This window comes from Novosphingobium sp. BL-52-GroH, from assembly GCF_044813085.1.
In the GTDB taxonomy this organism is placed as follows: domain Bacteria; phylum Pseudomonadota; class Alphaproteobacteria; order Sphingomonadales; family Sphingomonadaceae; genus Novosphingobium.
This window is the reverse complement of record NZ_CP171152.1, coordinates 895,710-949,439: the sequence shown is the minus strand read 5'-3', so window position 1 is coordinate 949,439 and position 53,730 is coordinate 895,710. Positions and strand designations below refer to the sequence as shown.

The following is a 53,730-nucleotide window of genomic DNA, read 5'->3' as shown; positions in this document are numbered from 1 at the left end:
GCGAGCGATTGTTAAGGTGAACGGAAAGGGGCGGGGAGCCTGTAAGGCCCGTCCGGCATCTTCGGAGCGGCACCGGCCCGGTGCCGCCAATCCGGCGCCAGCCTGACTTTCTAACGGGTTCTCACAGCGTCGCCTCGATCGCCTTGGCGGCCGCGAGCGGGTCTTCCGCCCGGCTGATCGGACGGCCGATGACGAGCACGCTGGCGCCCGCGTCGCGGGCCTCGCGCGGGGTGACGATGCGCTTCTGGTCGCCATTGGCCTTGCCCTCGGCAGGGCGCAGGCCGGGGACGACGAAGTAGCCGTCCTTCCACTGCTTGTGCACGGCACCGACTTCGTGGCCGGAGCAGACGATGCCGTCGAGTCCGGCGGAATGCGCGAGTTCGGCGAGGCGCAACGCCTGCGCGTGGGGATCGGCGGCACTGACGCCGATCGCGGCGAGGTCGTCGCCGTCGAGGCTGGTGAGGACCGTGACGGCCACGACCTTGCAGCTCTCGCCGGCCGCGGCCTTGGCGTCCTCCATCATCGCCCGGCCCCCGGCGGCGTGGACGGTGACGATCGATGGCTGCAATACATGGATCGCCTGCATCGCACCGGCGACGGTGTTGGGAATGTCGTGCAGCTTGAGGTCGAGGAAGATCGGCAGGCCCAGCTTGTGCAGCTCGTGCACGCCGTGGTGGCCGTGGGCGCAGAAGAATTCCAGCCCCAGCTTGATCCCGCCGACGTGCCCCGCGACCTTGCGCGCCAGCGCCTCGGCAGCGTCGAGACGAGGGAGGTCGAGAGCGAGATAGACGGGATTCTGGTTCATGACTGCAAGGGTTCCGACGGGGTTTCGAGTGGAGTTGCGGGGGTCGGCTCGGGCGAGGTCAGCGCCGCGGCGGAGGTCGCCCGTAGGGAGTTTTCGAGACTGGCGATCCGGCGGTTGAGCCGCCAGCGCACCGCACGCAGGTAGAGCCAGACGGGAAGCATGCCGAGGCCGAAGAACAGCAGGGCGACGAAGCCGACCGGCCAGTCGAAATGGATGTAGTTGCCGTTTTCGAGCGGCCAGAAGTTCACCGGCGCCCGGTTCCAGTTCATCGCGATGAAGGCGACCAGTATTGCCGTGACGACGATCCACGCGATGGTGCGGATGACCTGCATTCTACCTCCTGCTTCCCCCCGCGGAAGTCCGTGATGCTAGGCGGGAAAAACCTGCAAGGGAAGAGTCACCGTCGTCCCGGATCAAGTCCGGGACGACCGATGCGCTCAGCCGAAGACGCGGGCGAAGATCGTGTCGACGTGCTTGAAGTGGTAGTCGAGGTTGAACTTGTCCTCGATCACGTCGGCGGGCAGCGCGGCGGCGACTTCGGGATCGGCCTTGAGCAGTTCGAGCAGCGACAGGTCGCCGTCCGATTCCCACACCTTCATCGCGTTGCGCTGGACCAGGCGGTAGCTCTCGTCGCGGCTGAGGCCGGCCTGGGTCAGCGCCAGCAGGACGCGCTGCGAGTGGACGAGGCCGCCCATGCGGTCGAGGTTCTTCTGCATCCGCGCGGGGTAGATCAGCAGCTTGTCGATCACGCCGGTGAGGCGACCCAGCGCGAAGTCGAGAGTGATCGTCGCGTCGGGCCCGATGAAGCGCTCGACCGAGGAGTGCGAGATGTCGCGCTCGTGCCACAGCGCCACGTTCTCCATCGCCGGCACCACCGCCGAGCGGACGACGCGGGCGAGGCCGGTGAGGTTTTCGGTGAGCACCGGGTTGCGCTTGTGCGGCATCGCCGACGAGCCCTTCTGGCCGGGCGAGAAATACTCTTCCGCTTCGAGGACTTCGGTGCGCTGCAGGTGGCGGACCTCGACGGCGAGGCGCTCGATCGAGCTGGCGATGACGCCCAGCACGGCGAAGAACATCGCGTGGCGATCGCGCGGGATGACCTGGGTGGAGACGGGCTCGATGCCGAGGCCGAGCTGGTCGGCGACGTACTGTTCCACGGCCGGGTCGGTGTTGGCGAAAGTGCCGACCGCGCCGGAAATCGCGCAGGTGGCGACTTCCTCGCGCGCGGCGATCAGGCGCTTCTTGCAGCGCGAGAACTCGGCGTAGGCTTCGGCGAGCTTGAGGCCGAAGGTCACCGGCTCGGCGTGGATGCCGTGGCTGCGGCCGATGGTCGGGGTGTACTTGTGCTCCTCGGCGCGGCGCTTGATCGCGGCGAGCAGGGCGTCGAGGTCTTCGATCAGGAGATCGGCGGCCTTGACAAGCTGCACGTTGAGCGTGGTGTCGAGCACGTCGGAGCTGGTCATGCCCTGGTGCATGAAGCGCGCCTCGGGGCCGACCTGCTGGGCCACCCAGTCGAGGAAGGCGATGACGTCGTGCTTGGTGACGGCCTCGATCGCGTCGATCGCGGCGACGTCGATCCTGGGGTTGGTCGCCCACCAGTCCCACAGGGCCTTGCCTGCGGAGGCGGGCACGGTGCCCATCTCGCCCATCTTCACGGCAGCGTGGGCCTCGATCTCGAACCAGATGCGATAGCGCGCTTCGGGCTCCCAGATCGCGGACATCGCGGGGCGGGAATAACGGGGGACCATGTTCGACTCCTTGGTAGCTGTCCGGCGACTGCAGCGCGCCCGCCGCTAGGCCGAGGGGCCGCGAAAGGCAAGGGCGGGACGGAACGAGGCTGCCGGGACGTCTCGCCGCGACGTCGGAAGGCGCGCCGTTTTCCATACCCTGCGGCAGGGAGGAATGTTAACGAATCACGCGCAAACGTTTGCACTGCATGTCCGCACAATTCCGTGCGGCAGGCGCCGGTGCAAGCCCGTTCCATGTCCAGCCTCCGCCTGATTGTTGCCCCCCTGCTGAGCGGGCTGCTGTGCTTCACGCTGGCGGTGGCGATGATACGGCACCTCAGCTTTGCGGGCAATCTCGCGTCGGTCTGGCCGGCCAACGCGGTGATCCTGGCGCAACTGCTGGGGCGGCCACGGCGCGAATGGGTCCGTTTCCTCGTGGCCGGCTTCATCGCCGTGACCGCGGCGGGCGCCGCGAGCCGGGGGACGCTGCCGGGCCCGCTCGGTTTCGCTTTCGCCAATACCTTCGAAATCGCGCTCGCCGCCTGGCTGCTGCGCGGCACGGTGGACGCCGACGGGAGGCTCCTGCACCACCACGCGTCGGTCGGTCGCTTCGTGGTCTGTGCCGGCATCGTCGCTCCGGCCACGGGCGCGCTGATGGGAGCGCTGATCGCGACCCTGGCCTTCGACCTGCCGATCGGCATCTCGCTGGCGACCAAGTTCAGTGCCGACGCGCTCGGGCTGATGATCTTCACGCCGTTCTTCTTCGCGATCTTCCACGGCGACTATGCCACCAGCATCCGCGCCGCCTCGCGCGCCGAGCGGGTGCAGATGCTGCTGCTCCACGCCGCCGTGCTGGTGGTGAGCCTGGGCGTGTTCGGCCAGAGCCGCTTCCCGCTACTGTTCCTGCCGATGGTGCCGCTGATGCTGGTGGCGTTCCGGCTGGGTTGGCAGGGCACCAGCCTGGGCGTCATGCTGGTGGCGGTGACCGGCGGGGTGGCGACGTTCTACGGCCATGGTCCGGTGAGCCTCTCGGCCGGGGACATGGCGGTCAAGCTGGTGTTCCTGCAGTTCTACCTTGCCACGGTGCTGATGCTGATGATGCCGGTCGCCGCCGCGCTGGCCGCCCGGCGCGACCTGATCGAGCGGCTCAGCGAAAGCGAGCGATCGCTCAAGCTCCTCGCCGACCGCTCCGCCATCGTCCTGCTGCGCTTCTCGGCGGAAGGAGCGATGACCCGCGTGGTCGGCGATGCGTCGGCCCTGATCGGCGAGGGCGCGGAGCGGCTGGTGGGCGCGCACGTCGGCGAACTGGCTGCGCCGCTGGGCCAGGCGCTGTTCGCCGCGCACTTGCGTGCTGGTGACAGCGACCGTCCCGTCACCATCGAGGTCGAGCGGCTCGGCGGGGCCTGGATCGAGGCTACCTTCCGGGCCGAGCGCGACGACCAGGGCGGCTTCACGGGCTCGCTCGCCACGCTGGTGGACGTCACTGCCCGCAAGATGCGCGAGGGCGAACTGGCGCGCCTGGCGGAAACCGACGAGCTGACCGGACTTGCCAACCGTGCGGGTTTCCTGCGCCGATTCGAGGATGCGCTGGCCAATACTTCGGCCGCGGGCCTGAGCATTGCGCTGATCGACGTCGACCGCTTCAAGTCGCTCAACGACGAACTCGGGCATGTCGCCGGCGATGCCGCGCTGGCCGAGATCGGCCGCCGCATCGCGCGCAACTTGCGTGCCACCGATCTCGTCGCGCGGTTGGGCGGGGACGAGTTCGTGGTCCTGTTGGGCACGGCCGAACCCGATGTCGCCCAGGAGATCTGCACCCGCATTGTCGCTACCGTCTCGGCGCGGCCGGTAGACCTGCCGCTGGGCGGTCAGGCCGAGGCACGGATAAGCTGCGGCCTCGTGCACCGCGCCCCGGGCCAGGGCGGCATCGAACTGCTCAACCGTGCCGACATGGCGCTCTACGCCGCCAAGCGCGGCGGACGGAACCAGTTGATCGCGGCCTAGGGTCGGTGACATTCCCGTCGTCCCGGGCCCGGCCCGGGACCGGGGGCAAGGCCGCGAGGGCTTGCGTATGAACGCGGCGCCGCAGCCGACCACTGCAAGCTATCGCCTCGAGAGTAAACCACGGTCCCGGATCACGTCCGGGATGACGAATGGCTCACCTCCAGCGGCCAGGCAAAGCCGATCCGCACCTCGCCGCTGTGCCGCCCCAGCGCATCGAAGCTGCGCTCCACGATGGTGCCGCGCCCCTGCCGATCCACCGCGACGACCGTGCTGCAGCGCGTGCCATACAGGTCGTTGCGGATGAATACCGGGGCGAAGCGCGGCTCTGGGCCGAGATCCGGATGCTCTGGCGAGGGCGCCGGCTTCTCGTCGCGCAGGGCGGCCAGCAGCGGTTCGAAATCTCCGTCGCCGACGACCAGCCAGTCCTCGATCGCATGGCCGACCTGCAGCGTCTTGGGCCAAGGTACGTCGAAGCCGCCGTTCGAGAGGCCGTGGATGCCGGGAGAGAGCGGGCGCGTCTCGGTGGCCGGGTGGTTGGTGAGGAACGAGGCGCGGCCATGTTCCACCAGGACGAGGTTGAACGGGTTCATCCGCCCCATGTCCTGCGCCGCCGCGCCCGTCAGCAGGTCGGTGACCAGCCGGCCCCGCGACGGGCGGCCGGGCTGGGCGCCTTCCGGCACGCGGTAGTTGGTGACGATGGCGAAGCGACCGGCTTCGGTCAGTCCCAGCCAGGTGCCGCCGCCGGTGAGGTCGGTGCCGGCGATAATCCCCGAACCGTCCTCCCAGCGCGCCAGCGGTGCGGCGGGGCGGGCATGGAACTCGTCGCGGTTGCCGGCGACGACCAGCAGCCAGTCGGGATGCGCGTCCCAGGCGACGGCGGCCACGCACATGTCAGATCAGGCCCTTGGTGCGCAGCGAGACATGGCCTTCGCGCCCGATCACCACATGATCGTGCACCGAAACCCCGAGCAGGCGGCCGGCCTCGGCGATGCGGTTGGTGATCTCGATGTCGGCGCGGCTGGGCTGGGGCGAGCCGGAGGGGTGGTTGTGGACGAGGATCAGCGCCGTCGCGCCCAGGTCCAGCGCGCGGCGGATGACCTCGCGCGGGTGGATCGCGGCTTCGTCGATCGAGCCTTCGCTGACGAGATCGTCGAGGATCAGCATGTTGCGGGTGTTGAGATAGAGCACCCGCACGCGCTCGACCGTGAGATGCGCCATGTCGATGGTCAGGTAGTCGATCAGCGCATGCCACGAACCGAGCACCGGCGCCTCGCGCACTTTCTGGCGGGCCATGCGGGTCGCCGCGACCGTGACGACGCGCAGTGCCGCCGCCGTCGCCTCGCCCATGCCGGGGTGCAGCGACAGGGTGCGCGGGTCGGCCTGCAGAACGCCGGCGAGCGAGCCGAAGCGTTGCAGCAGGCTGCGTGCGAGCGGTTTCATGTCGCGGCGGGGAACGGCCTGCATCAGCAGGAGTTCTATGACCTCGTGATCCCCCAGCGCCTCCGCCCCGCCTTCGAGCAACCGCTTGCGCAGGCGCGTGCGATGGCCGCTCGAATCGGTGCCGGCATCCACGGCTGCGGGACCCGAGGCGGGTGCGGGTCGTTTCGGACCGTCATCGAAGAGTGGGGGTTGATCGGGCATAGTGCGTACAAACAATTGCCTTTCCTGCGCGGCCAGCGCAAGTGATGGAGCGGATGGCGCAAGAGCAGGACCAGTCCCCGGACACCGATGAGGCTACCGCCGGGATGCCCCGCGCACTTGCGCGACGCGGGCGATGGAGAGGGCCGATGCTCGTCGTCGGCGGGCTGCTCTTGGTGGCGGCGGGCGCCGCATGGCTTTCGCGCAAGGAGATCGCCGACAACCTGATCGAGCGCGAGCTTGCTTCGCTGGGCCTGCCCGCGCGCTACGAGATCGTCAGCATCGGTCCGTCCGAGCAGGTGATCCGCAACCTGTCGATCGGCGATCCCAGGAATCCCGACCTGACGGTGGCCGAACTGCGCATTGCCACGCGGGTTTCGTGGGGCCTGCCCGGCATCGGGCGCATCACCGTGGTCAGGCCGCGGCTCTACGGCACCTATCGCGAGGGCAAGGTCAGCTTCGGCAGCCTCGACAAGGCCCTCTTCAGTGGCGAGGGCGGGCCTTTCACGATGCCCGACCTCGACCTCGGCGTGGTCGACGGCCGCGCGCTGATCGACAGCGACCTCGGCCGCATCGGCATCAAGCTGGCGGGCGAGGGCGCGCTGCGCGGCGGTTTCGCGGGCGAGGTCGCGGCGCTGTCGCCGGCGCTCCGGGTCGATGGCTGTGCGACCGGGCGCGCCACGCTCTACGGCAAGCTCACGACATCCGCCGCCAAGCCGCGATTCGTCGGGCCGGTGCGGTTGCAGGACCTGTCCTGTCCGTCCCGCGCGCTGCGCCTCGAGCACGCGGGGGCGCAGCTCGACCTGACGCTCGACGAGGCGCTCGACGGTGGCGAGGGGACGCTGGGCCTGTCCACCGGCGTGGCGCGCTACGGCGTGCAGAAGGTCGCCGGGCTGTCCGGGACCGGACGTGTCAGCTATCGCAGCCGTGCCCTGAGCGCGAGCTACCGCGTCACCGCGCGCGGCATCGAGGCGCCACAGGCGCGCCTCGCCAGCCTCACTTTCGACGGCCGCGCCCGCTCGACCGGCGGGCTGTCCCGCTTCGATCTCGACGGCGACCTCACCGGCCGCGGCATCGCGCTGGGCGATACGCTCGACCGTGCGCTGCTGTCCGCGCAGCAGGCGAGCGCCGGGACGCTGGGCGCCCCGATCGCGGCGCAAGTACGCGGCGCCCTGGCTCGCGAGACGCGCGGCAGCACGCTCGACGCCAATGTGATCGTGCGCAATTCGAAGGATGGCCTCAGCCTCGTGGTGACGCGCGGTTCGCTGCGCGGCGGGAGCGGGGCTTCGCTGCTCTCGCTCTCCCGCCTGCAGGCGCTGTTCGGCAAGGGCGCGCCGCGCGTCACCGGCAACTTCGCGACCGGAGGCAAGGGGCTGCCGCAGGTCTGGGGCCGCATGGAGACCTCGGGCGGCGGTCGCCTGACGATGCAGGTGGCGATGCCGGACTACCGCGCGGGCTCGGCCATGGTCGGGGTGCCGCGCCTGTCGCTCGTCCAGGACCGCGACGGCGCGCTCGGCTTCACGGGCCAGGTGCTGCTCAGCGGCGACCTGCCGGGCGGATCGGCGCGCAACCTGCTGCTGCCGGTGGAAGGCCACTGGGCGGCGAACGGCAACCTCGCGGTCTGGCGCGGCTGCACCGACGTGCGGTTCGACGCGCTGCGCTTTGCCAGCCTGGCGATCGACAAGCGCGACCTGACGCTGTGCCCCTCGCGCGGGGGAGCGATCCTGGAGGGACGTCCGGACAATTTGCAGATCGCCGCCGGCGCCACCGCGCTCGATCTGTCGGGCAAGCTGGGGGAGACGCCGATCCGGATCGCCAGCGGGCCCGTCGGCTTCGCGATGGGCGGCAACGCGCCCGGCGTGCTCAAGGCCAGCGCGATCAAGGTGGCGCTCGGCCCCGCGCAGACGGCCTCGCACTTTTCGATCAGCCGCCTCGACGCGCGCGTGGGCAAGGACATCGCCGGCACGTTCGACGAAGCCGACATCGGCCTTGCCGCCGTCCCGCTCGACATGAAGCAGGCGGCAGGGCGGTGGCGCTATGCCGGCGGCGTGCTCGCCATCGACGGCGCGCGCTTCACGCTGGTCGACCGCCAGCCGGTCGCCCGGTTCCAGCCGCTCGTGTCGCGCGAGGCGAGCCTGCGCCTCGTCGACAACCGCATCACCGCCCAGGCGCTCCTGCGCGAACCCACAACCGACCGCGCCATCGTACGCGCGAACATTGCCCACGACCTCACGAGCGCCGCCGGTCACGCCGACCTCGCGGTGGACGGCATCGTTTTCGACGAACGGCTCCAGGCCGACACCCTTTCGCGCACCTTGCTGGGCGTCGTCTCGGGCCTCAAGGGGCAGGTCCACGGCACCGGCCGGATCGACTGGGACGCGAAGGCGGTGACCAGCCGTGGCCGCTTCGCCACCGACGGCGTCGCCTTCGCGGCCGCGTTCGGCCCGGTCGAGGGGCTTTCGGGAGAGATCGTGTTCACCGACCTGCTGGGCATGGTCACCGCGCCGAAGCAGACCGTGTACATCGCCTCGGCCAACCCGGGCATCGAAGTGACCGGCGGCACGCTCTCCTACGAGATCAGGCCGGGCTACAACCTGCAGATCAATGGCGCGCAGTGGCCGTTCATGGACGGCACGCTCAACCTCGACCCTGCCCACATGCAGATCGGCGTCGCCGAGACGCGCTACTATACCCTGCGCGTCACCGGCCTCAACGCGGCGACCTTCATCCAGCATCTCGAGATGGAGAACATCAGTGCCACCGGCACTTTCGACGGCGAGATGCCGCTGATCTTCGACGAGAACGGCGGGCGCATCGAGAACGGCTTCCTCGTCAGCCGGGCGCCCGGGGGCAACGTCTCCTACAACGGCGCGCTGACCTACAAGGACCTCTCGGCGATGGGCAACTTCGCCTTCGATGCGCTCAAGTCGGTGAACTACAAGACCATGGAGATCGGCCTGGGGGGCTCGCTTTCGGGCGAGATCCTGACGCGGATCAGCTTCGACGGGCTCAGCCAGGGGCAGAACGCCAGCAAGAACTTCATCACCAAGCAGATCGCCAAGCTGCCGATCCGTTTCGTGCTCAACGTCAAGGCGCCGTTCTTCAGCCTGTTCGGCTCGATGCGCTCGCTCTACGATCCCAACTACGTCACCGATCCGCGCGTGCTGGGGCTCGTCGACTCGGCCGGCAAGCGCAGCGAGACCGCTCCGGATGCCACTGTCATCCCTCCGCCGCTTCCATCCACCGCCATTCAGCCTCCAGTCAGCGAGAAAAAGCCATGACGTCGTGTGAATTGACCGGAAGCGTTCCGGCTGCAAGAAACCCGGCGATGAACGACGGATACGATATCGAGCAGCAGCAGGAAGCCACAAGGTCCGGCAGGCGCGCCGTTCGCGCCACGAGGATCGCCGCGATGGCGATGACGGCGACGGGCGCGTTAGGCCTCGGCGGCTGCATACAGGTTGCAGCACCCGACAAGCCGATCGTGATCGAGCTGAACATCAACATCCGGCAGGAAGTGGTCTATCGTCTCGCCGCCGACGCGGCCAAGACGGTGGAGCAGAACGAGGGAATATTCTGATGACGCGGGTCCGAATTTCGAGCGCAGTGGGCATCGCCCTTGGCGCGGCGGTTCTCCTGGTTTCCGGGATCTCGGCCGCCAGTGCGGAGGGCCGCAGCCCGGCTTACACCGCGGCGCGCGCCGCGGGGCAGGTGGGCGAGCAGACCGACGGCTACCTCGGGGTGGTGGGCAACCAGGGCGCCGACGTGACGGCGATGGTACGCGACCTCAACAACCAGCGCCGTGCGGTCTACACCGGCGCGGCCGCCGGCAAGAGCACGATCCAGGAATACGCCTTCACCACCGGCTGCAAGCTGATCCGCGACACCAAGGCCGGCGAGAAGTACCAGGGCCTCGACGGCTCGTGGAAGACGCGCGGCGCCGGCGCCCCCGAACTCGACCCGCGCTGCCCCTGACCTTCCCCCTCGGGGGAGGAGCCGCGGCCCGATTGCCCGCGAAGCCGGGCCCGGCCAAAAGTAGTAGGCCGCCATCGTCCACAACTTCGCGGGCGCGCGATCGAATCACCACGAAACCCGAGGCGCCATCGCGCTTTCCCTCCGTTTTTCGTAGCATTTCGCGCTGTATCATGCCTGCGATATTGGCAGCGCCGCATGCGTCTGTTCTTGGCCTCGCGCGCTTCTAGGGCGCCATCCTTCACAACAATGCGGCGACAACGGGCGAAGGACCGGGCGGCCGATGGTTGACTCGGGAAAAGCCCCACCCTAAGGGGGCGGCGCTCTTGGCGGGCAGCCGTCGTTTGCGTCTTGTGTTCCTGTTGTCATGAAGAGGGGCCTGACATGACCGACGAGCCACCTGCCCAGGACCCTGTTGGTGAGGATGCGCGCATCGATTCGCTCGACGAAAGGCTCAAGGCCCTTCGCGAGCGGGAAGAGGAACGCAACCGACCGAAGGCCGGTGCGGAAACCGATGCGAGCTATCGCCTTGGAAACCGCGTCCTTTCGGAACTGCTGGGGGGTCTTGCGGGCGGACTGTTCCTGGGGTGGTTGATCGACCATTTCGCTGGTACGTCCCCCTGGGGTCTGATGGTGATGCTGTTCGTGGGAATAGGCATCGCCTTCAGGAACATAATCCGGATTACGAACCGGCGCCCGGACTGAACTCCTCCCCCGGGGGGTGGAGGAAGACAAGGGCGCTGTCGTTCGATTGGCGACAGGGAAACTCGCGTGGCAGCCGAAGCGAAGCTCGACCCGATGCACCAGTTCCAGCTCGAGAAGCTGGCGGGCGCGGACTGGAACATTGCCGGTTACAACGTCGCTTTCACCAATAGCGCACTGTGGATGGCGATCGCGACTCTCGCGCTCATCGTCTTCGTCGCTGGCGGCATGAAGCGCGCGGTCGTGCCCGGCCGCTGGCAGATGGCGGTGGAGACCTTCACCGGCTTCATCGACGGGATGCTCGCGGCCAACGTCGGCAAGAATGGCAAGAAGTACGTTCCGTACATCTTCTCGCTGTTCATGTTCATCCTCTTCGCGAACTTCCTCGGCCTGATGCCGCTGGGCGTCGTGGGCGTGCACGCCTTCACCTTTACCAGCCACTTCTCGGCAACCGGTGTCCTGGCGGTGCTGTCCTTCGGCATCGTGCTCATCGTCGGCTTCGCCAAGCACAAGCTGCACTTCTTCTCGCTGTTCGTGCCGCACGGAACGCCGGTGCCGATGATCCCGATCATCTTCGTGGTCGAGCTGATCTCGTTCCTGGTGCGCCCGTTCAGCCTCGGCCTGCGACTGTTCGTCGCGATGATGGCCGGCCACGTCCTGCTCGAGGTGCTTTCGAGCTTCGTCATCAGCGGCGGCAACAACGGACCCGTAATGTTCGTGATCGCCGGCGTTCCCAGCTTCGTCCTGATGGTCGGCATCTGCGCTCTCGAGCTGCTGGTCGCCGGTATCCAGGCCTACGTCTTCGCTCTTCTCACTTGCGTCTATCTCAACGACGCCGAGAACCTTCACTGATCTTTTTCCGCCACAACGGGTTTACCAAAGGGAGTTTTTGAAATGGACGCAGAAGCTGCAAAGCTGCTCGGAGCTGGTTTCGCTGCAATCGGCGCTGGCCTTGCCTCGATCGGCGTGGGCAACGTTTTCGCCAAGTTCCTCGAAGGCGCGCTGCGCAATCCGGGCGCCGCTGACGCCCAGCAGGGTCGCCTGTTCATCGGCTTCGCCGGTGCAGAGCTTCTTGGCCTGCTTTCGTTCGTCATTGCCGCGCTGCTGATCTTCGCCTGATCGCAACGCCTGACCGGATCGCTCCGGCCGCCTGAACCCTTTGGCCAGGCGGCCGGGACTTTCCCGGTCCAAGATTTTTTCACGGCAACCTCGAGACAGGGCTGACCCATGCCTCAGATCGCACAGCTAGGCGAGTTCTACTCCAGCCAGATTTTCTGGCTGCTGATCTTCTTCGGTATCACGTTCTTCGTCGTCGGACGCGGAATGGTCCCGAAGGTGATGGACACCGTCGCGAGCCGCGACAAGCAGATCGCCGACGACCTCAAGGCTGCCGAAGCCGCTCGTGCCCAGGCCGACGCGGAAGAAGCCGCATGGCGCACCCGTGAGAACGCCAACCGCGCCCAGGCGCAGGGGCTGATCGCAGAAGCGCGCGCCAAGGCCGCCGCCGCCACCGCGCAGCGTCTCGCCGTCGCCCAGGCCGGCATCGATGCCACCATCGCCGGCGCCGAGGCTCGCATCGCCGACGCGCGCCGCGCCGCTGCCGACGACATGGAAGCCGTTGCCGCCGAAGTCACGCGCGACATCGTCAGCCGCGTCGCCGGCCTCACGCTCGACGACGCTGCCGTGCGCAGCGCGGTGAAGGAGAACCTGGTCCATGGCTGACGCCAACGCCGCCGTAGAGCATGGGCTCGACCATGAAGGTGCCGAGATCACCGGCGCCGAGACGGCTCACACTGCCGGCACCGAGCATCATGCCGAACCGCTGTTCCTCGGCTTCGCGCCGCCGGTCGCGGTTGTCAGCACCTCGATGATCGTGCTGCTCGCGATCCTGGTGTGGAAGGGCGTGCCCAAGCTGGTCACCGGCGGGCTCGACTCCAAGATCGCCGAGATCAAGGCGCAGCTCGCGGAAGCGAAGACCCTGCGTGCCGAGGCGGAAGCCCTGCGCAAGGAATACGCGGACAAGATCGCCGGCGCCGAAAAGGACGCCGTCGCCATGCTCGACCATGCCCGCCACGAAGCAGAAGCGATCGTCGCCAAGGCCGAGACGGATGCCGTCGAGGTGGTCGCCCGCCGCGAGAAGATGGCGCAGGACAAGATCGGCGCCGCCGAGTTCGCCGCCATCACCGACTTGCGCAACCAGGCTGCCGCTGCCGCTGCCGCTGCCGCCAGGGGCCTGATCGCCGCCAACCACTCGGCTCAGGCCGACAAGGCGCTGGTCGACCAGGCGATCGCCGGGATCTGATCCGGGCCGATACCGGCAGGCAAAATGAGCCTCCGTCCAGGTGACGGGGGCTTTTTTGCGTTGGGGCCGGGAAGTTCTCGGCCGCGAAGTTTCCAGCAACAGGGTGGCGTAAAGGGAATGTTTCCGCCTCCCCGGGTAAAGGCCGTTTCGTCCGGGCGGAAGGGCCCCGGTGTCGGGCGCAACGTATCTGGCGCAACAGGGGGCAGGCCATCCGCAACACGTCGATCCTTTCCCGCCTTGGCGAAGGCCGCTGGGCTGCGTTCCTGCTGTTCCTCGCCGGCGCCCTGGTGCTTCGCCTGCCACTGCTGGGCGACTGGAACTACGAGATCGACGACCAGTTCTACGCCCTCGTCGGTCATCGCCTGGGGCAGGGCGCGCGGCTGTACGTCGACATCTGGGACCGCAAGGGACCCTCGCTCTACTACCTCTATGCCTTGTTCGACGGCATCGGGCTGGGACCTGTCGGCTACCAGCTCGCCGGCGCCCTCGCCACCGCGCTGGGGGCCTGGGCCATAGCGCGCCTCGCGATGGTCTGTGGCGGCGGGCGCGGAGCTGTGCCGGCAGGGCTTGCCTACCTGGTCCTGCTGCAGCAATTCGGGGGCGCGAACGGGCAGGCGCAAGTGTTCTACGAACCGCTCGTGATCGCCTGCGCCTGGAGCCTCGCCGCCCGCCTGCCGCTGGTGCGCGAGGGTCGGTTGGACCGCGCCCTGCTGGCGGGCTTCTTCTGCGCGGGGCTGGCGATCAGCGTCAAGCAGTCCGCCGCGATCGAGGGCCTGTTCTTCGGCCTCGCCTATTGCGCCCTCGCGCTTGGGCACGGCGCTCCCGCGCTGCGGGTGGCGCGGCATGCGCTGGTGCTGGCGCTGGTCGGAGCGCTTCCGCTGGCGGCGTGGGCGGTGTGGTTCCGAATGGGCGACGGGGCGACGGCCTTCGCGCAGGCGCTGGTCGGCTCCAACCTGGCGCGCAGCTACATGTCCGGTGGCGAACATGCGCAGCGCCTCGGCATCGCCGGACTGGAACTGGCCTTGCCGGTGGGATTCGCGGTGCTGGGTCTGGTATCGCTGCGCCGGGACGGGGCGCGGGCCGAGACCCTGTTCGTGGGCCTGTGGGCGATGGCGGCGACGGCGGCGGTGCTGGCCTATCCCAACTTGTTCAACCACTACCTGCTGACGCTCCTGCCGCCACTGTGCGTGCTGGCCAGCGGTCTCTACCGGCGCGGCGCGCTGGGCCTGATCGCGCTGGCGGGCCTCGCCGCTTCGATCCTGCCGCATGCCACTTCGCTGGACTGGCCGACCCGCGAGCGGGCCCGCGAGGCGGAGGCGGCACTGGCCCGCTATGTCGCGCAGCAGGCCGATGGCGGTCGGCTGCTGGTCTGGGGGCAGGCGAGCTACCTCTACGTTCTGGCGGATCAGGCGCCGCCCAGCGCCCTGGCCTTCGCGCCACACCTCTACGATGCCACGGAGGCGCATGCGACCGGGTTCGACCAGGACAGGGAAATCTCCCGCGTCCTCGCTCTGCGGCCTGCCATTGTCGTGCGCCAGGAGCCGCTGCCCATATCCGTCGTCGATGATGCCCTCACCGGCCGCGTCGACCGCTACTTGCGCGGCTGCGCGCGGGTGCGACGCTTTACGCTCTACGACCAGGCGGGCCCCCAGGTCCATGCCGTGTTCAGCGGTTGCGGGAAGCCGGCCACCAAGGGAGTTTGACGAAATCGAGCCAGGCTCTACGCTGTCCCTCCATAAGAAGAGGAGAGGCAGTTCATGTTCGTCAAGTTCACGGGAACCGACCGTACCGCCACCGCCATCAACGCCGCACAAGTCACGTTCGTCTCGCAAGTGTCCGAGGGCACCCGCATCCGCTTCGGCGAAGGCCGTGCGGTCACCGTGGTCGAGCCGCTCGAGGAAGTGATGGAGCGCCTCAACCGGACACAGTCGTTTCCGGAGACCTGACCGGCCGTTTGAAAATCCGGGCATAGCCGGATCAACGCATCGTCAGAACCCGTCCTTCGCGTTCCTGAGCGCCGCGAACGTTGCCACGGCATCGCCGGGATGTCCGGCCGGGGCCCAGCGGGCCTGTATGTCCGGGGCGTCGGCGCGCAGGAACGGGTTGGTTGCGAGTTCGCGTTCCAGTTTGGCGGGTACGGTGGGCAGGCCCTTCTCGCGGCGGCGGGTGATTTCCTGTGCGTAGGCCTGCAACTCGGCGTTGTCGGGATCGGCGTGGAGCGCGAAGCGGGCGTTCGCGGCGGTGTATTCGTGCGCGCAATGGATCATGGTCGCGCCGGGCAGCGCCTTCAGGCGCTTGAGCGAGGCCCAGAACTGGTCCGGCGTCCCCTCGAACATGCGCCCGCAGCCGAGCGCGAACAGCGAATCGCCGACGAAGGCAAGGCACGCACCCGGCAGGTGATAGGCGACATGGCCGTTGGTGTGCCCGCCGACGTCGATCACGTAAGCGCGGCGATCGCCGATGGTGACGACGTCGCCCTGGCCGACCGTGCGGTCGATCCCTTCGATCTTGTCGGCATCGCCGGCCGGCGCGGTCACGCGGCAGCCGGTGACGGCCTTGATCGCCGAATTGCCGCCGGCGTGGTCGCGGTGCCAGTGGGTGTTCCAGATCTGGGTGATCTGCCACCCCTTGTGCGCGGCCTGGCGCAAGTACTCGTCGGCGTCGGGCGTGTCGACGCACACGGTCTCGCCGCTTTCGCTGTCGTGGAGCAGATAGCCGTAGTTGTCGGACAGGCAGGCGAACTGGTGGACTTCGAGCATGGGACCTCTCCTTGCCATGGAGATGTAGGCGCTCGGGGGCCGTTTGAAAATCCGGCTAGCGCCGTTCAAAATGCCCTTTCGGGGTTTTCGAACAAGCGCTCAGGAAGGGTCCGGGAAGGGCAGGTTGAGCTGCCAGCTCACGCCGTGGACGTCGCTGACCCAGGTGAACAGGGCGCTGAACTCGTAGGCGTTGAGCGGCATCATCACCTTGCCGTCGCTGCCCAGCACCTTGGCGGCATGGCGTAGCTGGGCCTCGTCGTCGCAGTCGACGAAGATCGAGGTCGAGGGGGTGAAGGTGAAGGTGTGGGGAATGTCGCTGTCGAGCACATGCCACTGCGTCCCGCCCAGCGCGAAGCGGGCGCGGGCGATCTTGCCTTCGAACTCGCCGGGACCGTGGTGTTCGAGCGGGGTCACCTCGAGGTGATCGGGAAAGGCGCGCTTCCACAGCATCAGCGCATCCTGCGCATCGCCCTGGAACATCAGGAAGGGGGTGGCGTGCATGGCGGACTCCTTCGCCTCTTCCATGACACAAAGCGGGCGTAGGCGCGATTGTTCCGCGAAGAAGGGGGGGCACGCCAAGCCGCGAAGAGTTCTCGCGCAGGAGGCGCAGGCGCTTTGGTATCCAGGATGCGTGCGTGGACGAATGCCAGCGGCGCTACAGGTCCGTTTCGCGTCTTCGCGTGAGACCTTTTTTCTTTCTCGCAAAAAGCAAAAGCCCGCCCGGATCGCTCCGGACGGGCCTTGCTCGTTTCAACCTTCGATCTTGGCCGAAGGTCGATCCGATCAGCGGTTCTTGAGCGCTTCGCCCAGGATGTCGCCGAGCGATGCGCCCGAATCGGACGAACCGTACTGCTCCACGGCTTCCTTCTCTTCGGCCAGCTGGCGAGCCTTGACCGAGAAGTTCGGCTTCTTCGAACGATCGAAGCCGGTGACCATCGCGTCGAGCTTCTGGCCGACCTGGAAACGGTCGGGGCGCTGCTCGTCGCGGTCGCGGCCGAGGTCCGAACGCTTGATGAAGCCGGTGGCACCATCGTCGCCAGCCTGGACTTCCAGGCCGCCGTCGCGGACTTCGAGGACGGTCACGGTGGTGACCTGGCCACGGCGCAGGCCGCCTTCGCCGCCGGTGGCAGCAGCGCCGCCAGCCGCCGGAGCGCCACGCTCGAGCTGCTTCATGCCGAGGCTGATGCGCTCCTTCTCGACGTCGACGTCGAGAACGACGGCCGAGACCTGCTCACCCTTGCGGTGCAGGGCCAGCGCGTCCTCACCCGAGATGCCCCAGGCGATGTCCGACATGTGGACCATGCCGTCGACGTCGCCGTCGAGGCCGATGAACAGGCCGAACTCGGTCGCGTTCTTGACTTCGCCTTCAACCTGCGAGCCGACCGGGTGACGCTCTGCGAACGCTTCCCAGGGGTTCTGCTGGGCCTGCTTGAGGCCGAGGCTGATACGACGCTTGTCGCTGTCGACCTCGAGAACCATGACTTCGACTTCCTGCGAGGTCGAGACGATCTTGCCGGGGTGGACGTTCTTCTTGGTCCAGGACATTTCCGAAACGTGGACGAGGCCCTCGATCCCGGCTTCCAGCTCCACGAAGGCGCCGTATTCGGTGATGTTGGTGACCGTGCCCGACAGCTTGGCGCCCACGGGGTACTTGACGGCTGCGCCTTCCCACGGATCGCTCTCGAGCTGCTTCATGCCGAGGCTGATGCGCTGGGTTTCCGAGTTGATGCGGATGATCTGCACCTTCACGGTGTCGCCGATGGCGATCACTTCGCTCGGGTGGTTGACGCGCTTGTAGCTCATGTCGGTGACGTGGAGCAGGCCATCGATGCCGCCCAGGTCGACGAACGCACCGTAGTCGGTGATGTTCTTGACGACGCCGTCGATGACCTGGCCTTCGGTCAGCTTGTCGATCAGCTCGCTGCGCTGCTCGGCGCGGGTCTCTTCGAGGACGGCGCGGCGCGACACGACGATGTTGCCACGGCGACGGTCCATCTTGAGGATCTGGAAGGGCTGCGGCACATCCATCAGCGGGGTGACGTCGCGCACGGGGCGGATGTCGACCTGCGAGCCGGGCAGGAACGCAACGGCGCCGTCGAGGTCGACGGTGAAGCCGCCCTTGACGCGGCCGAAGATCACGCCTTCGACGCGCTTGCCTTCACCGAATTCGTTCTCGAGCTTGTCCCAGGCGGCTTCGCGGCGGGCGCGGTCGCGCGACAGCATCGCTTCGCCGTCGGCGTTCTCGACGCGGTCGACATAGACTTCGACTTCGTCGCCGACCTTGAGGCCGTGGTCGTCTTCGCCACGGGCGAATTCGCGCAGGCTCACGCGGCCTTCGCTCTTGAGGCCCACGTCGATGACGGCCTTGTCGTTCTCGATGGCGGTGACGGTGCCCTTGACGACGCGACCTTCGAAGCCGTCATCGGCGGCGCCGCCGAACTGGTCGTCGAGCATTTTCGCGAAATCGTCGCGAGTCGGATTGGCAACAGATGCCATTAAGACATTTCCTTCGTTCGATTTTCCGGCCTGGCGGTTGGTTCCGCCGGTCTTTTCTCCGTGGGCATCGCACCATGCGGCCACGGGCCAAAGGGGCCGAGCTGCCGCGGCGGCCGGATGCCGGTCGCGGCGCCCGGGGTGCGATTGCTCACTTCCCGGACCGGCGGCCCTTATGCCCGAGCGGACGGAAATGCAAGAAAAATGGGCGGGCCGAAGCGTGCGGGACATCCGGGCAAGCGCGGCGCGGGCCTTGTTTCGAAAGGGGAATGGCGGCATCAACCGGAGACCCGGAACGACTTTGCAGGGAAGTGTGATGGCGGACGCTGCTGCGACCCCGATACCCGATGCCATCGATGCCACGCTTGCGCCCAGCAAGGCGTTGATTCCCAAGCTCCCGCTCATCATGCGGTTCGGCAAATGGGCCCAGCCGCGCGTCAACCGGCTGATCTCGCGCAGTTCGCGCGTTCCCGACGTGCCGGTCTATCCGGAAGGGGCCTTCGCCTGGACGCGCTTGCTGGAGGACAACTGGGAAGCGATCCGCGCGGAGGCGGCCGCCGCGCTCCGGGACCTCGAGGAGATACCGCCTCTCGCGACGATCTCTCCCGATCATCGCCGCATCGCGCCCGCCGGCCGCTGGCGCTCGTACTTCCTCGTCGGCTACCGCTATCGCGACGAGGAGAACTGCAAGGCCTGCCCGCGCACCTCCGAACTGCTGTCGCGGGTGCCGGGGCTCAATTCCGCGTTCTTCTCGGTGCTGGTCCCGGGGACGCACATCCCGGCGCATACGGGCGTGTCGAAAGCTTTCCTGACCTGCCACCTGGGAATCCAGGTCCCGCGCGAATCCGCCAAGTGCCGGATGCGCGTGGTCGACGACTGGCTGGAGTGGCAGGAGGGCAGGTGCCTGGTCTTCGACGACGTCTACAACCACGAGGTGGTCAACGAGAGCGACGAGACCCGCATCGTCCTGCTGGTGCAGTTCAAGCGGCCGGTCGGCCCGATCGGGTGGATCGTCGGCAGCCTGTTCCTCGAAGGCGTGCGCCGCTCCCGCTTCGTGCAGGATGCGCGGGCAGGGGTGCAGCGCTGGCGCGACCGGGATCGGGGTCAGGTGACCGCGGGCTGATCCAGCCGGGCCTCGACGGCGGCGATGGCCGCCGCGATGGCTTCCTCGCGCTTGAGTTCCGATGTGTCGAGGGGAACCGCGTCGCGGGCGGCCACGAGCGGGGCGTCCTTGCGCGATCTGTCGCGTTCGTCGCGGGCGGCGAGATCGGCGGCGATGGCTTCCAGGGTGATCTCGCGGCCCTGCGCGTGCATTTCCAGGTAGCGGCGCTTTGCCCGCGCCTCGACCGAGGCGGTGACGAACAGCTTGGCCTCGGCTTCCGGCGCGATCACGGTGCCGATGTCGCGCCCGTCCAGCACGGCACCGCCCGGTTGCGTGGCGAAGGCGTGCTGGCGCTCGTAGAGGGCCCGGCGCACCGTCGGGTGGACCGAGACGCGGCTGGCGAGGCCTCCGGTCGCCTCGGAGCGCAGTTCGGGATCGAGCAGCAGGCTTTCGGGAAAGGCACAGGCGGCCAGCGCCGCCACGGCATCGTCCGGGTCGCCGCCGTCGAGCAGGCACTGGCGCCCGACCGCGCGGTAGAGGAGGCCGGTGTCGAGATGCGGCAGGCCGAAGTGCGCCGCCAGCGCCTTGGCGATCGTGCCCTTGCCCGAGGCGGTGGGGCCGTCGACGGCGATAATCATGCGGCCAGGTCCGTTGCCAACTGGGCCAGCATGCTCTCGAACACCGGGAAGCTGGTGGCGATCGGCCGGGTGTCGTCCACTTCGACGCCCGTGCGGCTCACGAGGCCGGCGATGGCCATCGACATGGCGATCCGGTGGTCGAGGTGGGTGGCGATCGCGCCGTTGGTGCCGACCAGCGGCTCGCCGCCGGTCCCGGTGATGACGAGGCCGTCCTCGCGCTCCTCGACGCGCGCCCCGGCGGCGGCGAGGGCGGTCGCCATGACTGAGATGCGGTCCGATTCCTTGACGCGCAGTTCCTCCAGGCCACTGGTGGTGGTCACCCCTTCCGCCAGCGAGGCGGCGACGAAGAGGGCCGGGAACTCGTCGACCATGCTGGGCACGATCGCCGGGTCGACCGCGATGCCCCTGAGCGCGGAATGGCGCACCAGCAGGTCGGCCACCGGCTCGCCGCCCACTTCGCGTGGGGAAACCTCCTCGATCGAGCCGCCCATTAGGCGCAGCACTTCGATGATGCCGGCGCGGGTGGGGTTGAGGCCGACGTTCTCGATCAGGACTTCGCTGCCCGGCACGACCAGCGCGGCGACGATGAAGAAGGCGGCGGAGGACGGGTCGCCGGGAACCTCGATGGTCTGGGGCCTGAGTTCCGCTTCGCCGCGGATGGAGATGACGCGGGCGCCGTCGGCATCGGTCTCGACCGTGATGTCCGCGCCGAATCCGCGCAGCATCCGTTCGGAGTGGTCGCGGGTCGGTACGGGCTCGATCACGGTCGTGATGCCCGGGGTATTGAGCCCTGCGAGCAGGATCGCGCTCTTCACCTGTGCCGAGGCGACCGGCAGGCGGTACGTGATCGGCACCGGGGTGTCGGCGCCCTTGAGGATCAGCGGCAGGCGGCCGCCTGCCGATGCCTCGAAGCTGGCGCCCATGGTGGTGAGCGGATCGATTACCCGGCCCATCGGCCGCTTCGACAGCGAGCCGTCGCCGGTGAAGGTCGCGGTGATCGGATGGCTGGCGACGAGGCCCATCAGCAGGCGCGTCGACGTGCCCGAGTTGCCCATGTCGAGCGGCGCCTCGGGCTGGAGCAGGGCGCCGACGCCCACGCCGTTGATGACCCATTCCGCCCCCGAGTTGCCCTTGTCGAGGCGCTTCACGCTCGCGCCCATCGCGCGCATTGCGGCGGCGGTGGCCAGCACGTCCTCGCCCTCCAGCAGGCCGGTCACCCGCGTCTCGCCGACGGCCAGCGCGCCGAGCATGATCGAGCGGTGGCTGATCGACTTGTCTCCCGGCACGCGGATTCGCCCCTTGAGAGGGCCTGCGGGCAGGAAGCGGCGGGGACGCATGGCGGAGGAATCATGGCTCACGGGATCAGGTCTTTCCGAAGGGCGGGGCGAAAGGCGGGGGAGGCGAAAATCCGGCCGGCTTTTGACAGCGCGTGCCGCCTATGGCAAGGCGCGCGCCCTGATGGGGCAAGTACGCGCGGTTTCGCCGTGCTTGACCTTGTGGGCCCGCCTCACCATCAAGACACGAAATTATACGCCCGCGCCATTTGGGACGGGCTAGACGAGGACTTTCCATGGCCAAGCCTGAATGGGGCGCCAAGCACGGCTGCCCGAAATGCGGCACCCGCTTCTACGACCTGGGCAAGGACGACCCGGTCACCTGCATCGAGTGCGGCAACACCTGGCACCCGGAGCCGGTGTTGAAGTCGAAGCAGCCGATTCCGTATGAGGAAATCCAGAAGAAGGAAGTCGTCGAGCGCGAGGACGCCGACCTGGCCGAAGAGGATCTGGACATCGACGAGGACGGCGATTCGCCGGACAACGACGTGGACCTCGGTGGCGACGACGACCTCGGCATCGCCTCGGCCGACGACGACAACGACATCGACAACTGATGTAGCCGTCGTCCCGGACCTGATCCGGGCCCGTGGGCAAGTCTTCAGGCGTGGCCTCGCCGAGAGCCACCTCCTGATGCTCCGCCCACGGTTCCGGGTCGAGACCGGAACGACGTTTCAGGCGCCGGATAAAAAATTCGGCGCCATCGATTTTTTCTCTTGCCAACATTTCCGACCGCCACTAGATGGCGGCCTCCCAAGCGGAACGGCCTCTACGGAACGCCGCGAAGCACGGGAAACGGTCGATCCTCCCAGGGTCAACTGCTTGAAATGATTGGGGCCTTAGCTCAGCTGGGAGAGCGCCTGCATGGCATGCAGGAGGTCAGCGGTTCGATCCCGCTAGGCTCCACCATTTCAAAAACATTGATGTTTCGCATGATTGCGACACGCTGGTTGACGAGGTTTCGTCCGCCGGCGTTTTTCGCATAAAGTCATGCACGCCGGTCAGCGAGGTTTCGCCCACCGGCGTTTTTTGCGTTTCGTGCGCCGGGCTTGATCTCCCCGGCCTTGAATGGAGTGAGCGGCCCATGTTCGACAGCCTTTCAGACCGCCTTGGTGGTGTGTTCGACAAGCTGCGCGGCCGTGGCGCGCTCAAGGAGCAGGACGTCCTCGACGCCATGCGCGAAGTGCGCATCGCGCTTCTCGAGGCCGACGTCGCGCTCCCGGTCGTGCGCCGCTTCATCGACCAGGTCACTGAAAAGGCCGTAGGCCAGAACGTCCTGCGCTCGGTCACGCCGGGCCAGCAGGTCGTCAAGATCGTCAACGACGCGCTGGTCGACATGCTCGGCGGCGACGACGTTCCCGGCCTCGACCTCGAGGCGGTGCCGCCGATCGTCATCATGATGGTCGGCCTCCAGGGCTCGGGCAAGACCACCAGCACCGCCAAGATCGCCAAGCTCCTCAAGGAGAAGCAGGGCAAGAAGGTGATGATGGCCTCGCTGGACGTGAACCGTCCGGCGGCGCAGGAGCAGCTCAAGGTGCTGGGCGAGCAGGTGAGCGTCGCCACGCTCCCGATCATCGCCGGTCAGCAGCCCACGGAGATCGCCACCCGCGCCATGCAGGCCGCGCGCCTCCAGGCGGTCGACGTGCTGCTGCTCGACACTGCCGGTCGTCTCCACGTCGACCAGCAGCTCATGGACGAGATGAAGGCGGTCGCCGCCATCTCGACCCCGCGCGAGACGCTGCTCGTCGTGGATTCGCTGACCGGCCAGGACGCGGTGAACGTCGCCCAGTCGTTCGCAGGGCAAGTCGACCTCACCGGCGTCGTGCTGACCCGCATGGACGGCGATGCGCGCGGCGGTGCGGCGCTGTCGATGCGCGCCGTCACCGGCAAACCGATCAAGTTCGCAGGCACCGGCGAGAAGATGGAGGCCCTCGAGGTCTTCCACCCCAGCCGCGTCGCGAACCGCATCCTGGGCATGGGCGACATCGTCTCGATGGTCGAAAAGGCCGCCGAAGCGGTCAAGGCCGAGGACGCCGAAGCGCTCGCCAAGCGCATGGACCAGGGCAAGTTCGACATGAACGACTTGCGCATGCAATTGAAGCAGATGCAGTCGATGGGTGGCCTGGGCATGCTGGCGGGCATGATGCCTGGCATGAAGAAGGCCAAGGCGGCGATGCAGGCGTCGGGCATGGACGACCGCGTGCTACTGCGCATGGACGCGATCATCGGTTCGATGACCCCGAAGGAGCGCGTCAACCCCGCGCTGCTTAACGCCAAGCGCAAGATTCGCGTCGCCAACGGCTCGGGCACGCAGGTTCAGGACGTCAACAAGCTGCTGAAAATGCACATGGAGATGTCCAAGGCCATGAAGCAGATCAAGAAGATGGGCGGCCTCAAGGGGCTGGCCGCGATGTTCGGCAAGGGCGGCCTCGACGCCGCTATGCCGGGGCTGGGCGGCCAGGGCCTCGGTGGCGGCCTAGGTGGCCTGGGCGGCGGTGGAATGCCCGGCCTCGGTGGTCCGGGCGGCCCCGACCTCAGCAAGTTTCTCAAGAAATAAATTCAGATATTCCGAAGATTTAGAAGAAAGGTAACAGCATGTCCGTCTCGATCCGTCTTTCGCGCGGTGGTGCCAAGAAGCGCCCCTACTACAAGATCGTCGTCGCCAACTCGCGCGCCCCGCGCGACGGCGCCTATCTGGAGCAGGTGGGCACCTACAACCCGGTCCTCGCCAAGGATGACGAGAACCGCGTGCGCATCGTCGAAGACCGCGTCCGCTACTGGCTCGGCGTCGGCGCCCAGCCGACCGACCGCGTCGCGCGCATGCTCGACAAGGCCGGGATCAAGGAGCGCACCGCCACGGTGAACCCGAACAAGGCCGAGCCGGGCAAGAAGGCCAAGGACCGCGCTGAAGACCGCGCCACCAAGCTGCGCGAAGCCGAGGAAGCCGCTGCCGAGGCCGCAGCCGCTGCTGCCGCTCCTGCAGAAGCCCCGGCCGAGGAGGCTGCGGCAGAGGAATCGACCGAGGCCTGAGCCTTGTCGACTTCCGGCAACAATCGCCCCGTCACGCTCGCCGCCATCACCGGCGCGCACGGCGTGACGGGCGAAGTTCGCCTCAAGCTGTTCGGAGAAGGCGTGGCCGCGCTCAAGCGCTACCGCGCCTTCAACGATTCCAGCCTGACGGTTTCCAAGCTGAAGGATGACGGCAAGGGCGGCGCCATCGCCCGCTTCGCCGAAATCACCGACCGCACTACGGCTGAAAAGATGCGCGGCACCGCGCTCACCGTCCCCCGCGCCTCGATGCCGGCGCTGGAGGAGGGCGAATACTACCACGCCGACCTGCTCGGCCTGCCCGCGGTGTCTGACACGGGCGAAGCATTGGGCCTGTGCATCGCGGTCGAGAACTTCGGTGCCGGCGATGTGATCGAGATCGAACGGCCTGCAGGGCCTGACGGCAAGGCAAAGCGCTTCATGGTGCCGATGACCTCCGCGGCGGTGCCCGAATGGGACGAGACGCGCATCGTCATCAACGCGGCCTTCGCGCAGGAGTGATGCGTCCGGCGGGCCTTGCCATCGCGAGACCGTTCCCCGCTTCTGCCAGGGTCTGGGGGCTGCGCGAGGGCTCGCTTTCCTATCCCAGCCCTTACGAGCACCCCGAACGCGGCCACATTGCGCAGGTGATCGAAAAGGGCCATTGGGCCGAACCATGACTTTCGCCGCCACCGTCCTCACTCTCTACCCAGACATGTTCCCCGGCCCGCTGGGCGTCAGCCTTGCCGGGCGCGCGATGGCGGAGGGGAAGTGGTCGATGACCCCCGTGCAGATCCGCGACTTCGCCACCGACAAGCACCGCACCGTCGACGATACGCCGGCGGGCGGCGGGGCAGGGATGGTGCTCAAGGTCGACGTGCTCGCCGCGGCGATCGACCATGCCCGCAGCCTCTCGCCGAAGGCTCCGGTGCTGGCCATGACGCCGCGGGGAAAACCCATCAGCCAGGCCCGCATCCGCGAACTGGCGGCGGGGCCCGGCGTCACCATCCTGTGCGGCCGGTTCGAGGGTTTCGACGAGCGCATCTTCGCCGGGCGCGAGGTCGAGGAGGTTTCGGTCGGCGACATCGTCCTGTCGGGTGGAGAATGCGCCGCTTTGATGGTTCTCGATGCTTGCATTCGCCTGCTTCCCGGCGTAATGGGCGCGGCTTCCAGCGGGGCCGAGGAATCGTTCGAGGACGGTCTTCTCGAATACCCGCACTACACCCGGCCCACCTCGTGGGAAGGGCGCGAGATCCCTGAAGTGCTGCGATCGGGGGATCACGCGAAGATCGCCGCCTGGCGGAAACGGCAGGCGGATGACGATACACGGTTACGCAGGCCTGACCTATGGGAGCGTCACAGGGACGCTCGGGTCTAGTCTGCCTCTGGCGCGCGGCATGAAAAGAGGACTTGGGTTCATGAACCTGATTCAGCAGATCGAGGCCGAGGAAATTGCCAAGGCCGGCAAGGATATCCCTGAATTCCGTCCGGGCGACACCGTCCGCGTCGGCGTGAAGGTCGTCGAAGGCACCCGTACCCGCGTCCAGGCTTACGAGGGCGTGTGCATCGCGCGCTCGAACCGTGGCATGGGTTCGAACTTCACCGTGCGCAAGATGAGCTTCGGCGAAGGCGTGGAGCGCGTGTTCCCGCTCTACTCGCCGAACATCGATTCGATCACCGTGGTCCGCCGCGGCGTCGTGCGTCGTGCCAAGCTGTACTACCTGCGTGGTCGTACCGGCAAGCGCGCCCGCATCGCCGAGCGTCGCGTCAACGACGCCAAGGCGTAAGCTGCGGCCAAGGCCCGGTCTTCAGACCGGGCCGCACAAGGAGGCGGTTCGTGTTCGGACCGCCTTTTTTTGTGCCTCGCTTCCGCATCTCGATCCGGATCGGAGGTTTTTACCGTCCGGTCCGTCGCATCGACCCGCTCGCATCGTCGAGGGACATCGCGTCCGTTTCCGCTGGTGGCAATTGCCGAAGCCCCTTGAAATGCCTCGACTGCGAGTCGATGCATCGCACTTGCGCGGATGCTGCGCCGCAGCATGTAGGTCTCTGTGAAAATGGCGGAAAAACGCGATAAACTGCGAGTTTTGAACCTGTTTAGGCCTTGCCACCTCGCGCAAAACCCGCTCAATTCCGTCGCCGCTCCAGAGGCGAATTTGAAATTGCATCACTATCCGCTCCACTGAAAGGTAAGGGGGTTCCCATAATGAACAAGAACGATCTCATCAGCGCAGTTGCCGATTCGAGCGGTCTGACCCGCAGCGACGCCACCAAGGCCGTTGAAGGCGTGTTCGACGCCATCTCGGGCTCGCTGAAGAAGGGTGACGAAGTGCGCCTCGTCGGCTTCGGCACGTTCTCGGTGGCCAAGCGCAAGGCGTCGACCGGCCGCAACCCGCGCACCGGTGAGCCGATGGAAATCAAGGCTTCGGCACAGCCGAAGTTCAAGGCAGGCAAGGGCCTCAAGGACGCCGTCAACTAAGACGGCAGGCGGCCTGTAACGCCTCGCAGGTCGACCCGAACACGCCGCGCCAGCCCCACCGGGCCGGCGCGGCGTTTTTTGTTGGGGCAGATGGGACACGCACGGGAGGAATGACACGTGATCGGGGAAGAAGAGCGGCGGGCCGTCATCGAGACGTTCGAGAAGGATGGCGGCGGGATGGCCTTCGTGATCGGCATCGACCACCTCGAACGCAGCCATTGTCACACGTACGGCTGGTCGATCAACTTCGGCCTGCCGGAACTGGTCGCCTTCGGAGTCCAGGCGACCGCCCTGCGCGTGGCGCCGCAGGTTTTCGACCTTGTCGTCGATGCGATCGAGGATGGCCGGGCCCTGGAGGATGGGCAAGTCTGGCCGATCGAATGGAACGGGCACGATATCGTCGGACGGTTCGTAAACCCTGGCCGGTTGACCGAAGATCTTTTCGAGCATGCCCTGATCTGCCGCGACAATGCCGGCTCCATCGGGCCGATGCCGGTATATCAGCTTTTCTGGGCCGATGAGAACGGACGCTTTCCGTGGGACGAGGGTTGCAGCGACTTCTGCCGGTCCATGCAGCCCTTGCTGTACGAGCCGTCCGGCTAGGTGGTCGTTTTCGGGGCGCCTCGCGCGCGGCCCCTGAGCTGCAAGGTCCTATCGCATTAGAGCGATGTCCGGTTGGATGGACGCGCATCTCGTCATTGCGGCGGGGCCAATGACGCTTCGGAGAAGGGGGAAGGGCGGCACGGCAGGACGGGACCGAGCAACTGCCTGGTAGCCTGAAGACGAGCCTTTACCGCGCGTCCGGTGCTCGCGTCCTTCAAGTATGCTGCGGGCCGGACGCCTCGCCATCTCCCGGACGTCGAGCCGTCCCGGGCATCTCAGGGGCGCAACTTCACCAATGCCGTCGGTGCGGCGGGAGTGCGGGCATTGACCTTCCACGACAGCACTTTGCCACCCGGGCCCGCGACTGCGCCTTCGTCGGTGTTGTTGGCGAGGATCTCGCCGTCGGTGACCAGGGCGAAGCTGCCGTCCGCCAGGCTGGTCGGACCTTCGCCGCTGTCGCTGCCGGGCGACATGCCCGACATCATTCCGGCCATCGCCTGTCCGCCGCCTTGTGGCCCGAAGCCCGGTGCGTCGATGCGCACGGTACCGTCCTGGCGCGCGAAGACCTGGACGAAGGCGTTGCTCATCGGAAAGCCTTCGAAGGTCGGGAACACGAAGTCGTGGTCGAGCTTGCCGGAAACGGCGAAGTCGACGTCGAACTTGCCGTCGCCAAGGTACTCGACTTTCTTCCAGCCCGCCTGGCGACGGAGCTTGGCGGCGAGTTCCTTGCCCGATTCCGGGTTGCTGGGATCGATGCCGCCCAGCAGCATCTGCGCGGCCTGTGCGTCGCTCTTCCTTTTCTCGTCGCGGGTCTTTTCCCAATCGGCCTTCTGCTGCGCCAGTTCGTCGGCGGTGCAGTCGCGTTCCTCCAGGCTATCCTCGTTGGTGCAGGCCGTGGGCTCGAAGGGCGCGGGCTTGTCCGTCTTCATCAGCGGGATCATCAGGATCTCGCCGGTATAGCGGAACGCGAATCCGCGATCCTTCCTGAGGTCGAGCTGCGACGTGAATTTTCCCGGCGCGAAGATGCATGCGGCCGCGAGCAGTGCCAGCGCGGCGACGGCCAGTGCCCGGCCGATCGGATTGCGATGCCGTGTCTTCATGTCTTCCCCTCCCATGCCCGGTGCCGCGCCCGTCCCGATGTTCCGGGGCGGACGCCGGCCGGCTTATCCGATGGTGCGCGTTGCCGCGGCGTAGAGCGCGATGGCCGCCGCATTGCTGACGTTGAGGCTTTCCATCGCCTCGCTGATCGGCAGCTTGGCGATCGCATCGCAGTGCTGGGTAATGTTGTGGCGCATGCCGTCGCCCTCGGCGCCGAGCACAAGCGCGACCGGGCCGGTGGGCAGGGCCTCGGCCAGGGTCGATTCGGCCTCACCGTCGAGACCGATGCGCCAGTAGCCCGCCTCGGCGATCTCCTCGAGCGCACGGGCCAGGTTCACCACCCTTATCCAGGGCAGCACTTCCAGCGCGCCCGACGCGGATTTCGCCAGGGTTCCGGATTCCACCGGCGCGTGGCGGTCCTGCGTGACGATGGCGCAGGCGTTGAACGCCGCCGCCGAGCGCATGATCGCGCCGACGTTGTGGGGGTCGGTGACTTGGTCGAGCACGATCAGCGGGCGCGAGGGATCGCCGTCGAGCACGTCGGCGAGGAATATGTCCTCGAGCGGCTCGCATTCCAGGACGAGGCCCTGGTGCGGTGCGTCGCGCGCGACGAGGCGGGCAAGGTCGGCAGGCTGCGCCCATTCGACCGGGAAGTTGGCGGGCAGTTCGCCGTTCAGCGATTCGACGCCTTCGCGCGTCGCCCAGAGCTTGCGGTGGCTGCGGTCCGGATTGGTGAGCGCCGCTTCCACGGCGTGGCGGCCCCACAGGCGTACCGCGCCCGAGCTGGCCCGGCCGCTGCCGCGCCCGTTCTTCATCCGGCCTGCGCGGCCGCGCAGGGCTTTCGCCGGGCGGGCATCACCCTCGCTGCCGGCTTTTCCGCCGCTACGCTTGTTCATCGATCGTCCTTTCGAAATGCGAATTGTGCAAATTTCTTGCCCCCTCTGACAGGGAGGCCATTGACAGGCAAGGCTCGCTTCGGCAAAGGCCCGGCTCCTCGGCAACGAGGCCCCTTTCGGAGCCTCGACCAACGCCGGATTTTCCTGCTTTCGCAGGGGATTCCAGCAGCCAGCAACTGGTGTGGACAGGTGGCCGAGTGGTTAAAGGCAGCAGACTGTAAATCTGCCCGTGCAAGCGTACGCTGGTTCGAATCCAGCCCTGTCCACCACCAGCTTCTTCCCGAGATACCTCGCCTCCCGCAAGGGAGGCCGCTCCCGGGGAACGGCTCAAGTTCCTGCAAGACGGAACGCCGGTTACCCTCTAGAGGGACCTTCCCGATAACAGCGCTTCCCCGCATTTATCCGCAGGCACCGCTCCCGCAAGGGAACACGGGCGATCCAGCGGCATTGCGGTAACAATGCGCACTGTCTAGATGAGAGCGATGCCCGGAGATATTCTCGATAATCAGGGCCGCGGCGAAGCGTCGTGGCAGTGGCCCTCCATTCACCCCGAAGGCCGCAAGTTCGGCGCCATAGCCGGCGTGGTCGCCCTGATCGGCTGGATTGTGCTCGGCCCTTGGGTGGGCTGGCCGCTGGCGGTGCTGACGATTTGCGTGCTCGCCTTCTTCCGCGATCCGATCCGCGTCACCCCGCAGGACGAGCGGGCGATCGTCGCGCCGGCCGACGGGCTCGTCACGCTGATCGGCAAAGTGCCGCCGCCGCGTGAACTGACCGTCGACGACGGCACCGGCTCCGCGCCGATGGCGGCAGAGCCGGTCACGCGCATCTCGATCTTCATGTCGGTGTTCGACGTGCACATCAACCGCACGCCGATCGCCGGCACCGTGAAGCGGGTGATCTACATCCCCGGCAAGTTCGTGAACGCGGACCTCGACAAGGCGAGCGAAGAGAACGAACGCCAGCACATCCTGATCGAGCGCGGCGACGGGCTGCGCATCTGCTTCACGCAGATCGCCGGCCTGGTTGCGCGTCGTATCGTGCCTTTCGTGAAGCCGGGCGACATCATCGCCGCCGGCCAGCGCGTCGGCCTGATCCGCTTCGGCAGCCGCGTCGACGTCTACCTGCCCGCCGGCACCGAGCCCAAGGTACTGATGGGCCAGAAGATCATCGCCGGTGAAACCGTGCTTGCGGTGCTCGCCAGCGCCTCGGTGATCGAGGGCATCGCCCAGTGATCGACGACCCGAGCTTGGAGGCCGGGGACCGCTTCGAACGGGGCCCGCGCCGCCGGCTTGCCGCCGGGCTGTCGATGCGCGCGATCGTCCCCAATGCGATCACCGCCGCTGCCTTGTGCTCGGGCCTCACCGGGATCCGTTTCGCGATTGCCGGCGATTTCGAGAAATCGATCCTGGCGATCATCCTTGCGGGCCTGCTCGACGGCATCGACGGGCGGGCTGCCCGGCTGCTCAACGCACAGACGCGCTTCGGGGCCGAACTCGACAGCCTGGCCGATTCGATTTCGTTCGGCGTGGCGCCGGCCCTGATCGTCTACTTGTGGACGCTGCACCAGATACCGAGCCTGGGGTGGATCTCCGCCCTGGCCTTCGCGATCTGCTGCGTGCTGCGCCTGGCGCGGTTCAATTCGCGCCTAGACATGCTCGACCAGCCGCACAAGTCGGCGGGTTTCCTGACCGGCGTGCCGGCGCCGCTCGGCGCGGGACTGGCCTTCCTGCCGATGTATTTGTGGATCGCCACGACCCGGCCGGAATTCGCTAATCCGGTCTTCGTGAGCCTGTGGATGGTGCTCAACGCCTTCCTGATGATTTCGAGCATCCCGACCCTGGGCTGGTCGCGCATGCGTCCGCCGGGTTCCCTGCGCCTCGTGGTCATCGCGCTGGTCGGGCTGACGGTCGCCGCGCTGCTGACCGAGACCTGGTTCACGCTGGCGGCGATCACGATCGTCTACCTGCTGCTGATCCCGGTGGGCCTGGTGACGTACGCCAGGATCAGGCGGCGATCTCCAGCCCCGGCCATTCCAGCCCAGCCCGTTCCGGCATACGACGTTCCGGACGCTTCCTGAGCGTGGCGAGCGCGGGGATGGTCACGCGCTCCACCATCTTCCATTCGATGGTCAGTGTCCCCGGGCAGGCTGCGAGCTGCGCCCGCAGCGCCATCGCGCTTGGTGCGAAACGCCTCGCCGTGGCGAGGACGGTCCACGCCGAAGCCAGGGCGGCGAGGGTAAAGAGGCAGGCGGCGAATGCAGTCATGACCATTCCTTTCGAACCATCGCCCGAGGCCCGCGAGAGGGCTGTGGACATCTTGTGGAAAACCCAAATCCGTTCTATCAATGTTCCCTGACGGTTCAGTTCCCTCTTTGTTCCATTCGAGTCAAGAACAATTCGCTCCGCCGCCCGGTGCCTCAAAGAAACGGGGCGATGGCACCATGGCGATCGCGCTGGCATCGGGGCATGGATCACCGGCTTTGGTCCCGCGGAACGGCGAACCCGCCCGCCGCTTCAGCCGCCGGCGGAACGCGATCGTTCAGGCGGCGTGGGCGCGATGGGCGAAGTGATGGAGGCGATGGGTGACCGGCTTGGGCTGTGGATGATGGCGGCGGGGCCTAGCGCGCGGTTCCTCGGTGATCGCGGGACGGGTGTCGAGCCGGGTGACGTGGATCACGCGCTCCTGCGAAGCCCGGGCCAGTTGGGTGCGTAGAGTCCGGACGACGGGCAGGGCGGCGGTGACGCTTTTCCAGATCGTCGACACGGCCGCGATCGCGGCGAGCGTGAAAAGGACAGATGGAAAGATGTTCATGGCGCGTTGCCTTCTTCCTGAGCCGTTCCCCCGACTGTCCACCCCGTTTCGCTTACTCGCCGATCCGGCGAAAACCCCGCCGGTTCCGGTACTTGCGCTGGTAAACAAGTTATCACCAGCAATGCTTTGGGAAAACACCCAGGCACGCTTGGTTCCCGTCCAAGCTCTTGATTTGCCCGGGAATCGCCCTTTTTGACGGTGAGGCGACGGTGGTTTGCGGCGAATTGGGGGTGGATTTTGCCGGGCGAGGGGGCTATGGGCGGCCCCGCTTGAGGGATTCAGACCGGATCGTCCGGTTCGACTCGCAGGCAATCCACATGGAAGGCGACCATACCGGTGCCGCAGCGGCCAAGGTCTTCGGACTGCCGCACGGTTCCTGTCTTCCAGAGGTCCAACCGGAAAGGAATACCATTATGGCGGCTCCCGTCGTCACCATGTCGCAGCTCATCGAAGCCGGCGCGCACTTCGGCCACCAGACCCACCGCTGGAACCCGCGCATGAAGCCGTACATCTTCGGCGCGCGCAACGGCATCCACATCATCGACCTGTCGCAGACCGTGCCGCTCTTCGCGCGCGCGCTCGACTTCGTGCAGTCGACCGTCCAGGCTGGCGGCAAGGTTCTGTTCGTCGGCACCAAGCGCCAGGCGCAGGAGCCGATCGCCCAGGCCGCTCGCGCCTGCGGCCAGCACTTCGTCAACCACCGCTGGCTGGGCGGCATGCTCACCAACTGGAAGACCATCTCGGGCTCGATCAAGCGCTTCAAGGCGCTCGAAGAGCAGCTCGCGGGCGACACCGCCGGCCTGACCAAGAAGGAAGTCCTCCAGCTGACGCGCGAGCGTGACAAGCTCGAGCTGTCGCTCGGCGGCATCCGCGACATGGGCGGCATCCCGGACGTGATGTTCGTGATCGACGCCAACAAGGAAGAGCTGGCGATCAAGGAAGCCAACGTCCTTGGCATCCCGGTCGTCGCCGTGCTCGACACCAACGTGAACCCTCAGGGCATCGCGTTCCCGATTCCGGGCAACGACGACGCCAGCCGCGCCGTGCGCCTGTACTGCGACGCGATCGCCCAGGCCGCGACCAAGGGTCACCGCGAAGGCGTGATCGACAGCGGCATCGACATCGGTGCCCTGGACGCTCCGGTCGAAGAGACCGTCGAGGCCTGATAGGCCCCGGCCGACGACACTTTCGTCATGGAATTGTCGCGCGCCGGGTCCATTGGGCCTGGCGCGCTTCCATGTTTTGAGCCCGCCCGTTTGCAAGACCGCGGGCGGCTCTGGCAATTCAGGGGCCTGCTGAAGGCCTCCATCCAACGAAGAGGATTGAGCGATGGCTTACACCGCCGCTGACGTGAAGAACCTGCGCGAGCGCACCGGCGCCGGCATGATGGACTGCAAGAAGGCTCTCGACGAGACCAACGGCGACCTCGAAGCCGCCGTCGACGCGCTGCGCGCGCGTGGTCTCGCCGCCGCCGCGAAGAAGTCGAGCCGCACGGCCGCTGAAGGCCTGGTCGGCGTTGCCGTGACCGGCACCAAGGGCGTTGCCGTCGAGGTCAACTCCGAGACCGACTTCGTCGCCAAGAACGACCAGTTCCAGGACTTCGTGCGCAAGACCACCGAAGTCGCGCTCGGCGTGTCCGGCGACGACGTGGACGCGCTCAAGGCCGCTGCCTACCCGAACGGCGGCACCGTCGCCGACGCGCTGACCAACAACGTCGCGACCATCGGCGAGAACCAGCAGGTTCGCCGCCTCAAGACGGTCGAAGTGTCGCAGGGCATCGTCGTGCCCTACATGCACAACGCCGCCGCCCCGAACCTGGGCAAGATCGGCGTGCTCGTCGCGCTCGAATCGGAAGCTCCGGCCGACAAGCTCGAAGCCCTGGGCAAGCAGATCGCGATGCACATCGCCGCTGCCTTCCCGCTGGCGCTGAACGCCGAGGACCTCGACGCCGAGCTGATCGAGCGCGAGCGCAAGATCGCCGCCGAGAAGGCCGCCGAATCGGGCAAGCCCGAAGCGGTGCAGGCCAAGATGGTCGACGGCGCGGTCGCCAAGTACGCCAAGGAAAATGCACTGCTCTCGCAGGTCTTCGTGCTCGACAACAAGACCCCGATCCAGCAGGTCGTCGACCAGGCCGGCAAGGACGCGGGCGCCAAGATCGTCCTCAAGGACTACGTGCGCTTCCAGCTCGGCGAAGGTATCGAGAAGGAAGTCTCCGACTTCGCGGCCGAAGTGGCCGCCGCCGTCGCGGGCTGATTTCTTCCGCCTTCCTGCGGGAACGGACATTGCGGGCCGGGGAGCGAACGCTTCCCGGCCCGTTTTCGTTGCCCGCTTTCCTTGGTAGCGGCCCCGGCGCTTTTGCTGTTATCGTGCCCCAGGCCGGCAAGTGGCTGAAAACCGAGCAGGGGGCTGCACATTGCGCAAGGGACTATTGAGGGCGGCCATGATCCTGGCGGCTCTGGCGACGAGCATGCCGGCGACGACGTCGGGCGCGCGCTCGGAACCGAAGATCGGCGCCATGGCGCCGGATTTCGTGCTGACGCTGGTGGATGGCAGCAAGGTCAGCCTGTCCGATCTCAAGGGGCAGGTGGTGGTGCTCAATTTCTGGGCGACCTGGTGCGTGCCGTGTCGCACCGAATTGCCGACGCTCGATTCCTATTATGCGCTTCAGCGCAAGCACGGGCTGAGGGTCTACGCCATCGCCACCGAAGGTTCGCTGCCGCTCTACCGCCTCAAGGGCCTCTTCGGTGCCATGGCGATTCCGGCGGCCAAGGGTATCAAGGGCCCCTATGGCCCGCTGACCGGCGTGCCGACCAACTTCGTCATCGATCGCGCGGGCAGGCTTCGGTACGCCAAGGCCGGCTCGTTCGATCTGGACGCCCTCAACCAGCTGCTCGTGCCGCTGCTCAAGGAGAGTCCCCCGGCTTGACGAACTGGGGCGGGCTTTTTGGCGGGCCTGGCTTTTTGGCGCGAGGCGATGATCGGCAAGCTCTCCCCTTGGCAATCCGTCTTCGCGCTCCTAAAGCCGGGCCACCCCCAATCCCAGGAGACCCAGCGGCATGTCATCCTCCCCCTACAAACGCGTCCTGCTCAAACTCTCGGGCGAGGTGCTTATGGGGAGCCAGCAATTCGGGATAGATCCCGATTTCGTGGCGGAACTTGCCAAGGAAGTGAAGTCCGCGAAAGAGACCGGACTCGAGATCTGCCTCGTCATCGGCGGGGGCAATATCTTCCGCGGCATGGCCGGCGCCGCGCGCGGCATGGACCGTGCGCAGGCCGACTACATGGGCATGCTGGCCACCGTCATGAACGCGCTGGCGATGCAGAACGCGCTCGAGCAGATCGGCGTCGAGACGCGGGTGCAGTCCGCCGTGCAGATGGACCAGGTCTGCGAGCCGGTGATCCGCCGCCGGGCCGAGCGCCACCTCGAGAAGGGCCGGGTGGTGATCTTCGCCGCCGGCGTGGGCGCACCCTATTTCACCACCGATTCCGGCGCCGCGCTGCGGGCCGCCGAGATGAAGTGCTGCGCTCTGCTCAAGGGCACCAGCGTCGATGGCGTCTACGACAGCGATCCGAAGACCAACCCGGCCGCCAAGCGTTACGATACCGTCGACTACGACACCGTCCTTGCCGACAACCTGAAGGTGATGGACGCCTCCGCCGTGGCGCTGTGCCGCGACAATTCGATTCCGATCGTCGTGTTCTCGATCCGCGAGGAAGGCAACCTTGCCACCGTCCTCGCAGGGGGCGGAACCCGCACGCTCGTCCAGAAGGGAGCCTGATACATGGCCAAGTACGACAAGGCGGATCTCGAACGCCGCATGAAGGGCGCGATCGACGCGCTCAAGCACGACCTTTCGGGCCTGCGCACCGGTCGCGCCAATACCGCGCTGCTGGAGCCGATCACCGTTACCGTCTACGGCAGCTCGATGCCGATCACGTCGGTGGCGACGATCTCGGCGCCCGAGCCGCGCATGCTCTCGGTGCAGGTGTGGGACAAGTCGAACATCGGTCCGGTCGAGAAGGCCATCCGTTCGGCGGGCCTGGGCCTCAACCCGATCAACGACGGCAACACCCTGCGCCTGCCGATCCCGGACCTCACCGAGGATCGCCGCAAGGAACTGGCCAAGCTCGCTAGCTCCTACGCCGAGAAGGCGCGCATCGCCGTGCGCAACGTGCGCCGGGACGGTATCGAGAACCTCAAGGCCGACGAAAAGAAGAAGGAAATCTCGGAAGACGAGCGCAAGCGCGGCGAAACCGAGGTCCAGAAGCTGACCGACGACATGATCAAGTCGCTCGACGAGGTCTTCGCGGGCAAGGAAAAGGAAATCCTCGGCAAGTGAGGTTCGGTTGCCTCGGGGTGAGGGAGGCCTGATGGCCAAGGAGGAATCCGTACACGCCCGTCATGTCGCCATCATCATGGACGGCAACGGGCGCTGGGCGAAGAAGCGCCACCTGCCGCGCGCGCTGGGCCACCAGCGCGGCGTGGAGGCGGTGCGCCGCGTCGTGCGCGGCGCGCGCGAGATGGGGCTGGAGGCGCTGACGCTCTACGCCTTCTCGACCGAGAACTGGCGTAGGCCGGAGGAGGAAGTCTCCGACCTCATGAGCCTGATGAAGCGCTTCATCCTCTCCGATCTCGACGAGTTCGCGAGCGCGGGCGTGCGCCTGAGGATCATTGGCGACTACAAGGCGTTCAAGCCCGACGTGGTCGAACTGGTCGAGGGTGCGATGGCGCGCACCGCGCAGAATACCGGCACCACGCTGGTCGTCGCGCTCAACTACGGTTCGCAGGACGAGATCGCCCGCGCCGCCACCAAGGCGGCCGCCAAGGGCCCGATCACGCCCGAGACCATCGCGGCCGAGCTGGACACGGCAGGCCTGCCGCCGCTCGACCTGCTGATCCGCACCTCCGGCGAAGTGCGGCTGTCGAACTTCCTGCTGTGGCAAGCGGCCTATGCCGAGATGATGTTCACCGACGTGCTCTGGCCGGACTTCACCGCCGAGCACCTGCGCGACGCGCTGGCATCTTTCACCACCCGCGAGCGACGTTATGGCGGGCGGTAGAACCCTCTCCCTTCGGGCGAGGGGAATCGCCCCGAAGCGGGGGCGGAGGGGTGCCAACGAAGTCCGAGAGGTCTCGTCGTGCCGCGCTTGCCCCTCCACCAGCCAGCGGGTGGCTCTCTTCCCCGCTGCGGGGAGGAACTGATGGCCAAGATGTCCGACCTCGGCACCCGTACCGTCTCCGCGATCGTCATGGTCGCGGTCGCGGGGGCGGCCTTGTGGCTGGGCGGTCCCGTGTGGATCGCCTTCGTATGCGCGGTCTCGGTGGGGGTCCTCTACGAATGGATACGCCTCGCCCGCCGCGCCACGCCGGGGCCGGGGGGGCGTGCAGCCTGGAACTTCGCCGGGATGTTCTATGTCGGCGTGGGGGCAGCGATGCTGCTGTTCCTGCACAACGACGCCTTCACCGCCGCCCCGATCCTGACCCTGCTGGCGACCGTGGTCGCGGTGGACATCGGTGCCTACTTCACCGGACGCAGCTTGCGCGGGCCGAAGATCGCACCGTCGATCAGCCCGTCCAAGACCTGGTCCGGCCTTGCGGGCGGCGTGTTCGGGGCGACGCTGGCGCTCTTCACGGCAGCGCGACTGTGGCAGGAAGGGGTCATCCGGCTGACGCCAGACGGCATCGCTGCCGACGCGGTCTCCTGCTTCGGCACGCAGCCGTGCCGCTATGCGACCGCCAGTCCCATCGCGCTTTTCGCGACCTGCCTGATGACCGGCGCGCTCGTCGCCGTCTGCGCCCAGGTCGGCGACTTCTTCGAGAGCTGGATGAAGCGCCGCGCCGGGGTCAAGGATTCCGGCAACCTCATCCCGGGCCATGGTGGCTTCTTCGACCGCGTTGACGGCTTGCTGGCAGTGCTGTTCGTGCTAGGGCTGATGATCCTGTTCAAGTCGTGACGAGACCCATGCGTACACTTACCGTCCTTGGTGCTACCGGATCGATCGGCGCTTCGACGCTCGACCTCGTCCGGCGCAACCGGGCCGACTGGCGGATCGTCGCGCTGACGGCGCATTCCAATGCCCTCGAACTGGCGCGCCTGGCGCGCGAATTCGGGGCCGAGGTGGCGGTCGTCGCCGACGAGGCGCACCTGCCGGCCCTGCGCGAGGCGCTGGCGGGCTCGGGCATCGAGGCGACCGGCGGTCCGGACGCACTGGTCGAGGCCGGCGCGCGCGGTGCCGACGTGACCGTCGCGGCGATCGTCGGCACGGCCGGGCTCGCGCCGACGATGGCGGCGATCGAGCAGGGCGGTGTGATCGCGCTGGCCAACAAGGAAGCGCTGGTTTCCGCCGGCGACGTGATGCTGGCCGCGGTCGCGCGCCACGGCGCCACGCTGCTGCCCGTCGATTCCGAGCACAACGCGATCTTCCAGTGCCTGTGCGGCAACGATTCCGCCGACGTGCGCTGGATCACCCTGACCGCGAGCGGCGGCCCGTTCCGCGACTGGTCGTGGGACCGGCTCGTCACGGCCACCCCGGCCGAGGCGGTGCGCCATCCCAACTGGGACATGGGCGCCAAGATCAGCGTCGATTCGGCGACGATGTTCAACAAGGGCCTCGAACTGATCGAGGCGCATCACCTGTTCCCCGTCGGCCTCGACCGGTTGCGGATCATCGTCCACCCGCAGTCGGTGGTCCATTCGATGGTGGAGTATCGCGACGGTTCGACGCTCGCGCAACTTGGGCCCTCCGACATGCGCGTGCCGATCGCCTCGGCGCTGGCCTGGCCCGGCCGCATGGATACGCCGTGCACCGCGCTCGACCTTGCCGAGATCGGCGAACTGACCTTCCGCAAGCCCGACGAGGAGCGTTTCCCCGCGACCCGCCTGGCGCGCGAGGCGGCGCAGGCCGGAGGCGCCGTGCCGGCCGTGCTCAACGCCGCCAACGAGATCGCCGTCGCCGCATTCCTGGGCGGTCACATTTCGTTCACCCGGATTGCCGCACAAGTGGAAGACGTGCTGGGTTCCTACGCACCGCCGCCGCCCGGCTGCCTTTCCGACGTCCTCGAAGTGGACTCGGAAGCGCGGGCGAGAGCGCGTATGCTCGTGACCAGCACCTGAGGAGAGAGCTGCTTGACCGGATCACCAGGATTACTGACGACGATCTTCGCCTTCCTCCTGGTGCTGGGCCCCCTGGTCCTGATCCACGAGCTTGGGCACTACCTGGTGGGCCGCCTGTTCGGAGTGAAGGCGGAAGCGTTCTCGATCGGCTTCGGCAAGGAACTGGCCGGGTGGACCGACAAGCGCGGTACGCGCTGGAAGCTCTCGGCCCTGCCGCTGGGCGGCTACGTCCAGTTCTTCGGCGACATGAACCCCTCCAGCGCGCCGAGCCCGCGCGACGACGGGCTGACCCCGCAGGAACGGTCGCAGACCTTCCACGCCAAGCCGCTGTGGCAGCGCGCGCTGATCGTGCTGGCCGGACCGATGACCAACCTGTTGCTGTGCGTGGCGATCTTCGCCGGCTTCTACGGAGTCTACGGCCGCCTCGTCGCCGATGCCGAGATCAGCGGCTTCTCGCAGAACTCCGCGGCGCAGAAGGCGGGCCTTCGCCTTGGTGACCGCATCGTCGCGATCGACGGCGAGAAAGTCGAAAGCGCCACCGAGATCGGCGATCACACGCTCTATTTCCCGGGCAAGACCCTGTCGATCGCGGTCGAGCGGGAAGGGCGCACGCTGGTCGTGCCGGTCACGCTCGCGTCGCAGGAACTGAGCGACAAGTTCGGCAACAAGGCGAAGATCGGCGATCTCGGCGTCGAGATGCTGCCCGCCGTGGTGGGCGGCTTCTATGGCGATTCGCCGGCAGAGAAGGCCGGCATCGAAGTGGGCGACCGCATTCTCGCAGTGAACGGCGTCGCCGTCGCCGGTTTCGAGGACATTCCCCGCCTGATCCGCCCCAATGCCGGCCGCACCGTCGAAATGACCGTGCGCCGTGACGGCGAGGTCCGCATGGTTGCGGTGGCGATTGCCCAGGGCACGGTCACCGATGCGCAGGGCAAGCCGGAGAAGGTCGGCCAGATCGGCGTGCGCGCCGGCCGCCTCGAGCAGGTGGGGCCGCTGCGGGCGGTGGGGCTGGGTGTGAGCCAGAGCTTCAAGGTGATGGGCACGATGGTGACCGGCATCGTCCAGATCTTCACGGGCGACCGATCCGTGCGCGAACTGGGCGGACCAGTGAAGATCGCGCAGTATTCGGGCCAGCAGTTCAGTCTTGGCTGGGAAGCCTTCGTGTCCTTCGCGGCGCTGATCTCGATTAACTTGGCATTCATCAATCTCCTGCCAATTCCTGGCCTCGACGGCGGACACCTGGCTTTCTACGCGGCCGAACTGGTCCGTCGCAAGCCGCTGGGAGTACGCAGTCAGGAATGGGCGATCCGCACGGGTGTGGCACTGGTGCTTGCGCTCATGCTCTTCGTCACGGTCAACGATCTGGCTCAACTCCCGATTTTCGGGGGATAGCCTGGAGGTTTTATCCAGCGATCACATTGTTGCCGGGTTTTGTCTGCTTGATTGGACGCGCTCCATCGGGCAGACGGCTGCGGTTGCCTGCGGGGTTCGGTGCGCGCCCCGCTTGTCGATCCCGCCGGGGTGATCTGTTTTTGTCGCGAAAGCGAATACGGGAATTTGCGTAGAATGATCGGATGGGAAATGGTTCGCTGCACTGACGAACGCCGGGCCTCGCAGATCGCTGCAGTGCTGCTGGGGACCACGATCCTCACGGGTCTCCCGGTCGAGGCGCTTGCGCAGGCTGCGCCGAACGCCGCTGCCGCCAAGGCTCCGGCGGTACGCGGCGGCGCCCGCGCTCCCGCCGCCGCGCCGGTCCCGGCTCCGGCCCCCGTCGTCGATGCCGATGCCGGTCCGGCGATCCAGACCATCCAGGTCAAGGGTTCGGAGCGCCTCGAGCCGCAGACGGTGCTGTCCTACATCAAGCTGCGGGCCGGCCAGCCCTATACCAAGGCCGCTGCCGACGCCGCCCTGAAGGACCTCTACTCGACCGAGCTGTTCAAGGACGTCCAGATCAACAACGACAACGGCGTCGTGGTGATCCAGGTCCAGGAGAACCCGGTCGTCAACCGGATCATCCTCGAAGGCAACAAGCGCATCAAGGACGACAAGATCCTGCCCGAGATCAAGGTCTCGCCGCGCCAGATCTTCACCCGTTCCAAGATCCGCGCCGACGTCGCGCGCATCATCGAGCTGTACAAGCGCCAGGGCCGCTATGCCGCGACCGTCGAGCCGAAGATGGTCGCCCTCGACCAGAACCGCGTCGACATCGTCTTCGAGATCACCGAGGGCGACAAGTCCAAGGTCCGCCAGATCAACATCATCGGCAACGAGCACTTCTCCGAAGGCGAGCTGCGCGGCGAGATGGTGACCAAGCAGGCGCGCTTCACCCGCCTGTTCAGCTCGGGCACCAGCTACGACCCCGACCGCATGGCCTTCGACCAGCAGAAGCTGCGCCAGTTCTACCTGACGCAGGGCTATGCCGACTTCCGCGTGGTCTCGGCCGTGGCGGAGCTGACGCCGGACAAGAAGGACTTCATCATCACTTACGTGGTGGAGGAAGGGAAGCGCTACAAGTTCGGCGACGTGAAGGTCGAGAGCCAGCTGCGCGACTTCGACGGCGAGAAGATGGCCAAGAACCTCGTCATGCACAAGGGCGACTGGTACAACGCCAAGCAGGTCGAGGACACCATCGACGGCCTGAACGAGACCGCCGGCGCCTTCGGCTACGCCTTCGCCGACGTGCGGCCGCAGTACGATCGCGACAAGGAAAACCTCACCATGGGGTTGACCTTCGTGATCCAGGAGGCCCCGCGCGTCTACGTCGAGCGGATCGACATCAACGGCAATACGCTGACCCAGGACAAGGTCGTGCGCCGCGAGTTCCGCCTTGCCGAAGGCGATGCGTTCAACTCGCTGCAGGTCAAGCGTTCGACCAACCGCATCAAGTCGCTCGGCTACTTCCAGGAGAAGTTCGAGGTCGAGCAGAAGCCCGGCAGCGCCGACGACCGCATCATCCTCGAGGCCAACGTCGAGGAAAAGCCCACCGGCGAACTCCAGCTCTCGGCCGGTTTCTCCAGCCTTGAAAGCTTCATCTTCCAGGCCTCGATCCGCCAGCGCAACTTCCGTGGCCGTGGCCAGACGGTGGGCCTGTCGGGCAGCATCTCGCGCTATTCCAAGAGCGTCGAGGCCAGCTTCGTCGAGCCCTACCTGTTCGACAAGAACGTCTCGCTGGGCGTCGACATCTATCGCCGCGACTACAACAGCTTCAACTACTACAACTCCGATCGCAACACGACCTACGAGCAGTCGACCACCGGCTTCCAGGTCCGCGCCGGCGTGCCGCTGACCGAGTACCTGACCGCCGTGGGCCGCTACACGCTCAACTACGACGACGTCAGCCTGGGCAGCCAGTACTTCACGGCCGACGGCACCTGCGATCCGGTCATTGCGGGCCGCTATTTGTGCGATGCGATCGGCAAGCGCCTGAGTTCAATCGTCGGCCTGTCGCTGATCTACGATACGCTCGACAATCGCCAGCGTCCGACGCGCGGTTTCACCGCGTCGATAAACACCGACTTTGCCGGTCTTGGCGGCGACGTGAAGTATGCGCGTATTCGCGGCAACGCCTCGAAGTTCTTCAATTTGGGCAAGGGCTTCATCTTCTCGCTGTCCGCCGAGGGCGGCGCTATCAAGGGCCTGGGCGGTGACGACGTTCGCCTGACCGACCGCTTCTACCTGGGCGAGCCGCAGATTCGCGGCTTTGCGATCAGGGGTGTCGGCCCGCGCGTGTTGCGCAAGTACATCACCAACGGCGAAGTCGCGACCAGTCGCAGCGACTGGCAGGATGACGCGCTCGGCGGCAACTACTACTACATGGGGCGTGCCGAGATGGAGATTCCGCTCGGCGCTGGCGCCCGCGAAATGGGCTTGCGGCCCTCGATCTTCGCCGACGTCGGCGCGGTTTGGAGCGTCAAGAAGCCGACCCTCACGCAATGCGACTTCGCCGCCGGGGGTACCGGCAGGTGCAACCAGCTCTATACGGACGCCAGCGGCAGTTCGACCACCAGCGCTAGCACCAATGGCGTGGCGAATACGCCGGCATTGGATAGCAATGGTAACCCGACCTACGCCTACAACTTCGTCGAGGAGTTCGTGGGCGACACTTGGAAGCCGCGTGTCGCCATCGGCATCGGCGTGAACTGGAACTCGCCGTTCGGTCCGTTCCGCATCGACTTCTCGCGCGTTCTCCTCAAGCAGGAGGGCGACGATCCCAAGGCCTTCACTTTCAACGTGGGAACACAATTCTGATGAGCACCATGACCAAGACCGTCGCGCTGGCCGCTGGCCTCGCGCTCGCCACCGTTGCCGCGCAGCCCGCGCTGGCCGCCAAGAAGGATGCGGCTCCGGCAGCGGCCTCCGCTTCGGGCGGCACCATCGTCCAGGGGCTGGGCGTCGCCAGCTTCGATGCGATCATCGCCAACTCGAACGCCTACAAGGCCGCGGAAACGCAGCGCCAGACCACCTACAAGGCGCAGTTCGACCAGGCCCAGGCCCGCAACACCGCACTCAACGCGCAGATCAAACCGCTGGTCGACAAGTTCAACGCCGACCGCCAGGGCGGCAAGGTCGCCCAGGCCGCGCTCGAGCAGCAGGCCGGTTCGATCCAGCAGTTGCAGGAGAGCGGCAAGGCCGAACTCCAGCGCATCCTGCAGCCGGTCGGCCTGTCGCAGGCCTACGTCAACGAGCAGATCGAGGACAAGCTGAACGACGCGGTCAAGGCGGCGATGGGCAAGAAGGGCGTCTCGATCCTGATCTCGCCCGACGCGATCCTTGCGGTCAACGGCGGTGCCTACAACCTCAATCAGGACATCCTGAACGAACTGAACACCGCGCTGCCGTCGGCCCAGCTCGTGCCGCCGGCAGGCTGGGAACCGCGCCAGGTTCGTGAACAGCGCGCCCAGGCACAGGCCGCGCAGGGCCAGGCCGCTCCGGCCGCGCCCGCCACGGCGCCGACCGGCCGCTAAGCGACGCATCGGACGCAGGGCATGAGCGAAGCTGCCGAAACGGCTTACGATACCGCGAAGATCCTGGCGGCGCTTCCGCACCGCTACCCGATGCTGCTGGTCGACCGTGTGGTGTCCATCTCGGAAGAGGAGGGCATCCACGCGGTCAAGGCGGTCAGCTTCAACGAGGACTTCTTCCAGGGCCATTTCCCCGGCCGTCCGATCATGCCCGGCGTTCTCCAGATCGAGGCGCTGGCGCAGGCTGCGGGCATTCTCGCGATCGAGAGCCTGGGCCTCGCCGGAACCGGCAAGCTGGTCTACTTCATGGCCATCGAGGACGCGAAGTTCCGCGCCCCCGTAACCCCGGGCCACTTGCTGACGCTGCGCGCGGGCTTCGTCCAGAAGCGTTCGCGGGTCTGCAAGTTCTGGGGCAAGGCCTCGATCGACGACAAGGTGACCTGCGACGTCAACTTCACGGCGATGATCGCGGATAGCTGAGGCGGGCTCTCGCGCCGAGGGCTCAACTCATTCTTGCATTTCGGTGCCCTTCGCTGTAAGGGCGCCGCTTTCCCAAGCAGGCCGGTCGGAACCGGCCACATGCGAAAGAGACCAGACCGATGAAGGCCGATACCCACCCCGACTACCACGCGATCACCGTTCAGATGACCGATGGCACCACTTTCCAGACCCGCTCGACCTGGGGCAAGGAAGGCGACACGCTGGTTCTGGACATCGATCCGACCTCGCACCCGGCATGGACCGGCGGCAAGGCGCAGCTTCAGGATGGCGGCCGCGTCGCGCAGTTCAACAAGCGCTTCGGTGGTCTCTCGCTCACCAAGAAGTGATCGGGGCGGCTCCGGCCGCCTGCCTTCGCAAAACGAACGAGGCGGTCCTGCGGGGCCGCCTTTTTCGTGTCCGGGGGGCGCTCACTCGTCGTCCCGGGCTCGCCCGGAACCGCGGGCAAGGCATCGCAATCTTGATTACGAACGCCACGCGGCAGTGGCCCGCCGCGAAGATGCCTCACGGGTTTTGCGCGGTCCCGGATCAGGTCCGGCATGACGATCTGGGGGGCAACTGCGCATTCTCGCAGAAATCGCGGTGCCAATGCGGAACTTTCGCAAGGGCCGGGCGATTGCCTTTTGCGTCCAGCGCTTTAGCTTCGCGTCAGATCGCACCAGGGCGCGAAGCGCCCGAGAACCGGAGATACCGATGACCCGCCGCCCCCGCCGCCTTGCCGCCCGCGCCGCCGTCCCTGCCGCCGCCCTTGCGTTCCTGGCGATGAGCGCCTGCGCGCATGCCGATGCGCAACATGCCCACGCGGCAGCGGCTCCCGCCGCCGCCGCTGCGCCGGCAACAACGCCCGCACGCATGGTGCATGCCGACGTCATCGGCCTCGACGGCAAGACCCTGGGCATGGTCATGCTGCAGGAGACTCCGGCCGGCGTTCTCGTCAGTGCCGACGTCCGGGGCCTTCCGGCCGGCGAACACGGCTTCCACTTCCACCAGAAGGGGCTGTGCGACACGGCGACCAAGTTCGACAACTCGGGCGGCCACTTCGCCGGCGGCGACCACCAGCACGGCTACCTGAACGCGACCGGGCCCCACGGCGGCGATATGCCCAACCAGCACGTCGGTGGCGACGGCCTGCTCAAGACTCAGATACTCAACACCGGAGTGACCTTGTCGCCGGGGCCCAAGTCGCTCTTCGATGCGGACGGCACGGCGCTGGTGATCCACGCCGCGGCCGACGACTATTCCAGCCAGCCCTCGGGCAATGCCGGCGGCCGCATCGCCTGCGCGGTCATCAGCACGGCGAAGTGAGCGCCCGCTCCGTTTAGGGAGTGGGCGTCCCGGATTGTATCTTCGTCATTCCCACCTGCGCGGGAATGACGAAGGGTCTTGTGGACCAGGGCGCGGCGTCAGCCCCAGGTTCTTTCGCGATACCATTGCGTTATCACGTACTTGAACCCCTTGCGCACTTTCATCGCGTGATGGAGCGTCGCCGCATTGGGGCTGCCGTCCGGCCGGCGGTTGTTCCAGGCGACAAGCTTGCCGGCCTCGGGCTGAATCAGCTTGTCGATCACCCGGAAGCGCGTGGCGCCGCCGGCCTGGACGTCGTTGAGATAGAGCATGAACGTCCAGGTCCGCTGGCCCGGCACCGCGCAATACCTGTCGTAGTCCGGACTGCCCGGCTCGAAGTAGTCGGTATGCGCCTTGAATTCCTGCCCCACCTCGTAGCGCTGGCCCTGCAGCGGTTCGGCATGGGCAAGGCCGATGCCCGACAGGCGTGACAGCGCCGCGGCAAGCTCGGCGACGACTGGATGCTCGGGCGAGAGGTCGCAGGTGGAACTGGTGCGGAAAGCGTCGTCGCCGTTGTAGTCGGCGATGGTGGAGGGCCGGTGACTGGTCTCGATGAGGTCCACCAGTTGCGCGCACTGCTCGCCGGGCAGGAAATCGCGCAAGGTGAACAGGTCGAGGCGGGAGGAGGGGAAGCGCTGCACCCCGGGGTGGGACAGCAGTTTCGCTGCCGATGATTCGCCCGGTGATTCGTCAAGTCGGTCCATGGTGGCGACGTTAGCCGCGTGCCGCACACAGGAAAATCGCCCGGAGCGCCCCCGATCCGAATTTTTGCTTTGCAAGAAGCCAAACCTTGTGCAAAGGCGCGCCTCCGCACAGGTTGCAGTCCAACTGCTTTCCGGTGTGGTTCGCGAGGTTCGGCAAATGCTCCGGACATGCGCGTGTGGCGATCGTAGCTCAGTTGGTTAGAGCGCCGGTTTGTGGTACCGGAGGTCGTGGGTTCGAACCCCATCGATCGCCCCATTCTTCCACCACATGGTACGATCGCCCAATTGGCGGGTGAAAAGCGTTCGGCTTTGACGTGAGTCACTTGCCCCGCCCACCACTCACGATAGAAGCGCGATTGTCATGCACGGCTTTGCGAATCCCGCCCGTTTCCTGCGCATCGCCCGCTGGCTGATGCCGCTGTGCATGGGCGTGGGGATCGTCGTCGCCGTACTGGCGTTGGGCTGGGGCGTGTTCCTCGCGCCGGCCGAGCGGCTGCAGGGCGAGACGGTGCGCATCCTGTACCTGCATGTGCCTTCGGCGTGGCTTGGAATGGCCGGCTGGATGGGTATCGCCGGAGCGAGCTTCACCGAACTGGTATGGCGCCATCCGCTCGCCGCGATCGCCGCGCGGGCCTGCGCGGTGCCGGGGGCGGTATTCACCGCCGTGTGCCTCGTCACCGGTTCGCTATGGGGACGACCCGCATGGGGAACCTGGTGGGTGTGGGACGGCCGGTTGACCTCGATGCTGGTGCTGCTGTTCCTCTACTTCGGCTGGATGGCGCTGTCGCAGGCGAGCGAGTCTTCCGACGGTTCGGAAAACCGGGCTCCGGCGATCTTCGGTCTGGTCGGCGCGGTCAATATTCCCATCATCCATTACTCGGTGATCTGGTGGAACAGCCAGCACCAGCCGCCCAGCATCACCATGGGCAAGTCGGCGATGTCGGGCGATTTCCTCGTGCCGCTGCTCTTCGCGACGCTGGGCTTCACGCTGATCTTCGCCGGCGTCGTGCTGGCACGCATGCGGGCGATCCTGGCCGACCAGCAGGCCGAGGCGCGCCTGCGCCGCAAGGCCTTCAGCGAAATGGAATTCTGATCTCATGCGCGAGGCGATGGACCCCTGGACCTTCGTGGTCGCCGCCTATGCGGTCGGCGTGGGCGCGACCCTGGCGATGATCGCCTGGTCGCTCGTGACGATGCGCCGCGCCGAACGGCGCCGTGACGAGGCGAGGAAGCGCTGATGGTCGTCAAGGCGAAGCACCAGCGCCTCGTGCTGCTCGTGGTCGCGCTCGTCGTGCTGATCGGCGCGGGGCTGCTCGCGGCCTGGGCGCTGCGCAACCAGGCGAGCTATTTCTACGTGCCCAGCGAGATCGTCGCCAAGCCTCCCGAACCGGATCGCGCCGTCCGCCTGGGCGGCATGGTCGAAAAAGGCTCGCTCAAGACGGCGGCGGATGGCGTGACCGTCGATTTCGTCGTTCAGGACGGCAAGGCGCGGGTGCCGGTGACGTTCCGGGGCATCGTGCCCTCGCTGTTCGTGGAGGGCTCGGGCGTGGTCGCGGAAGGGCGCATGGGCGCCAACGGCACGTTCGTTGCCGACAACCTGCTGGCCAAGCACGACGAGAACTACGTGCCGCGCGAAATGCAGGACATGACCAAGGACCAGGCCAAGCAGGTGGTGGCGCAAACCCAATGATGGCGGAACTCGGACTCGCGGCGCTGTGGCTGGCCGCCGCGCTGGCCGGCCTGCAACTGGTCGCCGGCAGCCTTGGCCTTACCCAGCGCGGCGCGGCGATGGGCGGCGCGGCGCGGCCCGTCGCGATCGTGCAGGGCCTGCTGGCACTGCTGTCGTTCGCGTGCCTGATCTACGTCTTTTCGGTCAGCGACCTGTCGGTGAAACTGGTCGCGCTCAATTCGCACTCGATGAAGCCGCTGGTGTTCAAGATCGCCGGCGCCTGGGGCAACCACGAGGGTTCGATGCTCCTGTGGGTGACGGTCATGGGCATGGCCGGAGGGTTCGTGGCACTGGTCGAGCGCCGGTTGCCCGAGCGCACGATGCTGGCGACGCTGGCGGGCCAGGCTTTCGTGAGCCTGGGCTTCTATGCGTTTCTGCTGCTCGCCTCCAACCCGTTCGAGCGCCTCTCGCCAGCCCCCGCCGAGGGCAACGGCCTCAACCCGCTGCTGCAGGACCTCGGCCTCGCATTCCATCCGCCCACGCTGTACCTCGGCTACGTCGGGCTTTCGATCGCCTTCAGCTTCGCCATCGGTGCGCTTGTCACGCGCGAGGTCGGACCGGCCTTCGCGCGCGCCATGCGGCCCTGGGTGCTGGGCGCGTGGATCTTCCTGACGGTGGGCATCACCGCCGGTTCCTACTGGGCCTACTACGAATTGGGCTGGGGCGGCTGGTGGTTCTGGGACCCGGTGGAGAACGCCTCGCTGATGCCCTGGCTGGCGGCGACCGCGCTGCTCCATTCGTGCAGCGTGCTGGCTTCGCGCAACGCGCTGCGGGCCTGGACGATCATGCTGGGTGTGGTCGCCTTCTCGATGTCAATGATCGGGACGTTCCTGGTCCGCTCGGGCATCCTGACGAGCGTGCACGCCTTCGCGGTCGACCCGCAGCGCGGCACCTTCATCCTCGCGCTGCTGGCAATCTACATCGGCGGGGCGCTGACCCTGTTCGGCCTGCGCGCCTCGACCGTGACCGAGGGCGAACGTTTCACCATGGTCAGTCGCGAGGGCGCGCTGGTGGTCAACAACGTCATGCTCTCGGCGATCCTGGGGATCGTGCTGTTCGGCACGCTCTATCCGCTGGTGGCCGAGACAATGGGTGCCAAGGTCTCGGTCGGCCCGCCCTACTTCAACCCGATGAGCGCGCTGTTCGCGCTGCCGATGCTGGTGGTGCTGGCGGTCGGCCCGCTGCTGCGCTGGCGGCGCGACACGTTCGCACGCGTGGGCAGGGGGATGGTGATTCCGGCGATGCTGGTGGCCGCGGGCGTGATCGCGGTCGCGCTGATCGGCGGCGTTGCGCTGCTGCCGTTCCTCGGGCTGGCGATGGCGCTGGGGCTGGCATGGGCGAGCCTGCTGCCGCTCAAGGGCCGCAACTTGCGCCGCACGCCGCTGCCGATCTGGGGCATGGTCGTGGCGCACTTCGGCATCGCCGTCGCGCTGTTCGGGATGAGCAGTGAGAGCGCCTTCTCGGTCGAAAAGCTGGTCGCGGTGAAGATCGGCGAAATCACCCAGGTGGGCCCCTGGGGCGTGAAGCTCGACACCGTCGAGCCTGTCGCCGGACCCAACTGGACCGCGCTCGAGGCGCGCCTGCTGGTTCGCTACGGCGCCGACGGCAAGGTCACCCGCATGTTGCCGCAATCGCGCAGCTTCTGGACGCCGGTGCAGCAGACCAGCGAATCGGCCTTGCTGACGCGCTGGAACGGCCAGCTCTACGCCGTGCTTGGCGGCGAGGCGCCTGCGATCGCCGGGGCCAAGGAGGACGGTCGCTGGCAGCTTCGCTTGTGGTGGAAACCGTTCGTGCCGATGATCTGGCTGGGCGGACTGATGATCGCGCTGGGCGGGGCGCTGGCTTTGGCCGGGCACGTCCTGGCCGACTTGCGCCGCCGGATCGCGCGCGGCAAGATCGCCTACCGTCGCGAAAGGCAGGGCCGATGAGCGACACACCTCCTGCAAGCCCCCGCCGCTGGGCGATCTGGCTGCCTCTGGCGCTGTTCGCAGGCTTCGTGGCGCTGGTGATGATCGGGCTCTACCGCCCGGCCGACCGCAATGTCGCCAGCCAGCTCGTCGGCAAGCCGATGCCGGCGTTCGATCTGCCGCCGGCGCTTGCCGGGCGGCCCGGGCTCGACAGCAAGATCCTCGCCAACGGCAAGCCGCACCTCGTCAACGTCTTCGCGAGCTGGTGCATCCCCTGCCGCGTCGAGGCGCCGCAACTGGGCGAACTCGCCAAGGCGGGCATCCCCATCGAGGGCATCTCGGTGCGCGACACGCCGGAAAACCTCCAGGGCTTTCTCGAGGCCAATGGCGATCCCTTCCAGCGGATCGGCGCCGACGACGATGGCAAGGTGCAACTGGCGCTCGGTTCGTCGGGCGTGCCGGAGACGTACGTCGTCGATGGCAAGGGGCGCATCGTCTACCAGCACATCGGCGAGATCCGTCCCGAACACCTGGGTCTCCTGCTCGACAAGCTGAAGGAGGCGCAGGAATGAAGCGCCTGCTCGCCACCGGCCTCGCGGTCATGGCCTTCGCCGCGCCGGCCTTCGCGCAGGAAGAGCAGTCGACCGCGCCCTATGCCTATCGCCAGCTCGACGATCCCGCCAAGGAGAGCCAGGCGCAGGACCTGATGGAGACGCTGCGCTGCCTGCAGTGCCAGGGCCAGTCGATCGCCGATTCGGATGCCCCGATCGCCGGTTCGATGCGCTCGCTGGTGCGCGAGAGAATCGCGGCCGGGGAGACGCCCGAGGCGATCCGCGCCTGGCTGATCGAGCGCTATGGCGACTATGTCAGCTATGCCCCGCAACTGACCGGCCTGACCTGGCCGCTTTTCGCGGTGCCGGCGGTGCTGGTGCTCATCGCCTTCCTGCTGCTGCGCCGGCGGTTCACGCGCAAACCGGAGAACGGCCAGTGACCTGGGTCCTCGTGATCGGCCTCGCGCTCGTCGTGCTGGCGGTGCTGCTGTTCGTGCTCAAGGTTCCGCGTGGGGGCCGCGAGGCGGTCGCCTCGGCGCTGCTGCTGGGCATCGCCGGATACGTGACCCAAGGCTCGCCCGGCCTCGCGGGTGCACCCAAGGAAGCGCGCGAGACGGTTTCCGGCAACCCCGCCGCGCTCGTCGAGGCGCGCTCGAAGGTCACCAACAGCGGCATTCCTACGACCAACCGCTGGGTCGTGACCTCGGACGCCTTCGCGCGGAACGGCGACTATGCCTCTGCGGCCGAAGTGCTGCGCATCGCGGTGGAGGAAGATCCCAAGAGTTCGGAAGCCTGGCTCGCCATGGCCAACGCGCTTGTCGGTCATGCCGACGGGATGCTGACGCCGGCCGCGTCCTATGCCTATCGCCGTGCCATCGCGGCCGAACCGAACGCGCCGGGGCCGCCATTCTTCCTCGGCCTGGCCTTCGCGGAAGAAGGCCGCCTGGCCGAAGCGCGCGCCTTGTGGGCCGGGGTCGTCGAGCGGGCGCCCGCGGACGCCGCCTACCGCGCCCCACTGGCGGGGCAGATCGAGCGGCTCGATGCGGTGATCGCCGCGCAGAAGGCCGAATCGACGCCCGTTCAGCGCCGATAGCGGGTTCCCTGAACGGCACATGGCCGCCCCGATGTGGCATTGTAAGTATCGTTGCTAGGCCCCATCCATGCTGCTAACGGGCACAGCCTTGCCGCAGCAGTGAATGCGCTTCTGCGAGTCCATGACAGGACGCTGGAATGAGTGATGGAACTGCGGATACGTCTGACGTCCCGGCGGTAATGGACCCCGCGGCGTACGACCCTCCGGTATCGGGTCACGCGCATGGACATGGCGGCGGCCATGGCGGGAGCGGTAGCTCCGGCAATATCACCAAGCTGGCACTGGGCGCGGTGGGTGTCGTCTTCGGCGACATCGGCACCAGCCCGATCTACGCCTTTCGCGAAACCTTCGTCGGCCCGCATCCGCTGGCGATCGACGAACTGCACATCCTGGGCGTCGTCAGCCTGATCTTCTGGTCGATGACGCTGGTGGTCTCCGTTCAGTACGTCACCGTCCTGATGCGCGCCGACAACAAGGGGCAGGGGGGCAGCCTCGCCCTCGTCGCGCTGATTTCGGGCGCGATCAGGAAGTCCAGCTACGGCGGGCTCGTGGTCCTGCTGGGGGTCTTCGCGACGTCGCTGTTCTATGGCGATTCGATGATTACCCCGGCGGTTTCGGTGCTCTCGGCGGTCGAGGGCCTCACCGTCGTCCAGTCCGACCTAGCGCCGTTCGTCCTGCCGATCGCGCTGGTGCTGCTGGTCGCCCTGTTCGTCATCCAGAAGAGCGGCACCGCCAAGGTCGGCGCGCTGTTCGCGCCGGTGATGGTCACCTACTTCGTCGTGCTCGCCGTGCTGGGCGTATACCACCTCGCGCAGATGCCCCAGGTGCTGGTGGCGCTGAACCCGTGGTATGCGGTGCAGTTCTTCCTCACCGACAAGATGCTGGGCTTCCTGGCGCTGGGCTCCGTCGTGCTGGCGGTGACGGGCGCCGAAGCGCTCTATTCGGACATGGGCCACTTCGGGCGCGGGCCGATGCGCCTGTCCTGGTTCGGCTTCGTGATGCCCTGCCTCCTCGTCAACTACTTCGGCCAGGCGGCGATGATCCTGGGACTGGACGATGCGCAGGCGGCTGTCGCGATGGAGAACCCGTTCTTCAACCTCGCCCCCGAATCGCTGCGCCTGCCGCTGGTGATTCTGGCGAGCTGCGCCGCCTTCATCGCCAGCCAGGCGGTGATATCGGGCGCGTTCTCGATCACCCACCAGGCGATGCAGCTCGGCTTCATCCCCCGCCTGTCGACCCGCCACACCAGCGAGCACGAAGTCGGCCAGATATACATCCCCTTCGTCAACTGGGCGCTGATGACCGGCGTGATCGTGCTGGTGCTGGTGTTCCAGAACTCCTCGAACCTCGCCTCGGCCTACGGGATCGCGGTGACCGGGGCGATGCTGATCGACACTTGCCTGATGGCGGTACTGCTGATCGTGCTGTGGAAGTGGAA

Annotated in this window: 59 protein-coding genes and 3 tRNA genes (1 of these 62 cut by a window edge); 47 read left to right on the top strand and 15 right to left on the bottom strand. The window is 67.1% G+C overall.

The genetic code is table 11. The annotated features are described in order from the left end of the window. Positions 1 to 121: 121 nt before the first annotated feature. The 3 genes from pyrF to purB form a co-directional block, all read right to left on the bottom strand. A complete protein-coding gene (gene pyrF, locus ACFFDA_RS17165) occupies positions 122 to 805 on the bottom strand; it encodes an orotidine-5'-phosphate decarboxylase (protein ID WP_404482002.1) in 684 nt (227 codons plus the stop codon). Continuing rightward, positions 802 to 1,137, bottom strand: a complete 336-nt coding sequence (locus ACFFDA_RS17160) for a LapA family protein (protein ID WP_404482001.1) — start codon at positions 1,135 to 1,137, stop codon at positions 802 to 804. The genes pyrF and ACFFDA_RS17160 overlap by 4 nt, the downstream gene beginning before the upstream one ends. 105 nt (positions 1,138 to 1,242) lie before the next feature. Beyond that, on the bottom strand, positions 1,243 to 2,553 hold the full coding sequence (gene purB, locus ACFFDA_RS17155) for an adenylosuccinate lyase (protein WP_404482000.1): 1,311 nt from the start codon (positions 2,551 to 2,553) through the stop codon (positions 1,243 to 1,245). Between the two features lie 234 nt (positions 2,554 to 2,787). Here purB and ACFFDA_RS17150 point away from each other — a divergent pair, with 234 nt between their 5' ends. Next, on the top strand, positions 2,788 to 4,536 hold the full coding sequence (locus ACFFDA_RS17150; protein WP_404481999.1) for a diguanylate cyclase domain-containing protein: 1,749 nt from the start codon (positions 2,788 to 2,790) through the stop codon (positions 4,534 to 4,536). A 131-nt stretch (positions 4,537 to 4,667) separates the two neighbouring features. Here the strand turns inward: ACFFDA_RS17150 and ACFFDA_RS17145 are convergent, their stop codons facing one another. Both ACFFDA_RS17145 and radC read right to left on the bottom strand, forming a co-directional pair. Beyond that, positions 4,668 to 5,426 (bottom strand): NRDE family protein, encoded by a 759-nt coding sequence (locus ACFFDA_RS17145; protein WP_404481998.1) that lies wholly within the window; start codon positions 5,424 to 5,426, stop codon positions 4,668 to 4,670. Between the two features lies 1 nt (position 5,427). Continuing rightward, positions 5,428 to 6,177, bottom strand: a complete 750-nt coding sequence (gene radC / locus ACFFDA_RS17140; RefSeq protein WP_404482775.1) for a DNA repair protein RadC — start codon at positions 6,175 to 6,177, stop codon at positions 5,428 to 5,430. 146 nt (positions 6,178 to 6,323) lie between these two features. On the opposite strand from radC, the gene ACFFDA_RS17135 reads away from it, so the two are divergent. The 10 genes from ACFFDA_RS17135 (at position 6,324) to ACFFDA_RS17090 (ending at position 15,096) form a co-directional block, all read left to right on the top strand. After that, a complete protein-coding gene (locus ACFFDA_RS17135) occupies positions 6,324 to 9,455 on the top strand; it encodes a YdbH domain-containing protein (protein ID WP_404481997.1) in 3,132 nt (1,043 codons plus the stop codon). 47 nt (positions 9,456 to 9,502) lie between these two features. Then, a complete protein-coding gene (locus ACFFDA_RS17130; protein WP_404481996.1) occupies positions 9,503 to 9,754 on the top strand; it encodes a YnbE family lipoprotein in 252 nt (83 codons plus the stop codon). Continuing rightward, positions 9,754 to 10,149: a YdbL family protein gene (locus ACFFDA_RS17125; RefSeq protein WP_404481995.1), complete on the top strand. Its 396-nt coding sequence runs from the start codon at positions 9,754 to 9,756 to the stop codon at positions 10,147 to 10,149. Before ACFFDA_RS17130 ends, ACFFDA_RS17125 begins: the two co-directional genes overlap by 1 nt. A gap of 381 nt (positions 10,150 to 10,530) precedes the next feature. Then, on the top strand, positions 10,531 to 10,851 hold the full coding sequence (locus ACFFDA_RS17120; protein ID WP_404481994.1) for an AtpZ/AtpI family protein: 321 nt from the start codon (positions 10,531 to 10,533) through the stop codon (positions 10,849 to 10,851). Positions 10,852 to 10,917: 66 nt separating this feature from the next. Next, on the top strand, positions 10,918 to 11,700 hold the full coding sequence (locus ACFFDA_RS17115; protein WP_404481993.1) for a F0F1 ATP synthase subunit A: 783 nt from the start codon (positions 10,918 to 10,920) through the stop codon (positions 11,698 to 11,700). A gap of 42 nt (positions 11,701 to 11,742) precedes the next feature. Then, positions 11,743 to 11,967, top strand: a complete 225-nt coding sequence (locus tag ACFFDA_RS17110; protein WP_008833283.1) for a F0F1 ATP synthase subunit C — start codon at positions 11,743 to 11,745, stop codon at positions 11,965 to 11,967. A gap of 108 nt (positions 11,968 to 12,075) precedes the next feature. Next, positions 12,076 to 12,570 carry an ATPase gene (locus ACFFDA_RS17105; protein ID WP_404481992.1) on the top strand — a complete coding sequence of 165 codons (495 nt, stop codon included), beginning with the start codon at positions 12,076 to 12,078 and terminating at the stop codon, positions 12,568 to 12,570. Then, a complete protein-coding gene (locus ACFFDA_RS17100; RefSeq protein WP_404481991.1) occupies positions 12,563 to 13,150 on the top strand; it encodes a hypothetical protein in 588 nt (195 codons plus the stop codon). Before ACFFDA_RS17105 ends, ACFFDA_RS17100 begins: the two co-directional genes overlap by 8 nt. 287 nt (positions 13,151 to 13,437) lie before the next feature. After that, complete coding sequence (locus ACFFDA_RS17095; protein WP_404481990.1) at positions 13,438 to 14,853, top strand: hypothetical protein; 1,416 nt, start codon at positions 13,438 to 13,440, stop codon at positions 14,851 to 14,853. Positions 14,854 to 14,907: 54 nt separating this feature from the next. Beyond that, the gene (locus tag ACFFDA_RS17090; protein ID WP_404481989.1) at positions 14,908 to 15,096 is read left to right on the top strand and encodes a hypothetical protein; all 189 of its coding nucleotides are present in this window, start codon (positions 14,908 to 14,910) and stop codon (positions 15,094 to 15,096) included. Between the two features lie 42 nt (positions 15,097 to 15,138). On the opposite strand, the gene gloB is transcribed toward ACFFDA_RS17090, so the two are convergent. From gloB to rpsA, 3 genes are all read right to left on the bottom strand, one after another. After that, positions 15,139 to 15,909: a hydroxyacylglutathione hydrolase gene (gene gloB, locus ACFFDA_RS17085; protein WP_404481988.1), complete on the bottom strand. Its 771-nt coding sequence runs from the start codon at positions 15,907 to 15,909 to the stop codon at positions 15,139 to 15,141. Positions 15,910 to 16,008: 99 nt separating this feature from the next. After that, entirely contained in the window at positions 16,009 to 16,410 is a 402-nt protein-coding gene (locus ACFFDA_RS17080) for a VOC family protein (protein WP_404481987.1), read from the bottom strand. Positions 16,411 to 16,692: 282 nt separating this feature from the next. After that, complete coding sequence (gene rpsA, locus ACFFDA_RS17075; protein WP_404481986.1) at positions 16,693 to 18,405, bottom strand: 30S ribosomal protein S1; 1,713 nt, start codon at positions 18,403 to 18,405, stop codon at positions 16,693 to 16,695. 313 nt (positions 18,406 to 18,718) lie between these two features. Here rpsA and ACFFDA_RS17070 point away from each other — a divergent pair, with 313 nt between their 5' ends. After that, positions 18,719 to 19,525: an aspartyl/asparaginyl beta-hydroxylase domain-containing protein gene (locus ACFFDA_RS17070; protein ID WP_404481985.1), complete on the top strand. Its 807-nt coding sequence runs from the start codon at positions 18,719 to 18,721 to the stop codon at positions 19,523 to 19,525. On the opposite strand, the gene ACFFDA_RS17065 is transcribed toward ACFFDA_RS17070, so the two are convergent. Both ACFFDA_RS17065 and aroA read right to left on the bottom strand, forming a co-directional pair. Beyond that, complete coding sequence (locus ACFFDA_RS17065; protein WP_404481984.1) at positions 19,507 to 20,142, bottom strand: (d)CMP kinase; 636 nt, start codon at positions 20,140 to 20,142, stop codon at positions 19,507 to 19,509. The genes ACFFDA_RS17070 and ACFFDA_RS17065 overlap by 19 nt on opposite strands. Then, positions 20,139 to 21,479, bottom strand: a complete 1,341-nt coding sequence (gene aroA, locus ACFFDA_RS17060; RefSeq protein ID WP_404482774.1) for a 3-phosphoshikimate 1-carboxyvinyltransferase — start codon at positions 21,477 to 21,479, stop codon at positions 20,139 to 20,141. The genes ACFFDA_RS17065 and aroA overlap by 4 nt, the downstream gene beginning before the upstream one ends. Before the next feature lie 233 nt (positions 21,480 to 21,712). On the opposite strand from aroA, the gene ACFFDA_RS17055 reads away from it, so the two are divergent. The 9 genes from ACFFDA_RS17055 to ACFFDA_RS17015 all read left to right on the top strand — a co-directional run bounded on the left by ACFFDA_RS17055 (position 21,713) and on the right by ACFFDA_RS17015 (position 27,585). Next, the gene (locus ACFFDA_RS17055; RefSeq protein ID WP_404481983.1) at positions 21,713 to 22,033 is read left to right on the top strand and encodes a TIGR02300 family protein; all 321 of its coding nucleotides are present in this window, start codon (positions 21,713 to 21,715) and stop codon (positions 22,031 to 22,033) included. A gap of 276 nt (positions 22,034 to 22,309) precedes the next feature. Next, positions 22,310 to 22,385 (top strand) — tRNA-Ala (locus ACFFDA_RS17050). A 175-nt stretch (positions 22,386 to 22,560) separates the two neighbouring features. After that, a complete protein-coding gene (gene ffh / locus ACFFDA_RS17045) occupies positions 22,561 to 24,033 on the top strand; it encodes a signal recognition particle protein (protein ID WP_404481982.1) in 1,473 nt (490 codons plus the stop codon). 38 nt (positions 24,034 to 24,071) lie between these two features. Then, positions 24,072 to 24,506, top strand: a complete 435-nt coding sequence (gene rpsP, locus ACFFDA_RS17040) for a 30S ribosomal protein S16 (protein ID WP_404481981.1) — start codon at positions 24,072 to 24,074, stop codon at positions 24,504 to 24,506. A gap of 3 nt (positions 24,507 to 24,509) precedes the next feature. Then, positions 24,510 to 25,025 (top strand): ribosome maturation factor RimM, encoded by a 516-nt coding sequence (gene rimM / locus ACFFDA_RS17035; protein ID WP_404481980.1) that lies wholly within the window; start codon positions 24,510 to 24,512, stop codon positions 25,023 to 25,025. Between the two features lie 154 nt (positions 25,026 to 25,179). Beyond that, on the top strand, positions 25,180 to 25,881 hold the full coding sequence (gene trmD / locus ACFFDA_RS17030) for a tRNA (guanosine(37)-N1)-methyltransferase TrmD (RefSeq protein WP_404481979.1): 702 nt from the start codon (positions 25,180 to 25,182) through the stop codon (positions 25,879 to 25,881). A gap of 40 nt (positions 25,882 to 25,921) precedes the next feature. After that, positions 25,922 to 26,290 carry a 50S ribosomal protein L19 gene (rplS, locus tag ACFFDA_RS17025; protein ID WP_404481978.1) on the top strand — a complete coding sequence of 123 codons (369 nt, stop codon included), beginning with the start codon at positions 25,922 to 25,924 and terminating at the stop codon, positions 26,288 to 26,290. A 419-nt stretch (positions 26,291 to 26,709) separates the two neighbouring features. Next, positions 26,710 to 26,982: an HU family DNA-binding protein gene (locus tag ACFFDA_RS17020; RefSeq protein ID WP_404481977.1), complete on the top strand. Its 273-nt coding sequence runs from the start codon at positions 26,710 to 26,712 to the stop codon at positions 26,980 to 26,982. A 117-nt stretch (positions 26,983 to 27,099) separates the two neighbouring features. Beyond that, positions 27,100 to 27,585 carry a DUF4262 domain-containing protein gene (locus tag ACFFDA_RS17015; RefSeq protein ID WP_404481976.1) on the top strand — a complete coding sequence of 162 codons (486 nt, stop codon included), beginning with the start codon at positions 27,100 to 27,102 and terminating at the stop codon, positions 27,583 to 27,585. Between the two features lie 275 nt (positions 27,586 to 27,860). Here the strand turns inward: ACFFDA_RS17015 and ACFFDA_RS17010 are convergent, their stop codons facing one another. Continuing rightward, positions 27,861 to 28,685: a hypothetical protein gene (locus tag ACFFDA_RS17010; RefSeq protein WP_404481975.1), complete on the bottom strand. Its 825-nt coding sequence runs from the start codon at positions 28,683 to 28,685 to the stop codon at positions 27,861 to 27,863. A 63-nt stretch (positions 28,686 to 28,748) separates the two neighbouring features. After that, on the bottom strand, positions 28,749 to 29,579 hold the full coding sequence (gene rlmB / locus ACFFDA_RS17005) for a 23S rRNA (guanosine(2251)-2'-O)-methyltransferase RlmB (protein WP_404481974.1): 831 nt from the start codon (positions 29,577 to 29,579) through the stop codon (positions 28,749 to 28,751). A 183-nt stretch (positions 29,580 to 29,762) separates the two neighbouring features. Here rlmB and ACFFDA_RS17000 point away from each other — a divergent pair. The 3 genes from ACFFDA_RS17000 (at position 29,763) to pssA (ending at position 31,656) form a co-directional block, all read left to right on the top strand. Beyond that, positions 29,763 to 29,848: transfer RNA gene (locus tag ACFFDA_RS17000), tRNA-Tyr, on the top strand. Positions 29,849 to 30,061: 213 nt separating this feature from the next. Then, complete coding sequence (locus ACFFDA_RS16995; RefSeq protein ID WP_404481973.1) at positions 30,062 to 30,811, top strand: phosphatidylserine decarboxylase; 750 nt, start codon at positions 30,062 to 30,064, stop codon at positions 30,809 to 30,811. Next, positions 30,808 to 31,656, top strand: coding sequence for a CDP-diacylglycerol--serine O-phosphatidyltransferase (gene pssA, locus ACFFDA_RS16990; protein WP_404481972.1), 849 nt, complete (start codon positions 30,808 to 30,810; stop codon positions 31,654 to 31,656). Before ACFFDA_RS16995 ends, pssA begins: the two co-directional genes overlap by 4 nt. Here pssA and ACFFDA_RS16985 read toward each other — a convergent pair. After that, entirely contained in the window at positions 31,583 to 31,843 is a 261-nt protein-coding gene (locus ACFFDA_RS16985) for a hypothetical protein (protein WP_404481971.1), read from the bottom strand. The two genes, pssA and ACFFDA_RS16985, sit on opposite strands and share 74 nt — an antisense overlap. A gap of 274 nt (positions 31,844 to 32,117) precedes the next feature. Further along, complete coding sequence (locus tag ACFFDA_RS16980) at positions 32,118 to 32,390, bottom strand: hypothetical protein (protein ID WP_404481970.1); 273 nt, start codon at positions 32,388 to 32,390, stop codon at positions 32,118 to 32,120. A gap of 413 nt (positions 32,391 to 32,803) precedes the next feature. Here ACFFDA_RS16980 and rpsB point away from each other — a divergent pair, with 413 nt between their 5' ends. The 14 genes from rpsB (at position 32,804) to ACFFDA_RS16910 (ending at position 46,269) form a co-directional block, all read left to right on the top strand. Then, positions 32,804 to 33,556: a 30S ribosomal protein S2 gene (rpsB, locus tag ACFFDA_RS16975; protein ID WP_404481969.1), complete on the top strand. Its 753-nt coding sequence runs from the start codon at positions 32,804 to 32,806 to the stop codon at positions 33,554 to 33,556. 163 nt (positions 33,557 to 33,719) lie between these two features. Then, the gene (tsf, locus tag ACFFDA_RS16970; protein WP_404481968.1) at positions 33,720 to 34,643 is read left to right on the top strand and encodes a translation elongation factor Ts; all 924 of its coding nucleotides are present in this window, start codon (positions 33,720 to 33,722) and stop codon (positions 34,641 to 34,643) included. A gap of 187 nt (positions 34,644 to 34,830) precedes the next feature. Further along, the gene (locus tag ACFFDA_RS16965) at positions 34,831 to 35,316 is read left to right on the top strand and encodes a TlpA family protein disulfide reductase (protein WP_404481967.1); all 486 of its coding nucleotides are present in this window, start codon (positions 34,831 to 34,833) and stop codon (positions 35,314 to 35,316) included. Positions 35,317 to 35,446: 130 nt separating this feature from the next. Further along, positions 35,447 to 36,169: a UMP kinase gene (gene pyrH / locus ACFFDA_RS16960; RefSeq protein ID WP_404481966.1), complete on the top strand. Its 723-nt coding sequence runs from the start codon at positions 35,447 to 35,449 to the stop codon at positions 36,167 to 36,169. 3 nt (positions 36,170 to 36,172) lie between these two features. Next, positions 36,173 to 36,730: a ribosome recycling factor gene (gene frr / locus ACFFDA_RS16955; protein ID WP_404481965.1), complete on the top strand. Its 558-nt coding sequence runs from the start codon at positions 36,173 to 36,175 to the stop codon at positions 36,728 to 36,730. A gap of 31 nt (positions 36,731 to 36,761) precedes the next feature. Continuing rightward, on the top strand, positions 36,762 to 37,451 hold the full coding sequence (gene uppS, locus ACFFDA_RS16950; RefSeq protein ID WP_404481964.1) for a polyprenyl diphosphate synthase: 690 nt from the start codon (positions 36,762 to 36,764) through the stop codon (positions 37,449 to 37,451). 141 nt (positions 37,452 to 37,592) lie between these two features. Next, a complete protein-coding gene (locus ACFFDA_RS16945) occupies positions 37,593 to 38,345 on the top strand; it encodes a phosphatidate cytidylyltransferase (protein WP_404481963.1) in 753 nt (250 codons plus the stop codon). Between the two features lie 8 nt (positions 38,346 to 38,353). After that, complete coding sequence (gene dxr / locus ACFFDA_RS16940) at positions 38,354 to 39,505, top strand: 1-deoxy-D-xylulose-5-phosphate reductoisomerase (RefSeq protein ID WP_404481962.1); 1,152 nt, start codon at positions 38,354 to 38,356, stop codon at positions 39,503 to 39,505. Between the two features lie 12 nt (positions 39,506 to 39,517). After that, positions 39,518 to 40,897 (top strand): RIP metalloprotease RseP, encoded by a 1,380-nt coding sequence (gene rseP / locus ACFFDA_RS16935; RefSeq protein WP_404481961.1) that lies wholly within the window; start codon positions 39,518 to 39,520, stop codon positions 40,895 to 40,897. 189 nt (positions 40,898 to 41,086) lie between these two features. Further along, entirely contained in the window at positions 41,087 to 43,753 is a 2,667-nt protein-coding gene (bamA, locus tag ACFFDA_RS16930; protein WP_404481960.1) for an outer membrane protein assembly factor BamA, read from the top strand. Further along, the gene (locus ACFFDA_RS16925) at positions 43,753 to 44,469 is read left to right on the top strand and encodes an OmpH family outer membrane protein (RefSeq protein ID WP_404481959.1); all 717 of its coding nucleotides are present in this window, start codon (positions 43,753 to 43,755) and stop codon (positions 44,467 to 44,469) included. Before bamA ends, ACFFDA_RS16925 begins: the two co-directional genes overlap by 1 nt. A 21-nt stretch (positions 44,470 to 44,490) precedes the next feature. Further along, positions 44,491 to 44,946 (top strand): 3-hydroxyacyl-ACP dehydratase FabZ, encoded by a 456-nt coding sequence (gene fabZ / locus ACFFDA_RS16920; RefSeq protein WP_404481958.1) that lies wholly within the window; start codon positions 44,491 to 44,493, stop codon positions 44,944 to 44,946. 119 nt (positions 44,947 to 45,065) lie between these two features. Then, complete coding sequence (rpmE, locus tag ACFFDA_RS16915; RefSeq protein ID WP_404481957.1) at positions 45,066 to 45,293, top strand: 50S ribosomal protein L31; 228 nt, start codon at positions 45,066 to 45,068, stop codon at positions 45,291 to 45,293. Between the two features lie 364 nt (positions 45,294 to 45,657). After that, complete coding sequence (locus ACFFDA_RS16910; RefSeq protein ID WP_404481956.1) at positions 45,658 to 46,269, top strand: superoxide dismutase family protein; 612 nt, start codon at positions 45,658 to 45,660, stop codon at positions 46,267 to 46,269. Positions 46,270 to 46,367: 98 nt separating this feature from the next. Here the strand turns inward: ACFFDA_RS16910 and ACFFDA_RS16905 are convergent, their stop codons facing one another. After that, a complete protein-coding gene (locus tag ACFFDA_RS16905) occupies positions 46,368 to 47,012 on the bottom strand; it encodes a prolyl hydroxylase family protein (protein ID WP_404481955.1) in 645 nt (214 codons plus the stop codon). Positions 47,013 to 47,191: 179 nt separating this feature from the next. Here ACFFDA_RS16905 and ACFFDA_RS16900 point away from each other — a divergent pair. From ACFFDA_RS16900 to ACFFDA_RS16860, 9 genes are all read left to right on the top strand, one after another. Continuing rightward, positions 47,192 to 47,268, top strand: a tRNA-His gene (locus ACFFDA_RS16900). A gap of 105 nt (positions 47,269 to 47,373) precedes the next feature. Beyond that, positions 47,374 to 48,105, top strand: a complete 732-nt coding sequence (ccmC, locus tag ACFFDA_RS16895; protein WP_404481954.1) for a heme ABC transporter permease CcmC — start codon at positions 47,374 to 47,376, stop codon at positions 48,103 to 48,105. Positions 48,106 to 48,109: 4 nt separating this feature from the next. Continuing rightward, positions 48,110 to 48,250 carry a hypothetical protein gene (locus tag ACFFDA_RS16890; protein ID WP_404481953.1) on the top strand — a complete coding sequence of 47 codons (141 nt, stop codon included), beginning with the start codon at positions 48,110 to 48,112 and terminating at the stop codon, positions 48,248 to 48,250. Beyond that, the gene (gene ccmE / locus ACFFDA_RS16885; protein WP_404481952.1) at positions 48,250 to 48,702 is read left to right on the top strand and encodes a cytochrome c maturation protein CcmE; all 453 of its coding nucleotides are present in this window, start codon (positions 48,250 to 48,252) and stop codon (positions 48,700 to 48,702) included. The genes ACFFDA_RS16890 and ccmE overlap by 1 nt, the downstream gene beginning before the upstream one ends. After that, positions 48,699 to 50,669, top strand: a complete 1,971-nt coding sequence (locus ACFFDA_RS16880) for a heme lyase CcmF/NrfE family subunit (protein ID WP_404481951.1) — start codon at positions 48,699 to 48,701, stop codon at positions 50,667 to 50,669. The genes ccmE and ACFFDA_RS16880 overlap by 4 nt, the downstream gene beginning before the upstream one ends. Next, on the top strand, positions 50,666 to 51,220 hold the full coding sequence (locus ACFFDA_RS16875; RefSeq protein ID WP_404481950.1) for a DsbE family thiol:disulfide interchange protein: 555 nt from the start codon (positions 50,666 to 50,668) through the stop codon (positions 51,218 to 51,220). Before ACFFDA_RS16880 ends, ACFFDA_RS16875 begins: the two co-directional genes overlap by 4 nt. Further along, complete coding sequence (locus ACFFDA_RS16870; protein ID WP_404481949.1) at positions 51,217 to 51,639, top strand: cytochrome c-type biogenesis protein CcmH; 423 nt, start codon at positions 51,217 to 51,219, stop codon at positions 51,637 to 51,639. The genes ACFFDA_RS16875 and ACFFDA_RS16870 overlap by 4 nt, the downstream gene beginning before the upstream one ends. Then, positions 51,636 to 52,292, top strand: coding sequence for a tetratricopeptide repeat protein (locus ACFFDA_RS16865; protein ID WP_404481948.1), 657 nt, complete (start codon positions 51,636 to 51,638; stop codon positions 52,290 to 52,292). Before ACFFDA_RS16870 ends, ACFFDA_RS16865 begins: the two co-directional genes overlap by 4 nt. 137 nt (positions 52,293 to 52,429) lie before the next feature. Then, positions 52,430 to 53,730, top strand: the 5' portion of a protein-coding gene (locus ACFFDA_RS16860; RefSeq protein ID WP_404481947.1) for a potassium transporter Kup. The gene runs 688 nt beyond the window's last position; the window shows 1,301 of its 1,989 coding nt (coding positions 1-1,301); it begins with the start codon at positions 52,430 to 52,432; its stop codon lies beyond the right edge, outside the window.

Excerpts from the sequence above, each read along its gene's own strand:
- pyrF (WP_404482002.1), bottom strand. The coding sequence starts at position 805 with ATGAACCAGAATCCCGTCTATCTCGCTCTCGACCTCCCTCGTCTCGAC.
- ACFFDA_RS17160 (WP_404482001.1), bottom strand. The coding sequence starts at position 1,137 with ATGCAGGTCATCCGCACCATCGCGTGGATCGTCGTCACGGCAATACTG.
- purB (WP_404482000.1), bottom strand. The coding sequence starts at position 2,553 with ATGGTCCCCCGTTATTCCCGCCCCGCGATGTCCGCGATCTGGGAGCCC.
- ACFFDA_RS17150 (WP_404481999.1), top strand. The coding sequence starts at position 2,788 with ATGTCCAGCCTCCGCCTGATTGTTGCCCCCCTGCTGAGCGGGCTGCTG.
- ACFFDA_RS17145 (WP_404481998.1), bottom strand. The coding sequence starts at position 5,426 with ATGTGCGTGGCCGCCGTCGCCTGGGACGCGCATCCCGACTGGCTGCTG.
- radC (WP_404482775.1), bottom strand. The coding sequence starts at position 6,177 with ATGCCCGATCAACCCCCACTCTTCGATGACGGTCCGAAACGACCCGCA.
- ACFFDA_RS17135 (WP_404481997.1), top strand. The coding sequence starts at position 6,324 with ATGCTCGTCGTCGGCGGGCTGCTCTTGGTGGCGGCGGGCGCCGCATGG.
- ACFFDA_RS17130 (WP_404481996.1), top strand. The coding sequence starts at position 9,503 with ATGAACGACGGATACGATATCGAGCAGCAGCAGGAAGCCACAAGGTCC.
- ACFFDA_RS17125 (WP_404481995.1), top strand. The coding sequence starts at position 9,754 with ATGACGCGGGTCCGAATTTCGAGCGCAGTGGGCATCGCCCTTGGCGCG.
- ACFFDA_RS17120 (WP_404481994.1), top strand. The coding sequence starts at position 10,531 with ATGACCGACGAGCCACCTGCCCAGGACCCTGTTGGTGAGGATGCGCGC.
- ACFFDA_RS17110 (WP_008833283.1), top strand. The coding sequence starts at position 11,743 with ATGGACGCAGAAGCTGCAAAGCTGCTCGGAGCTGGTTTCGCTGCAATC.
- ACFFDA_RS17105 (WP_404481992.1), top strand. The coding sequence starts at position 12,076 with ATGCCTCAGATCGCACAGCTAGGCGAGTTCTACTCCAGCCAGATTTTC.
- ACFFDA_RS17100 (WP_404481991.1), top strand. The coding sequence starts at position 12,563 with ATGGCTGACGCCAACGCCGCCGTAGAGCATGGGCTCGACCATGAAGGT.
- ACFFDA_RS17090 (WP_404481989.1), top strand. The coding sequence starts at position 14,908 with ATGTTCGTCAAGTTCACGGGAACCGACCGTACCGCCACCGCCATCAAC.
- gloB (WP_404481988.1), bottom strand. The coding sequence starts at position 15,909 with ATGCTCGAAGTCCACCAGTTCGCCTGCCTGTCCGACAACTACGGCTAT.
- ACFFDA_RS17080 (WP_404481987.1), bottom strand. The coding sequence starts at position 16,410 with ATGCACGCCACCCCCTTCCTGATGTTCCAGGGCGATGCGCAGGATGCG.
- rpsA (WP_404481986.1), bottom strand. The coding sequence starts at position 18,405 with ATGGCATCTGTTGCCAATCCGACTCGCGACGATTTCGCGAAAATGCTC.
- ACFFDA_RS17070 (WP_404481985.1), top strand. The coding sequence starts at position 18,719 with ATGGCGGACGCTGCTGCGACCCCGATACCCGATGCCATCGATGCCACG.
- ACFFDA_RS17065 (WP_404481984.1), bottom strand. The coding sequence starts at position 20,142 with ATGATTATCGCCGTCGACGGCCCCACCGCCTCGGGCAAGGGCACGATC.
- aroA (WP_404482774.1), bottom strand. The coding sequence starts at position 21,479 with ATGCGTCCCCGCCGCTTCCTGCCCGCAGGCCCTCTCAAGGGGCGAATC.
- ACFFDA_RS17055 (WP_404481983.1), top strand. The coding sequence starts at position 21,713 with ATGGCCAAGCCTGAATGGGGCGCCAAGCACGGCTGCCCGAAATGCGGC.
- ffh (WP_404481982.1), top strand. The coding sequence starts at position 22,561 with ATGTTCGACAGCCTTTCAGACCGCCTTGGTGGTGTGTTCGACAAGCTG.
- rpsP (WP_404481981.1), top strand. The coding sequence starts at position 24,072 with ATGTCCGTCTCGATCCGTCTTTCGCGCGGTGGTGCCAAGAAGCGCCCC.
- trmD (WP_404481979.1), top strand. The coding sequence starts at position 25,180 with ATGACTTTCGCCGCCACCGTCCTCACTCTCTACCCAGACATGTTCCCC.
- rplS (WP_404481978.1), top strand. The coding sequence starts at position 25,922 with ATGAACCTGATTCAGCAGATCGAGGCCGAGGAAATTGCCAAGGCCGGC.
- ACFFDA_RS17020 (WP_404481977.1), top strand. The coding sequence starts at position 26,710 with ATGAACAAGAACGATCTCATCAGCGCAGTTGCCGATTCGAGCGGTCTG.
- ACFFDA_RS17010 (WP_404481975.1), bottom strand. The coding sequence starts at position 28,685 with ATGAAGACACGGCATCGCAATCCGATCGGCCGGGCACTGGCCGTCGCC.
- rlmB (WP_404481974.1), bottom strand. The coding sequence starts at position 29,579 with ATGAACAAGCGTAGCGGCGGAAAAGCCGGCAGCGAGGGTGATGCCCGC.
- ACFFDA_RS16995 (WP_404481973.1), top strand. The coding sequence starts at position 30,062 with ATGCCCGGAGATATTCTCGATAATCAGGGCCGCGGCGAAGCGTCGTGG.
- ACFFDA_RS16985 (WP_404481971.1), bottom strand. The coding sequence starts at position 31,843 with ATGACTGCATTCGCCGCCTGCCTCTTTACCCTCGCCGCCCTGGCTTCG.
- ACFFDA_RS16980 (WP_404481970.1), bottom strand. The coding sequence starts at position 32,390 with ATGAACATCTTTCCATCTGTCCTTTTCACGCTCGCCGCGATCGCGGCC.
- rpsB (WP_404481969.1), top strand. The coding sequence starts at position 32,804 with ATGGCGGCTCCCGTCGTCACCATGTCGCAGCTCATCGAAGCCGGCGCG.
- tsf (WP_404481968.1), top strand. The coding sequence starts at position 33,720 with ATGGCTTACACCGCCGCTGACGTGAAGAACCTGCGCGAGCGCACCGGC.
- ACFFDA_RS16965 (WP_404481967.1), top strand. The coding sequence starts at position 34,831 with ATGATCCTGGCGGCTCTGGCGACGAGCATGCCGGCGACGACGTCGGGC.
- pyrH (WP_404481966.1), top strand. The coding sequence starts at position 35,447 with ATGTCATCCTCCCCCTACAAACGCGTCCTGCTCAAACTCTCGGGCGAG.
- frr (WP_404481965.1), top strand. The coding sequence starts at position 36,173 with ATGGCCAAGTACGACAAGGCGGATCTCGAACGCCGCATGAAGGGCGCG.
- uppS (WP_404481964.1), top strand. The coding sequence starts at position 36,762 with ATGGCCAAGGAGGAATCCGTACACGCCCGTCATGTCGCCATCATCATG.
- ACFFDA_RS16945 (WP_404481963.1), top strand. The coding sequence starts at position 37,593 with ATGGCCAAGATGTCCGACCTCGGCACCCGTACCGTCTCCGCGATCGTC.
- dxr (WP_404481962.1), top strand. The coding sequence starts at position 38,354 with ATGCGTACACTTACCGTCCTTGGTGCTACCGGATCGATCGGCGCTTCG.
- bamA (WP_404481960.1), top strand. The coding sequence starts at position 41,087 with ATGGTTCGCTGCACTGACGAACGCCGGGCCTCGCAGATCGCTGCAGTG.
- ACFFDA_RS16925 (WP_404481959.1), top strand. The coding sequence starts at position 43,753 with ATGAGCACCATGACCAAGACCGTCGCGCTGGCCGCTGGCCTCGCGCTC.
- fabZ (WP_404481958.1), top strand. The coding sequence starts at position 44,491 with ATGAGCGAAGCTGCCGAAACGGCTTACGATACCGCGAAGATCCTGGCG.
- rpmE (WP_404481957.1), top strand. The coding sequence starts at position 45,066 with ATGAAGGCCGATACCCACCCCGACTACCACGCGATCACCGTTCAGATG.
- ACFFDA_RS16910 (WP_404481956.1), top strand. The coding sequence starts at position 45,658 with ATGACCCGCCGCCCCCGCCGCCTTGCCGCCCGCGCCGCCGTCCCTGCC.
- ACFFDA_RS16905 (WP_404481955.1), bottom strand. The coding sequence starts at position 47,012 with ATGGACCGACTTGACGAATCACCGGGCGAATCATCGGCAGCGAAACTG.
- ccmC (WP_404481954.1), top strand. The coding sequence starts at position 47,374 with ATGCACGGCTTTGCGAATCCCGCCCGTTTCCTGCGCATCGCCCGCTGG.
- ACFFDA_RS16890 (WP_404481953.1), top strand. The coding sequence starts at position 48,110 with ATGCGCGAGGCGATGGACCCCTGGACCTTCGTGGTCGCCGCCTATGCG.
- ccmE (WP_404481952.1), top strand. The coding sequence starts at position 48,250 with ATGGTCGTCAAGGCGAAGCACCAGCGCCTCGTGCTGCTCGTGGTCGCG.
- ACFFDA_RS16880 (WP_404481951.1), top strand. The coding sequence starts at position 48,699 with ATGATGGCGGAACTCGGACTCGCGGCGCTGTGGCTGGCCGCCGCGCTG.
- ACFFDA_RS16875 (WP_404481950.1), top strand. The coding sequence starts at position 50,666 with ATGAGCGACACACCTCCTGCAAGCCCCCGCCGCTGGGCGATCTGGCTG.
- ACFFDA_RS16870 (WP_404481949.1), top strand. The coding sequence starts at position 51,217 with ATGAAGCGCCTGCTCGCCACCGGCCTCGCGGTCATGGCCTTCGCCGCG.